The sequence below is a fragment of the Halotia branconii CENA392 genome (assembly GCF_029953635.1).
GTDB lineage: Bacteria > Cyanobacteriota > Cyanobacteriia > Cyanobacteriales > Nostocaceae > Halotia > Halotia branconii.
Window position 1 is genome coordinate 5940166 of record NZ_CP124543.1, and the last position, 57671, is coordinate 5997836.

Below are 57671 nucleotides of genomic sequence, written 5' to 3' on the forward strand. Positions count from 1 at the left end.
TATGACAATTCAATCATTAGATATATCGCCAGTTGGTAGAGTCGAAGGCGATTTAGATGTTCGAGTAGACATTGAAAATGGACGAGTAGTTAATGCCTGGACACATGCCGAACTCTTCCGCGGATTTGAAGTTATCCTACGCGGCAAAGACCCCCAAGCCGGGTTAATTGTCACGCCTCGCATTTGCGGTATTTGTGGCGGTTCTCACCTGACTTGTGCATCTTGGGCATTAGATACAGCTTGGGGAACAGAAGTTCCCCGCAACGCTATCTTAGCTAGAAACTTAGGTCAAATTGTCGAAACTATTCAAAGCATTCCCCGCTATTTTTATGGATTGTTTGCCATTGATTTGACTAATAAAAAATACCGTAATAGTCGCTATTACGAAGAAGCCGTTAGACGCTTTGCCGCCTTCACAGGTAAATCTTACGAACTGGGCGTGACAATTTCCGCTAAACCAGTAGAAATTTATGCCCTATTAGGTGGTCAATGGCCTCACAGCAGTTATATGGTTCCTGGTGGTGTGATGTGCGCCCCCACACTTACCGACATCACCCGCGCCTGGGCAATTTTAGAATACTTCCGTACCAACTGGCTAGAACCTGTATGGTTGGGTTGTTCTTTAGAACGCTACGAAGAAATCCAGACTTATGACGACTTCATGGACTGGTTAGATGAAGACCGCAATCATCGTGAATCAGACTTGGGTTTTTATTGGCGCATGGGTTTAGATATTGGTTTAGATAGATATGGCGCTGGTGTAGGTAAATATGTCACCTGGGGATATTTAGCCCATGAGGATAAATACCAAAAACCCACCATTGAAGGGCGCAATGCTGCCATGATTATGAAAAGTGGCGTGTATGACAGCTTCAGCGATACTCACACTTTGATGGATCAGTCCTTCACCCGCGAGAATACAACTCGCTCCTGGTACGATGAAGGGACAGCAGATATTCACCCCAGCGATCGCACCACCAAACCGACCGCAAATAACACTAAAGACTTTGACAACGCTTATTCTTGGGCAAGTGCTGTCCTGCACAAAGACTTCGGCCGTTTAGAAGCTGGCCCCTTAGCGCGTCAGTTGGTAGCAGGTGGCAAACACGGCGAATCTTGGCAACACTACGACGGGTTTATTCTGGATGTATTCAGAGAAATGAAAGGCGCTAATATTCATGTCCGTCAATTAGCGCGAGTTCACGAACTTGTCAAGTTATATCGCCAAGCCGAACACTGCTTACGCGAGTTTAAATTAAATGACCCCTGGTATATCAAACCCCAAGAAAAAGACGGCAAAGGCTGGGGTGCAACGGAAGCTGCGCGGGGTTCACTGTGTCATTGGGTAGAAGTAGAAGGCGGTAAGATTAAGAATTACCAAGTGATTGCCCCTGGTACTTGGAATATCGGCCCCCGTGACGGTGAAGGTATTCGCGGCCCGATTGAAGAAGCATTAATTGGCACACCCATTTATGATTCTGCCGACCCTGTAGAAGTTGGTCATGTGGCGCGATCGTTTGATTCTTGTTTGGTGTGTACTGTTCACGCCCATGATGCTAAGACAGGCGAAGAACTGGCGCGTTTTCGTACCGCTTAAAAGATGCTAATAGCTAATTATCATCTGGTTAGCTATTAGCTCATTACTTAACACTTTGAAAGAGTTAGGTATATTCATTACAAGCTACTGACTCGAATCAGTTTATAGTAACAATCCTATAAGGTGGGTGCCGCAATTACCCATATTAATTTGAAAAGGTAACATCAACCCTCATTTACCTTAAAGATTGCCTCTAGACCAGTAGAGCTAGCTTCTTGTTCTCAAACTCCTCATAGGTAATAATTCCTGCATCTCTTGCATTCTCAAGTTGTTTAATCTTTGTCACAAGGTCAGATTGTTTTTCAATTGTTGCCTTCTTGCTTTCATACTCTTCCTGGCTGAGAATTCCTGCCGCAAGAGCAGCATTTAGCTTAGATATTTGGGTTTCTAATTCTGAATTTGAAGACTCACGCATTAATTCAGCCTTCTTCATCTCAAATTCACCCTTACTTAAAATTCCAGCATCAAGCAGGCTCTTAAGTTTCATGAGCTTTTCTTCTATTTCTGCACCTTGCTTAGAAGCGCGCATTTGACCTTCAATTTCAAGCTTTTTTGCGTTATATGCAATTTCGTCGATAAAGCCTTGATCATACGCATCTTTGAGCTGTTTGAGTTTTTCCTCTAAACTACTGTGAGATTGCATGACAGCCAACTGTTGAGGAGATTTAGGTTTTTCTCCAAACATAACTTTTTGGTCAATAAAATTCCATAAATCGCCTTCGATCTTCTTTGACCAACCTGCCGCAACACCACTAATGAGCAAACTAGCACCGCCAGTTAACACTGCTGCCACCCCTCCAGCAGCCAAGTTGGATGCCCATTCTCCAGTACTGAGATCTACTGAAAAATCATTTGGTTGTCCTTGAATCATCACGTTGAATGCTCTGGAGGCACCAACTGCCTTACGCCACATCTCTGTTTTTGCTGCTTGTAAAAGCCAAGTTCCATCTGCCTTATTTGTTTGTGTCTGATAACCCTGTCCACTAAACCAAGCTTCAATATCTCTTAATAAACTATCCAAATCACGATTTTTGTCGCGATAAGTTTTATTAGCCATATTTCATCCTTCCGAATACTTAGTGTGCAAGCAGAAGTTTGGGGTCTGCTTCTTTTAGAATTCCCTGGACTTAAACTGCGCTAACATCATAAGTACAACATAAAACAAGTGCTTGCTAGAAGCGATCGCACCATCGATTGATGATCGCACAAAACAACTACCACAGGCGATTCTCCGAAGAACATTAAGTTACACTAACTCTAGAAGTGGTTGCAATTTTACTAGACATACTTTGTATGCCTGAAATTATCGAAATACCAGTTGAGCTAACTCATTTCAAACTTCCCGAAGCTGTCGAAGAACGTCTTCAATTTCTGCTTGATCGTCAAGATACAGGCGAAATGCTGACCCAAGCAGAACAAAGGGAAGCAGACGGGTTGGTTGAGTTGGCAGAATTTTTATCTTTGCTACATTTACGCTCACAACGTGTAATGCAGCAAGGATAAATGGTAACAATTCCTGTCGCTTTACGTAGATTAGTCATTCAAAGAGCAGCTGATCGCTGTGAGTATTGCTGTTTGTCCCAAGCAGGCCAAGCTGCGACTTTTCATATAGATCACATTACCCCTGTAGTGGCAGGCGGTACAACAACAGTAAATAATTTGGCACTGGCTTGTGTATCTTGTTCGTTACGTAAGGCTGCTAGACAACTGGTTGAAGATCCAGAAACAGGCGAAAAAGTACCAATTTTTAACCCTCGTCAACAAGTATGGATAGAACACTTTCGATGGAATGGTGTCCAAGTTGTTGGATTAACAGCTACAGGACGAGCAACCATTAACGCACTCAACATGAATCGTGCAATTATACTGACAATTAGAGCAGAAGAAGAATTTCTGGGTCGCCATCCGCCTTCTTGATTTATTGGAAGTGCTTGCTTCTCCCCAATAATTGTAATGTCACTCTGGAAACTTTGGTAGTGCGATCGCTCATCCACTACAACCAGCTATTTGTATAATTTGATAGTGTTGCCTAAAAGCGATCACACCTGTTAGTAAAGAGCCATCACAAACTAATCTCTTCGATTTTTCCAATATCCCGGCTTTCGGCTACAGTGCATGACTGCCAAAACCAGAATGTAATCTTGTTCAATTGTGTAAATAATTGCATAGGGAAACTTACGTGTCAGACATCGCCGAATGTCTTCATCAACTATGCTCCAACAATTAGGGGACTCTCTAATCTGATAAATTACATCTTCAACAGTATTAATAAATACTTGTGCTGTTTCAGTGCGTTGTTCTGCGTAATACCGGACAGCCTCTGCATATTCATTCAGGGCTTCAGGGTGAAATACATACTTCATTGCCCAAGCAATTGTCTCACTTGAGCTAAAGCCTCATCTCCTGGAACGGTTTGTACAGAACCACTTCTAACCTCGTCTCGCCGACTTTTTGCTTCAGTAGTCCAAGCAGCTTGAATGGTAGGATCTGTATCAAACTCCAGACTTTCAATGATTTTTTCTGCCAAAAGCACCCTCGATGCACTAGGCAGAGATAAAATTTCTTCTGTTAGTTGCTTAATTGACCGCATAGCTTGTGGCAAAAGGCTGAAGTTTACTTACAGCTTAACATGGCGGTGGCCGATTGGTCATTCAGCTTTCAGCAAACCATAGGCAAGTGTATTAAATATACCGTTTCGAGTTATCGTATGCTGTCTTAAACACCCCTCTAGCTTAAATCTGTTTTTCTCTAAAACTCTCACCGAAGCGGTGTTGAAATCAAGAGTGTGAGCAGTGAGGCGAATCAATTCAAGATTATCAAACGCATATTGAACAAAAACACGAAGTGCGTCAGTTGCTAATCCTTGTCCACGATATGCTTGAGATAGCCAATAACCAATTTCCGCTTTATGCTCTTTCCCTACTTTAAAATCGTCCGCACCAATTGAACCAATCAAATAACCTTCAAGGTTGCGAAGTGCAAAGGATATTTCTTTGCCTGACTCTCTCAAAAACTCTAGCCGACGCTGTATCCACCAATCTGCGGCAGCTTCTGTATATGGATAAGGGATCACAGGAATTAAATCAGAAATACTTCTGTCTTTGAGATGTTCCAAGTAAGCAGCTTTATCTGTAAGACGAATACTGGTTAAATGAAAACCATCACGGATGTTTAATTTCATATCAGAAAGTTTTGATACTATCACTTTAAGATCAATACAACCCAGATTCCGCAGGTGCGATCATAAATGCTGTATTTTTAGAAGCATGACAGCATCACCATTAGATATCAGGGTACAGGATATTGACCACTGCGGCATAGTCGTAGGCATCTGTGATGAAATGAATCTAGTAGAACAATTTAACCGACTGCTGGGAACTGATGCTCAAGAAATTATCAGTGCAGGTCAAGTTGTAAAAGCAATGATTTTAAACGGATTAGGGTTCGTGAGTGCGCCATTATATTTGTTTGAAAGCCAAGCAAGAAAGGATGCTGACCTCAAACAGTTGGAAAAACGTTTGACGGCAGTTGCTCATGGGGGAAATCCCAAGACCCAAAAGGGGTGCGGCAGTCGCACAAGAGGGGAAACCGCAAGGGCGGACTGGCTCCCCAAGACCGCGCTGCCTTACCGCATTGCCTCCCTCATTCCCCATTCCATAAGTTCAAAAACTACATCCCCTTGTGGGAAGCATGATTAACTGCTCGGCAGAACCAGTAACTACTCTCCCACACCTTTTTTCGTTCACCTGTATTTGAGTGTGCGATCGCCATTATCCCTAGGCTTAGGGGTCAATTTCCTTATTCTTGAACTCTCAATGATTGAGCTGCAAGATAGACTTTAGTCCATTCTCCCATAGCTTGATGGGTTTTGAGTTGTAGCTGTTGAGCTGCCGCTTCTATAGATTTGCCTGCTTTGCGTAAATCTAAGATCTGCCGTCCAACGGGTGTCAATTTTTCATAAAGTTTCTGCCATTGCCGTTGTGTTAACCCCAAATTATTCTCTTGTAAGGAAATTGACAACCAGTTATCCACGAGTTCCGGTTTTCCTTTGAGAGCGAATACCCGTACTGCATGGTAGCTAATTTTTTCACGCAGTCGGTAGATTTCTTTAATTGGCTTATTTAGTTTCTTGGCGATTTCATCTTGGGATTTGCCTTGAAGATACAGACGCAGCCACTCTACTGCTTCTGTACCCAGATTTTCTTCTAAGTAATTAGCAAATTCCTTTTGTACTATCTGTCGCAGTATCTGTTGTTCTTCTAATTGTTGTGCTTCTTGATATTCTGCGATCGCCTGATTATCTACCAAGTTCACCCGATTCTCATCATCTGTGAGAATTTCTTCAGAAACTAGTCTGACTAAATCACTACCTGGTACTTGAGTTAAACCACCACGCTGAGTCCGACGTAAGTAGTTGACAAAACGATACGCCAACAGTGGTTGATTACGTACTGGTCGCAAAGCATATTCTTCTATGCTTGCAAACAGTAGAGTATCTCGTAGTCGCTTATCGGTTGTTAGTTCAGCAATACAAGCCATTTGCTGCTGCATGTAAGTATCATTCTGTAGTAGTTCTTGCAACACTTCTTGTAGTACATCCATTACACTACGCTGGCGATCGCGACTTAGAGAAATCCAAGTCTGAATCTTACTTCGTAGTGAGACTATACTCCCTAGGCGATTAATCAGGTTACGATAAGCACGTTCTCGCCCAATACCCAAGTAGCGTTGACGTAAAATTTTCCAGCGATACTCCATTGCTTGTTTAGCAATATCAAGTTCTTTGGGGTTAAGCAAATCAAACCGTTTTAAATCCCGTCCCAGCAGCCAGAAAATAATGCTTTCTCTAGTAGCCACACTTTTTTCTGGACATTCAGCAGCCAGCCGCTTTTGCCAATATTGCGCCAGTTTTTCTGCTTCTTTTACCATAGCGAGATTGCGCTCCTCGAAACCCTGCTTTAAAGTTTGCATCACAACCCCCATTGATCGTACACAACTTATTAGCTATCACTTGTCCATGAGCCTGTCGTTCTCATGAAGACATCTCAGCGATCACATTGTTATTACGTCTTTATTAACTAACTTTATGCAAGAATTTGCATATTGCTGTTTTTACTTTTAATCTCTAATGTGTAGAAATTAAGCTTTTTAGGGGATTTACCTGAATGTATGTAAAGTTTGAATATTTGTAAACTTAAGTTTTAACAACATCATAGTGAGTCTATACAAGTTGGTTACAATGGAGTCTGTACTTTTCTAGATTTATCTCTAGAAAAGTAGGCATGAATTATGATTCACTTCAATCCGGACGTTGTTTTGTCCATATAAGTTTCATTCATGTAATTTTTTACGTAAATAATGGAATTTTGAGAAATATTCTCTTTAAACACTTTTCCATTAAATAACTTTTTAATTCTGACTTGGGATATTACAAAAAATTGATAGTCAAAAATCGAGAGTTTAACTCTCGATTTTTGACTTTTGTTGAATAACTAATGAATATAACTTTATCGTCCGTTCGAGGATTTAACGATGGGGTTTTCCACCGATTCTCGATACTGTTGGACTTGTTCTGTATAAGCAATTGGCAGAACAGCTTCAACGTTTTCATGGGGACGAGGTATAATCACCCAAGATTCCAAAGTACCACCATAAACATTTTCTGCTGCTTCAACACCAGCAGCCATAGCGGTTTTTACCTCAGAAACATCACCGCGAATATTAACTGTAAAACGAGCACTACCTACTCTGATATAACCAACTAAAGTGACTCGACCAGCTTTAACCATCGCATCTGCTGCTGCTAGTACAGCGGGAAATCCCTTCGTTTCAAGTGATCCAACGGCTTGTAATGACATGAAAAATCTCCTGTATGAATTAAGTCTAGATGGCGCTAAAAGTTATTTCTACGAAACTTCGCTATCAACTTTAATGATGGACTGGCTTAGAAAATACTGAAAGGTTGGGATTTTTCAGTGAAGTGAATCGGCAAAATGGTTTCCACGTTTTCTGGTGGATTAGGCACTATGTAATGAGTGATTACAGTATCAGTCTTTACTTGCTCTCCAGCAGCAATTCCAGCTTCAACGGCTGTTCTTACTTCAGATACATGTCCCCTAACAGCGACTATTAAGCGACCGCTCTCTGCTATACCATAATATACCAGCGTAACTGCGGCAGATTTTACCATTGCGTCTGCCGAAGCCAACACGCTAGGAAAACCCAAGGTTTCGATTACGCCAACTGCCATTGGCATGGTATCAGCTCCTATCTTAAGAATAAGTGATACTTATTGTACGAGGCTTTAGTCCCAAATTTGACATTTAGCAAAACTTTTTGTTGAGCTATCAAAAGTTTATGACAGACTATCGTCTAAATTACTGAGTGTAGACTACAGGTTTGAAATCAAGAACTTATAAAGATCAACATAATCAAGATAAAATACACTTTGGTAAAGCGGGATATTAGTCATTGCCTTGTCAAAGCAGCTATAAATTTATGCGAGTCGACTTAACACAAGAAGTAAGCCCTTCGTTAAGATCTATTTCTAGTGGCTTTAATAAGTCTGTCTTTTTCGTAATCAAAGTATACCTTTTGTTAGAAGTATAACTATTTTTTTCTAGTTATCGTTTATTTGTAGTTAAAAATGGCTAGTTAGCTAATAAAGTTAGGTGAAACTAAATTCTTCTCATCTCTAATTTAATTCCTAACTTAATAACTCAGTTTTTGAGGTTATCATAATTGAAAATTCTGTTGAATTTATGATGATATACATGAATATAGAGTTATCTAACTAGACATAATATAGATGAGAAAAGTATCGATGACGAATTCATGGAATATGAACATGACAAAGTTGATTCCTAGGACAATTAATTACATCAATTCACTACTCAATCGACTTCAGGTAAACCGTTTTTTAGCTGTTGTCCTAGTTGCTTCTCTCTTGCTAACAACAAATGTTGCTTTTGGTAGTCAAAGCGACAAAGACTTGGGTGATAGAGTTCGTGAACAAGTACAACAAAATGATGCCCGAAGACCAAAAACAACAGGTGAGTGGTATCAAGAAGCTCGTCAAACAGAAGGCTCTCCTGGTGAGCGACTTAAGAAAATTGGAGAAGAGTCAGCAGAAGCTTTTAAAGAATTTGGATCAGGATATGTAGAAGGGGCTCAAGAAACTGCTAGTGGTGTAAAAAATAGTGCAGCAAAAGCAGGTGAAGCTCTCTCTAACTAAGTTAACTGTTGAACAGATTTTGATAGGTTGCTGGTAACTTAATACCAGTAGTTAGATGAATTACCCCACCTACTTCGTTGAGGTGGGGTTTCTACATTCTCACCAGTAGAGCTAAATTTTTGACACTTCGTTTGACCTAGTTGCTTCATGCTTCCCGCAGTCTTGCGGGTATGTGAAGTAGAGCTAGAGCCATCCACGTCTATAAGGCTAGTTCCTTCTGTCGAAGTGTCGAAACTCAGTGCATCGCTGATCACTGACAATTGACTAATGCCTAATCACTATCGATATATTATTTTTTACAAGCCTTACGGTGTTCTCAGCCAATTTACCCAGGAAACCCCTAAACACACTACCCTCAAACATTACATTGATATACCCGATGTATATCCTGTGGGACGTTTGGATTGGGATAGTGAAGGATTGCTGTTATTAACAAACAATGGACAATTACAACATCGCCTTGCCAATCCTAAGTTTGGTCATCAACGTACTTACTGGGTTCAAGTAGAGCGCATTCCCAATGAAGATGCTATAAACAAGTTGCAAAGAGGTGTAAAAATTCAAGATTACCGGACTCGACCAGCACAAGTTAGATTGTTATCGGAGTCACCGCAGCTACCTGAACGCGATCCACCAATTAGATTTAGGAAAAATGTGCCAACAGCATGGCTAGAAATGACTTTAACCGAAGGAAAAAATCGCCAAGTGCGGCGAATGACTGCGGCTGTGGGGTTTCCGACTTTGCGACTAGTAAGGGTGAGTATATGTAATCTCAACTTAGATAATCTACAACTAGGTCAATGGCGTGACCTCACTGTATCGGAACTAGAATTGTTGCATAATTTGCCCAAAACCAACTGAATATAAATAAACGTCAAGATGAGCCAGTAGTTGTCAGGTATTAATTGAAGAAGTAAAAACCATTAGATGAGGTTTAATTGGTAATTTTTGGCAAACATCAAGTCAAAAGCAGTATAATACTCTTTTTTTATTCTTATTTAGTTAACTCAGCCTTTGGGTACAAGTTTAAGTCTTATGAGCCTGAATCAGCGATCGCTCTGGCATCGAACTCACCAACAAGCAGAAATCTTATCTGCAACACCACCTACACGCTTGGAACTTGTAACCGAACAAACCTGCGATTTAGAACTCTGCACAGCAGAAATACTGCGGCGTACCCAAGAGGAACTCCAGTGGTATCGGCAGCTTTATGAAAACACCCCTGCTGTGTACTTCAGTTTGGATGCGACGGGGATAATTTTGTCTGTCAACCAATTCGGTGCTAACTGTCTTGGTTCTACACCAGAACAACTAATAAATCAGCCCGTTTTTCAGTTGTTTGACCAATCAGATCAGCAAAGGCTCTCTGATGCCTTCATAGATATTTTAAAGCCAGCACTTCAAAGTACAGCTAATGATGGGGAATTTCGTTTAAATTGTCCTAACAGTAAAATTATTTGGATAAAAGTTATACTGCGGATTTTGTCTGGGGCGGATGATATTCAGAAAAATCCGGTAATTCTCATGGTGTGTGAGGATATTACTGCTCATAAGCAGACAGAGCGCAAGTTAGCAGAAATTGCGTTGAAACAAACCCAAGAAGCAGCACTAGCGCAGTTTGAAGAAATCGAAAGCCTCAGTCGCCTCAAAGAAGAATTTCTGAGTACGGTTTCCCACGAACTACGCACACCATTGACTAATATGAAAATGGCGATTCAGATGCTAGGAATCGCACTGCACCAAGAGCAGAACTTTTTAGGGGAAATGGCCAAGCCACTAGCAGAACGCTCGAAAGCTGCTCGCTATTTTGAAATTTTAGACAACGAGTGCGATCGCGAAATCAATTTAATTAATAATTTTTTAGATTTGCAAAGATTAGATACAAATGCAAAACCTTGGGTGTTAGAAACAATTCAAGTACAGCAATGGCTGTGGCGGGTAGTGGAAGTATTTAAAGCACGTAATAGCAACTTCTGTAAGCAAAACTTACATCTGAGTATAGCTGCTAATCTGCCAGCGATCGCTTGTGATCCATTTAGTCTAGAGCGTATTTTAGTGGAACTACTCACCAATGCCTGTAAATTTAGCCCCGTAGATGCAGAAATCACCATTTCCGCCCAATTAAAAGGTCATAACATCCAGTTCCAAGTAATTAACTCCGGTGTGGAAATTCCTAGTTCTGAATTACCATATATTTTCAATAAATTTTACCGTATCCCCAGCAATGATCCTTGGAAACAAGGCGGCACAGGTTTAGGACTGGCATTGGTAGAAAAACTGACGAAACATTTAGGAGGAACAATAGAGGTTGCAAGTGAATCAAATTGCACTTGTTTTTCTCTCCAACTAGCGCTGAGTGGTCAACCAAGGGAATAAAGGTAGTTAGCAGTATCGGCTAAAATACTGATTAACGAGTTATTTTAGGTGTCTTAGTATTTAGCTTAAATGTCTACATAGTAAGGTCTATAACAATTTTTGGTTTACTGAAGAAGCAGAGGGACTCTTAGCAGCAAACAGGGAGAGTAAGCCCTGCCCTTCTAGTGGTCTGTCCCATTAATTTTGCGGGGTAAACTAACGAACCGCCAAGGACGCAAAGTACACAAAGGAAGAGAGAAACAAGAGAAATTGAAAAGTTGATTAACCTATCAAAACTTTTGCGACAGACCACTAGGACGCTCGAACTTAGGCAAAGTACAAGCTCCGTCTCAGTTTTCTCCCTTGCTCCCTTGCCTCTTTTGACTCAAGGTAGAAGTCAGAAATCGGTGTTCCTGATTTGTGCTGTTTGCTTTGTGAATAATTGACTTGCCAAGATCTAAAATATTTAGCTAATATGCGTCACAATTAATACTGCTACTAAAATTCACTGGTGAAACCACAATCTCTTGTAAGTCTACTGTAGGCAGGGATGGCCAATTGTGGCACTTTGAATCTTAATGGCCACAAGCACTTTGGAACCGGACTTAAGGAACTTCCACTATGCTGATTTGCCCTCAGTGTAAATTTGAAAACCCCCATGATCATAAATTTTGTCAAAACTGTGGCGCGTCCCTGACCCACAGAGATTGTCCTGAATGCATGACTGAAGTGCCTATAAATGCACAATATTGTCAAAACTGTGGTGCGGAATGCGGAACAGTTTGGTGGGCAATTGTTGCTCAGATAGCGACTGGGGAAAAAATACAAGAGCAGACAAGTGAACAACAGGACAAGGAAAACTTTTCTAATGTACCTATTTCGCCATTACAAATAACAATAGGCTCTTATTTAGATTCAGAACAACGCTATCAAGTGTTAGAACTGCTACCAACACAAGATGAAAACACGGCTATTACTGAAATATATCTCCGAGTTTTAGATTGTCAGCCGTATCAAATATCACCTATTGATGTACTATTAGCCAATCAGCAGCAGGATTTAGTAACGCCATCTGTAGAAGTCAATGCAATTTCTAACCTTGCTAAAGCTTATATTGTTTTACAGCCTCAAAATCATCCAGACATACCAGCGATTCATAATGCATGGCAGCAGGATGATATGCAGGTGATATTAATCGAAGATCGTTCCAATTGGCAATATTTGCTCGAACTCTGGCAAAAAGAAACAACGAGTTCGTTGCAAATTTTACACTGGTGTTATCAGATGACCAAACTTTGGACGATACTAGAGCCAGTGCGTTGTCGTCAAAGTTTGTTGGAATTATCGAATCTGCGATTGGATGAAGACCAAACCTTAGCGCTACAACGTTTATACGTGGAAACACTAGATGTTACATCTGCTATAAAACTGCCAGAAGATGAAGAAGCAGATACCTTTGTTACCCAAAATCCGCCTTTAACCGTCAAAGCTTTAGGTCAAGTTTGGCAAACGCTATTTAGACAATCTCAACGCACTCAATTTGGCTCAATAGTGCAGATTTTAGAAGATTTGGAACTAAATAAAATTCAGACGATCGCTCATTTGCGATCGCGCCTACAGGACATCAAAATTGAATTAGAAGTACCCATCCCTACAACTTTTGAACCAATGGAAGAAAAAGACATCGCCGTGTCTGCTACCCTGCCAACAGATGAGCTAGAAGAAGATATTGCACTCAGAAATGATGATTTGCCAACAGTCGTACTGTCAATGCAGTTAAGCACTCTCGAAGATGCTGGACGCACCGACGTAGGACGGCAACGTCATCACAATGAAGACTGTTTTGGTATTGAAACCAAAATTGACAAGCTAGAATTGCCCCGAAACCGAGTTTTAGAAGCTCGTGGCTTGTATATCCTCTGCGATGGTATGGGCGGTCATGCTGGGGGCGAAGTTGCCAGTGAGTTGGCAGTCAATACCCTACGGAAATACTTTCAAACACACTGGGTTGGCAACCAACTACCAACGAAAGACAGTATCCGTGAAGCCGTCAATTTAGCTAATCAAGCAATTTACGAAGTCAATCAACAAGATGCCCGTTCTGGTGTTGGGCGCATGGGTACGACTTTGGTGATGCTTTTAATTCAAGATACACAAGCAGCAGTTGCCCATGTAGGAGATAGTCGCCTCTACAGCCTGACTCGCAAACGGGGGCTAGAACAAATCACAGTAGATCACGAAGTTGGTCAACGAGAAATTGCCCGTGGAGTGGAAGCCAGCATCGCTTATGCCCGTCCCGATGCCTATCAACTAACCCAAGCTTTGGGGCCTCGTGACGAAAAGTCGATTAATCCGGATGTTAATTTTTTTGAGATTAATGAAGATAGTTTGCTGCTTTTAGTTTCAGATGGTTTATCAGATAATGATTTACTAGAGAACCATTGGCAGACTCATCTTAATCCCCTACTGAGTTCTGGGGCTAACTTGGAAAGGGGTGTGACAGAATTAATTGACTTAGCAAACCAATACAATGGTCATGACAATATTACTGCTATACTTGTCCGGGCAAAAGTGCGTCCAAATATGGAAGGGACTGGGGACTAGAGACTAGGAACTAGGGATTAAGAACTGATACTTAACCCCCTAGCCCCTAACCCCTAATCCCTAATCTCTAATTTCTAACTCTTATCCAGGTTGTATCTATTGTGGTTACTCTCACCCTGTTAGAACCGCAACAAAAAACACCACTAAAACAGTGGTGCTTTGAAAATCCTTCTTCAATTCGGATTGGTCGAGCAGATGACAATGACGTTGTTTTAAGCGATAGTTTGGTATCCCGCCATCATCTAGAACTTAAACAAGTCAGTTTTAGCAGTAGTGGTGGTTCTTGGCAAGTGACAAGTCAAGGCACAAATGGCACTTTCTTGAATGGTGTGCTAGTAATTCAAAGCCAATTGCCAGATAATTCCCTCCTGCAACTGGCGCAAGGAGGGCCAATATTGCAATTCCAAATTAAAGAGCCAACAGCAAAACACAATTGGTTGTCACCAGAATGGGACAAAGAAAAGGAAAACTTTGCTGTACCAGTATTCTCAGGAAAAAATCTTGCAAGTTTATCTTCTAGTTGCACTCACGAGGGTAATTCTCCTAAAAATCTGTTTTGTATTCACTGCGGTCAACCTTTGTCAGTGCAGCATACAATTCGCCAGTATCAAGTATTGCGAATACTGGGACAGGGAGGTATGGGTACTACTTATTTAGCTTGGGATGCAGCGGGTATAATCACACTACATCCACAGTTATTGGTGCTAAAGCAGATGAACGCTGATATGGCTAAAATTGCCAAAGCCCAAGAATTATTTGAGCGAGAGGCGCATACTCTCAAATCTCTTAACCATTCTGGAATCCCCAGGTATTACGACTTTTTTGTAGAAGGCGGTAAAAAATATCTGGCGATGGAATTAGTTCATGGGCAGGATTTGGAAAAACGAGTTTATACCACTGGTCCAGTCACGCCCAGACAAGCGATCGCCTGGATGATCCAAACCTGTGATATCTTAGATTATCTCCACAGCCAAGAACCACCACTAATACATCGCGATATCAAACCCGCTAACCTGATGGTGCGGAATAGTGATAATCACGTAGTAGTGTTAGATTTTGGGGCTGTAAAGGAAATCGGGACAATTCCTGGCACTCGCATTGGCGCAGAGGGTTATTGCGCCCCCGAACAAGAACGAGGACAACCCTTAACTCAATCTGACTTGTATGCCATTGGCCCAACACTAATTTTTCTGCTCACTGGCGAAAACCCTTTCAAGTTTTATCGTCAACGAGGGCGAAATTTCCGGTTTGATGTGGCAAGTGTGCCTACAATTACTCCTCAATTAAGAGAGATTATCGACCGCGTTACCGAGCCTTTGCCACGCGATCGCTATCAGACTGCCAAAGAACTGGCTATTGCGTTAGGCGAATGTCAATCTAAGTGGTGAATGGGGAACAAGAGGAATTGGGGCAGGGTGCGGGGTGCAAGGGGGATAAAGAAAAATTACCTCTTTCTCCTTTTCTCCCTGCTCCCTGCTCCCCTGCCTCTTACTCTTCGTCCCAAGCTTCTACAGATAGCAATTCGCTAATTGGGTCTTGCGTGCTGAATCCAAAGTCTAGCAGTTCCTGCTTCCAGTGCTGCCATTCATTGCCATATAGCAAAGCTATCTTCCAAATGCTATCAGTTGGTTTGATAATATCGGATTCCACTAGTGATTGCACATTACGTTGCAATTTCACCATGGGGTGAATCACTTGCTTAGTCATAAACTAAATTAAATTCTGATTTTGTTTAGTAAATTCTTGATCAAAACTGCTTTCCGTTTTGCAATTGTCACAGATGCGTAGAGTTTTGTAATTGGCAAAGCTAGTCTTAACTTTTTAACTATACCATAACAAACTCGACTCTTTTGTCAGGAAATTCGGTTTTGTACGGTAATTACCACCACAAAACTGAAAATTCTGCCAAGGGGCGATCGCGACTGCTAACGAAAAAATCAGTCGTCCCATACAGTTGCATTAACACAAATGGGAACGACTGGCGAAATTTTATTTTGTTTATAGACCAGAACCTGTGCAATGGTTGGAAAAACCATATAATTCGGGCGGATTTGAAGTTTTTTAAGCAATGGTGAAAAAATATTTGTCGTGCATACTTAAACGTTATTTACAATATCGCAAACATCTAGTGGTAAACACATTCATTATAAATCTTTATACTAATTTAATTTTTCTCTTAAGGCGGGTCAGTTGTTAGTTGTCAGTGGTCAGTCGTCAGTGGTCAGTTGTCAGCGATGCACTGAGTTTCGACTACTTCGACTTCGCCCTTCGGCTGCGCTCAACTACCGCGAAGTCGAAGTATTGTCAGTGGTCAGTTATTAGTTTTTTTTGATGAGGGAGAGCTATTACCTGCCGTAGAATGCTCCTACCTTTTAGGAAGCAAGCTACGCGTAGCGTCTCTTTTAGGAGAAGGGCTGTAAAAAGAAGATTGCACTGGCTTGATTTTTCGCTGTCTTGACAAGTTCTGTTGCCGGAAACCTTGACGCACAGCGCCAGTTCTCTCAAGTCGAGCCAGCTGCTTGTGAGGGTTCTCCCCGTTGTGAGGACTAGCGTGACAGAGCCATCCACGAGACTGGCTTGATTTTTCGCTTTACTACTGACAACTGACCACTGACAAAACTTCATCCCCTTGTGGGTGGAGTTTTTCATATTGAGTCTGGGCTAAGTGTAAAAAATTTGTAATTCCGATGTTAGTTTCTGTGAAGCGATGGGTACTCTCATAACTAGAGATTGCTGTCATCTAAGTATTTACCACAGCAACCAGTGAGCTATGACTAGTTCTAAGGAAGATTACCTAACTACTCGTGCCAAGCAGATTGAGAAGAAAAAAAAGCTTTTATCGATTGTATCAATCGTGTCTTTAATAGGTTCGGCGGGATTTGGTGTCACTCGTTTAATAAATTATGCTAGTCAGTCTCATCAGCCAGCTATTGTATCTACTGAGCCTTCATTGCAACAACAGGCACAGGGTTATGAACTAGTTTTACAACGAGAACCAAACAACCAAGTTGCACTAGAAAAACTGTCTTTACTCCGGTTGCAGTTGAAGGATACTAAGGGTTCTGGAGAACTTTTAGAGAAGTTGGTGAAACAATATCCTGATAGGCAAGATTATAAGGTGCTTTTGGAACAGATGAAGAAGCAGCAGGGTAAGAGCGATTCAGTAGATAAATAAGCAAAAAACTTAATTGCTACTGTCTAATGAGACAAGCTAGCCTAAATTATGCTCATTCAATTAAATTTTTAATATCTATAGGAGCAAAGTTAGTAATAATGACATTTATTTCTTATGCTCGAAACTTTGAAGATGTTTTACTAAATCAAGGATTTAAACATATAGAGAATACAAACTTAGAGCAGCCTATCATTTTAGTTGATGCTGTATTTTTTCAACTCAATCAAAGTGGTATTGCACGCGTCTGGATATCCTTACTAGAACAATGGGCAATTAACGGTTTTTCCAAACATATAGTTGTGCTTGATCGTGCTGGAACCGCTCCTAAGATTCCTGGTATTAGATACCGCACTGTACCTGCTTATAATTACAGTAATCTTGATGCTGATCGAGCAATACTACAGGAAATATGTGATGAAGAAGATGCAGATGTATTTATTTCTTCTTACTACACAACGCCGATTACAACACCTTCTGTCTTCATGGCACATGACATGATACCAGAACTTTTAGGATGGAATTTAGAGAATCCCATGTGGCAAGCAAAACACTATGGAATTAAACATGCAGTAGCATATATTGCTGTTTCAAAAAATACAGCAAAAGATTTAGTAAAATGTTTTTCAGATATTTTCTTAGACTTTGTAGTAATTGCTAAAAATGGAGTTAATCATCAAATATTCTCGCCAGTATCTGAGGTAAGTATTAATTTATTTAAGGTAAAGTATGGAATTAACAAACCTTATTTACTTTTAGTAGGTGCTGACAGCCCCAATAAAAATATCGCTTTATTTTTTCGAGCTTTTGCACAACTTGTTAACAGCAATGGATTTGATATTATCTTGACAGGAAGCAACAATACATTAACACCTGAGCTTAGAACCTATACATCAGGTAGTGTTGTTCACACATTACAACTCAGTGATGAAGAGTTAGCAACAGCTTATTCTGGCGCTGTGGCACTAGTTTATCCTTCTATATATGAAGGTTTTGGGATGCCTTTAGTTGAAGCAATGGCTTGTGGTTGTCCCGTAATTACTTGTCCTAATTCCTCAATTCCAGAAGTAGCTGGAGAAGCAGCAATATATGTCAATCATGATGATGTTAATGGACTAGCAAATGCACTTTGTGAAGTACAAAAACCAAACATTCGTCAATCATTAATTGCTGCGGGTTTAGCACAAGCTAAAAATTTTTCTTGGTCAAAAATGGCTAACACTGTAAGTGCTGTCCTTGTTGATGCTTCTATTTTATATTTAAACCTCAATGAAATTAATTTAATTGTTTTTCCAGATTGGTCGCAATCAGAGGAATTAATCAGCTTAGATCTAGAAAAAGTAATTAAAACCTTAGTTGAGTGTTCAAACGGACAAAAGACCACCTTAATTATCGACACACATGATATTAATAGCGAGGATGCTGCAATCTTGCTATCTGGTGTGACGATGAATTTATTGATGCAAGAAGATTTAGACATTAATGAAGGATTAAAAATATCTTTATTAGGGTCTTTCTCTGATATTCAATGGACGGCATTATTACCTCGTCTCACAGCGAGAATAATTTTAGAATATGAAAATGAACAAGCAGTAGTGACTTTGCAACAAAAAATTAAAAATGAAATTAAATCTAATATTTTAATAGAAGAAGTTAAAATCGATGATTTTATACATTATCACTTAGACAATAATTTAACCGAACTTGTAGAAAAATATCAACAAGATCAAAATTCTCAGTCTGATCTAGAAAAGTTACGACTATTAAGAAAACAAGTAACTGAATTATTACTAAGCGAAGAGAAAAATCAAATTTATAGACTATACCAGACAAAATATGGTGAAGCTTATAAGATCCTACTTCATAGTGGAATAAAGCATGAATCATTAACAGAAAGTGAACAGGGCTTTATCACTGAAGTATTAGCAAAAGTTGCTAAAGGATTTGATGAATCGAACGCTATTCAATATCTGTTGGTAGCAATGCTCTATTGTCGTCCTCATCAGTTACCTCTGATATACGATTTGACTCAAATACCTAACTGGTTACTCTATGACTATCTCGAATTTACCTTAAAATCTCCTCTTTACTTTCAGGAAATAGGTGAAGTCGATAATTATTATCAATACATGGAGCGTTGTATTAGTTATCTCCATACAAATATTATTAATAATCCTCAATCTGAATTTTGGCAGAATATAGCTGAGTATTTTACCCAACTAGCAAACTTTATTCCTTTATATTTCAATAAAGAAAATTTAAAAGATATCTATACTAAACGTGCAAATATAATCGAAATACATTTGCAAAAATCCTTTAATAGTATTGACTACGATTTTGCAGAAAGATCTCCTGAAAGAAAAAAAATTAAGTTAGGTATTCTGGCTAACCATTTTCTTCCACAAACAGAAACTTTTGCTGCTTTGTCAGTATATAAATATTTAAATAGAGATTTATTTGAAGTAATACTTTTTACCTTTAACGCGAACAACCATCGTTTAGAACGACATTGCTTTGGTCATGCAGACACTATTATCAAACTTCCGGCAGATTTAGTTACTCAAGTACAAACTATCCGAGAAGTAGACCTTGATATTCTGTTCATTGCTACAAACATTACCGCAGTTACTCATCAGATTACTTTGCTTTCTTTGCATAGACTAGCTCGAATCCAGATGGTTGACGCTAATTCACCTGTAACAACAGGTATGCGTCATATAGATTACTATATTTCGAGTCAGCTTTCTGAAACTGAAGAAAATGCCCAAAGACATTATACAGAAAAGCTAATTACATTAGATTGTCCTCCTCAATGTTTTGATTTCGCAACAGAAGAGCAAATTCTAGCTACCAAAAATATTTGCCGGGAAAGTTTGGGAATTAATGAGAATACGATAGTTTATGTTTCTGGAGCTAATTACTACAAAATAATTCCAGAACAAGAAGTAACTTGGGCCAAGATAATTGCCAACGTGCCTAATTCTGTACTGTTACTTTATCCGTTTAATCCTAATTGGTCATCTTCTTATCCTTGTACTGCTTTCCGTAAGCGCATAGTTAATACTTTTGCTAAACATGGTCTGAGTGAAGATAGATTACTTATTCTTGAACCAGCACCAAACCGTGCTGATGTTAAAGAACGTTTAAAAATAAGCGATATCTACTTAGATTCCTATCCTTACTCTGGTATGACTTCGCTCATAGATCCTTTAGAAGTAGCTTTACCAACAGTGGTAATGGAAACAGAAACTTCTCGCTCTCGCAAAGGAGCATCACTTCTACAAGAGCTTGGAATATATGATTTAATTACTAACAACGAAGAAGATTATATTAAACTAGCGATTGCATTGGGTAATAATCCTGAATTACGTCAACAAAAGAGCGCACAAATTAAGGAAAAAATGCAAGGTAATCCTATTTTTCTAAATAGTCGTTCTTATTCAGCTAAAATAGGAAGCTTATTCCAGGAAATTTCCAGTAATTATATTACAGATACTCTGAATCAAAATTTCCGCTTAGGAGATATCAACTTAATAATTTTCCCTGACTGGTCGCAATCAGAAGAATCAGTAATTTCAGAATTAGAACAAGTGATCAAGACAATAGCAACTTATCCTAATAGTAAAAAAATTACGTTAATAATTAACATCAATAATTTTACTTTAGAGTATGTCGAATTGTTATTATCATCTGTAACCATAAACCTGCTGATGCAAGAAGACTTAGATATAACTGAAGGATTAGATTTTTTTTTGGTAGAAAACTTGAATTATATTCAATGGCAAACTATACTCCCTCATATCTATGCCAGAATTATTTTAGATCATGAAGATAAACAAACTTTAACGCAAGTGCCAGTAAATAAACTACTATCTTGTCAACTTGATAATTTGAATAATCAACTATATACTATATCAAAACAAGGAAATCAAATGAGAGACAAAATATTTAAAAATCTTATTACATATAATATTAAACAAATACCAATAAGTCTTCCTTGCGATCATCCTTTGCCGTACTATCAAAGTAGGTTTAGACTTTATGATAAGTTCATTAGTGTTGTAGCTAAATATTTACCAAATAGTCAAGATTTTATAATTGATATTGGAGCAAATATTGGTGATACAACTGCTCTGATGTTGCAATATTGCTCAAATCCTATTCTATGTGTAGAAGCAGATAAAGAATTTTTTTCTATTATGGAACATAATCTTTCAAAGTACAGGCATAGAACTGTTCTTGTAAATTCTTTTGTATCAGGAAACGATTATAAAAATGTAGAATTAGTAAAAAGTAAAGGTACAGTGAGAGCAATAGAAAGTGAAAATAATATTGTGAAGTCTGATTCTTTAAAATCTATTATTAATAATAATAATTTAGACAGATGTATTTTTTTAAAAACTGATACTGATGGGTTTGATTTTGAAATTTTATTATCTTCTATAGATGTAATAAAAGAACATAGTCCTATATTGTATTGGGAAAATGAGATTTCATCTTTAAAAGATACAGAAATTGCAAAAAATTTACTGGAACAGTTGTCAACAATAAATTATGAAAAATATATTGTTATGGATAATTTTGGAAATCCTTTATTTTACGGAGGTTCCTCATTTAATGTAGAACAAATTAATCAGTATTTATTAAATAATATATATACGCAAAACAATACGTTTTATTATACAGATATAGTTGCTTTTCCTAGTAAATATAGTTATCTTATTTCACACATTATGTCTGAATATAATCATTTTATTAAAAATTATGAAGTATATCCGTAATTGCAGTTTTTTATTTTTAAATTTAATTTTCATCTCCTAAACACCAGCTAATTGCTACAGAACAATCCAAAACAAACTACATTTAAAATCTTCGTCCCTCTTCTACCATCGAGCGAATTGTAGTTTTTTCTAGTGCCACTTCTCGCCGCAGCTGTTGCATTCTAGCAATTGCATTGCTTATCGATGTTTTCGTCGTTGCTTTTCCCCAAGCGTTATATTGCGGTTGTTCTAATCTCACAGTAGAAGCATCTGGTAAAGGCTGTACAACTAGTACTACCTCGACAGATGTATCTTTAAAATCAGTAGGAGTGTGGATTTGTAATATACCATCGTCTCCAATATGCGTTCGCCTTTGGCGTTGGCGAAGCCATCGCAACTTCATTGTTTCCATGTCTCTATTTGTGAACTAAGATCGGATTTAGGGCTTTTATATCTCAAGACTACACCCATATATTAAAATATTGCCGTGACTGCTATTAAGATTAACTTTAACCATGTTGTCAAGCTGAATGACAATCAATTTTATCAACTATGTCAAGACAATCCTGATATCAAATTTGAGCGCAATGTCAACGGAGAATTAATAGTAATGCCCCCTACAGGAGGAGAAACTGGAAAATATAACGCTAAACTTACTACAAAATTTGTTTTGTGGAACGAACAAACACAACTGGGTGAAGTCTTTGACTCTTCTACTTGTTTTAGACTACCCAATGGCGCAGACCGTTCTCCTGATGTTTCTTGGATAGAACTTAGCAGATGGAACACTCTTTCAGCAGAACAACGTGAAAAATTTCCTCCCATCGCTCCCGATTTTGTTTTAGAGCTAATGTCTCCATCTGATAGTTTGAGCGAGACACAAGCTAAAATGCAAGAATATATGAATGCAGGAGTCAAGCTAGGCTGGCTTATTAATAGAAAAACACGCTGTGTAGAAATTTATCGACAAGGGCGACCAAAAGAAGTATTAGAATCTCCTACAAGTTTATCTGGAGAAGATGTATTACTTGGTTTTACTTTAGACTTACAAATTGTCTGGAATTAACCTACTGCATATTCTGTGAATTTCCTCATGAAAGGTGACTGAAAACCTAGCACAATGTCTTCTTTAGGAACTCCCATAGTAACTAAATCTGCTGCAATATCATCCTCTGTTCCATTCCATTGAAGCCAAATTTTTCCCTTCTTAATATCAATGTGGATGATACAACTATGTACCCATTCTTGTCCTTCCCAGCCTATATGTAGTATTTGGTAATGGTCGCGTTCTATATCAAAAATATTTTCAACTTCTATATTGCCGCTAACAGTCTTTTGCTTGTTATAGTCCTGTAATATCTGCTGTATAATCTGGCGATATTTTGCTACTTTTTCCATTTGACAACTACCTCTTGTTCTACATCATAAATAATCATTTTGACTTGATTTTCTTCAATCATGGCTTGAGGAAAATCAAGTTTAAAAAATGTTGTATAAGTTGTCAAAAGTACTGCTAAATATAAAACACGTTCTGGCTGCCGTCGTTTCAGTGCGCCTCTATAATTGATAAATTGTCCCAATGCTGTATGAAATTCTGAAATTGCAGATGACTTCTCCAAAAAACTTTTGACTTCGACTGCAATTTTTTCTCCTTCTCGTTCTGCCGCAATCAGTTTTTCTGCGCCTAAATCAATAGAGACATTCACGCCACCAACACTAATTGACAGTGGATCGTGAGTTATGTACCAACCATCCTTCTGTAAAGCTCGTTTAACCACTTGAAGAAAGATATCTCTAGCAGACATATCTATCCATAATTATATTTCTTATTTTTATAATACTATGCTCGGTAAGTTCCTCAGACACCTGACGATAAAAAAAATATCCCGCGAAAAAAGTATCAACTTTATCATTCCAAATAGAGTTGATACCTAATTTTGAAAGTTTGTAGTAAACACTTCAAGGCTTATTCCAAGATGAGGACTGAAGTTCTCACTACGAACTAATATATTTTTGCCACATTTGGGTGTAAGCATTTTCCATTTCATGGGTAAACTGCTTACCATTCCATAGAGGTGATGTTTTTCTTGATTGTTTCAACTTCCAAGCAATTTGCTGTCTTAAGGCTTCATCTTTACCCAACCGAATACCCCACTCAACGTATTCTTCATTAGTCCAAGCAATACCTTCTGTTATACCAGCATTCATCATCATGGTATAGCTGTTACGGGCGGCGAATTGTTCACCTACTCGCGTTACCATAGGTATGCACATCCATAATGTTTCTAAAGTGGTTGTAGCTCCGTTATAAGGATAGGTATCTAGGACTATATCAGCAATGCCTAAATTAGCTCTGTGAATTGATTCAGAAAATACAATTGGCAAAAACCGCAGTTTTGAAGAATCTATACCTTCTTCTTCTGTTAGTTCTTCAAAAAAGCTTTTAATGGATTTTTCGTCAGATATTCCTTTAATCAAGAAATAGCTATTAGGAACTTCTTTAAGAATCTGTAATTGCAGTCTGCTAATATCTGGGTGTCGCTTAAAACCTCTTTGTCCACAGAGATAAACTATTGCATCATCAGGAATATCTAATTGATCACGATTTACTGTCGGCACACTGACCTCAAATCCATCTACACCTATATAGGTTTGAGGTAAACGCCAAATTTTTTCTTTGTAATATTTCTGTGCTGAATCTGGTAAAACGTAAGGGTCGGCAATGAAATAGTCTACTGCTGGAATACCTGAAGCATCCCAACCCAACCAAGTGACTTGAACTGGTGCAGGTTTGAGGGATATAACATCACAGGTGGTATCTAAAGTAATACTATCTAAATCAATTAAAATATCTATTTCATCTTGATAAATTTGTTCAGCAAGTTGCAAAGATTCATTTGATTTGTAAGTTTTATCAACTTTAGTAAGATACCATTCATGCAATGGATCGCATAGTGGATTAGTATTAATAAAATAACCATTAATTTGAAATTTATTTCGATCATGATGCTGAAATAACCATCGTGCTAGCCAACCCACAGAATGACTTCTCAGGCAATGTGATAAATATCCTATGTTTAATTTTTTGGTAGTTTCAAATTGTTTTTTTCTTGCTAAGTTACCTTGAAAGTACCGATTGACTATTTTTTGCTCAGAAATATCTACATTGTTTTGACAAATCTGCATTAATTGATTTTGGATGCTGCGGCTGTTAATGGGATTATCTTTAATATAAGGAGTAAAAAAATTAGCATTAAATAATCTGGCTATTCTAGCAGCATCAAGTTGTACAGGCTTTTCTTCAATGAGCAATTTTACTAACGATTCTTGCCTATTATGTATAGAGCAAGACTCTTCCCAATGTCCACCTGCTGTCATTAATCCTCGCAGAATTTGGCGATTAGCAAAAACTTGATCTGCCAGTCCCTCTACTAAAGAAAAGAATAACTTAGCAACTTCTATACCTTTTTCATATTCACCTGCATTTTGATATAGGCTAGCCAAATGACCGATGACTTCTGTATTATTAGGACTTAATTGTAAATACAGTTTGCATAACTGTACTGCTACACCAAATTGTTTTTGAGAATAACCAATGTCTAAGGCGGCTGGCAATAAAGTAATTAGTAAAGCCTGGGTATTATCTTTGCAATATGGTAAACAGGCTTCAACAAAATCTAAGGTTGAGGGATGATTCGGTGCATAATCTAAAACAATTTTAAGCGATTCAAGCAATAATTCTAAATTGACTTCTATTCTTGGCTCAGATTGGAGAATTTCAATTATCTCTAGTTCTTGTAAATTTTCACCTGTATAAATTTCTAACTTGATGGCTAACTGTAGTAAGTGCAATAAGTTATGAATATTTTGAGGAGAAAATTCTTTAATACTTTGCCGAATTTTTTCTGCAATTGAATGTTCTTCTATCCTTTCTCGGCGTTCAGCTTCTGTTTGCAAAATTTTGACTAATTCGCTGTTCCAAGCCTCAACTTGTTCTGGCTCTCCTTGCATTATTGCCATTAACCAAGTTGTTTGGGCTTCTACGTCTTGCCCTTGTAACAATAATATTAATCCTAAATACCAATAGTAGGATTTAATATTAGGTTCTATGGTAATTGCTTCTTCATAAAGACTAGCAGCTTGGTTGTAATTTCCTGCTAGTAAATATTTTTCAGCGTGCTGATGCAATTGGGTTGGTGAAGTTAAAGAGAGCATAATGCAACTTAGAATATTAGGGGATATGAAAGAATTTCTTAGAAAAGTAATTTCAGAGTGAGCAAATTACAAAAATTGGGTAATGTGTAAAAACACTACCCAATAAAACAAAACTTTGATCTGAGACTGCTCAAAAGTGTAAGCAGGAAAACTTTTGTATCTTATTACCTAGACAAAGAAACGTAATTTGCAGTATCACATGCTGTAGAAAATGTAGTGATAGCACCTACTGTCTGAGAAGGAGCTTTCGATTCACATGCTATTGCTACTGTCAATGCCTCAGAGGTAGCACTACTTCCCAAGATTGTACCTACTAATCCATAGTAAGATTTAAGCGCAGGTTTAGTGGCTTGTCCTCTAAATTGGGCAGCATTAGGCGCAGTACCGTTAACTTGGATATCATAGCTGAAATTATCAGATGGTGTTTTAATACCAACTTGCAATTCAGAGAGGTCGGTGGCAAACCTTTGATATTCTAAGAAGAAGGCTTGTTGAGAACGGTTAGCTGTACCTGTGTAGTTTCTAGCTTCTGACTGCTTAGCTTTATTAACCTGACCTAGTAGTGAAGGTAATGCAATAGCAGCTAGTACGCCGATAATAATTACAACTACTAGCAGTTCAATTAGAGTAAAACCTTCTTCTTCTCTGTTCTTACGGTTACTGAGGTGGCTGAGGAATTTAGCTTGTAATTCTGGCTTGAGCATGGGGTTTCTCCTGTGGTTTGGGGTGTAGAATGCGATCGCTGTCTTCTAGAAATAAATTACCCAGTTGCGATCTTTGATCTATCACCTCAGTCAAAAAACTTTCTTGCTCAAGCTATATTTACGTATATTTACTAATAATGTCATTCTTAGCAATGGAAAAGTCAGGTTGATCTCCTGCTTTCTACTGAATATTTCAATCAAACTCAGGTGGCCACAGTTCTGATACTTCCAATTCCCAACCCGGTAGCAATTCTGGCAATGTGAGTATGTCTCCACTCTGCAACATCATTGGGGCTTGGTTAAGCCGATAAACCATTACTGTCAATTTGTCAGGGTCAATCAACATACCGACTGTAGACCCAAGTTGCAAAAATAGCTGAATCTTTTCTTCAATTGGCTTAATTCTGTCTGATTTAGACTTTACCTCAACCATCAAATCTGGAACCAACTCTACAAAGTCGCGCTTTGTCTTCTTTAATCGGTCAGCCCGCACAAAAGACACATCAGGCGCACGTAGGTTTCTTTTTTCTGAGTCACCCTCTTTTATGCTAGGTAATATGAAACCTGCGCTAGAACCAGTTACTCGCCCTAGTTTACGCGACATTATCCAGTTATTTAAAAACGTAATTAAACGACCGCCAATCTCTTCTGACTCATAATCTGATGGCCCCATAACTATAATTTTCCCTTCTACCAGTTCCATTTGCCATTCTGGATGCTCTGTATGTAATTGCTCTAAATCTTTAATGGTTAATAACATAACAACACAGAAAATACTTCTATATTTATCATACGTACCGCAACCTACGAAAGCTACAATATATGATATTAAAATGAAAGCAACTGTATGAAAACAGATGTAATATTTTATGAACTTATTAAAGAACTTCCGCAGATATTTTTTGAACTAATTGGTAAACCTGATACTAATCCCAATATCTACATATTTACTGCACCTGAAATCAAGCAACAATCATTTCGTTTAGACGGTTTATTTTCCACTATTGAAGGATTTGAAAACGAACCTTTATACTTTGTAGAATTGCAAACCTACAAAGATGAAGAATTTTACGAACGGTTATTCGGCGAAATCTTTGTTTACTTCCGTCAATACCAACCAGCCAATTCAGACTGGTATGCAATTGTTATTTACGACAAACGCATCCATGAAGCTCAACCACACCCACGCTATCGGTTTTTAATCGAACAACATTTGCGCTGCATTTATTTAAATGAACTTGATACTAGTACTGATAATTACTTGGGTATAGGAATTGCCAAGTTATTTACGGAAACACCTACAAGAGCTACTTCCTTAGCTCAGGAGTTAATTAATCAAGCGAGAGAAAACTTAACTGACGAGCATCTGCAAAAGAAAGTGCTAGCATTTATCCAAACCATCATATTTTACAAGTTCCCCACTCTTAGCGTCGAGGAGATTGAAGCCATGTTGAATTTAGACGAATTTCAAAATACTCGGTTGTTTGAAAGCATTTTAGAAAGAACAAAGTTAAGTTTAGTTCCAAAATGCATTGATAGAGGGATGAGTATTCAAGAGATAGCTGAATTTTTGGAATTAGATGTTGAAACTATCAGAAAATCTCTGCAACAACAGCCTGAATAACGTAAATCTAATCACGCAAAACTGTATTGACGATCGCAGCCACATTTTCTTGTAGCATCTCGTGGCAAAACTAGCTGAAGTTTGCTATATTAAACGTAGTCGTTATGAGTACGTTTAACTTTTATGGCTAACCCGACTGTAGAAAACTTAGTAATCATCGGTTCTGGCCCAGCAGGGTACACCTCTGCCATCTATGCAGGACGAGCTAACCTCAAACCCGTTGTATTTGAAGGTTTCCAAGCGGGAGGTTTGCCTGGTGGACAACTGATGACAACAACAGAAGTAGAAAACTTTCCTGGATTTCCCCAAGGTATTACGGGGCCAGAACTAATGGATCAGATGAAAGCGCAGGCGGAGCGCTGGGGGGCTGAGTTATATACTGAGGATGTGATCTCAGTTGACTTAAGCCAGCGCCCTTTCACTGTGCGCTCAGATGAAAGAGAAATTAAAACCAACAGCTTGATTATTGCCACTGGTGCAACCGCCAAGCGTTTAGGCTTACCTAGCGAACATGAATTTTGGAGTCGCGGTATTTCGGCTTGTGCAATTTGTGATGGTGCAACACCAATTTTCCACGGTGCAGAATTGGCTGTGATTGGTGCTGGTGACTCAGCGGCGGAAGAGTCAATTTACCTGACTAAATACGGCTCGAAAGTCAATCTGTTAGTACGCTCTGATACAATGCGGGCTTCTAAAGCTATGCAAGACCGCGTTTTGAGTAACCCAAAAATCCAAGTGCATTGGAACACAGAAGCTGTGGATATTTTCGGTGATGGTCACATGACTGGGGTGAAAATTCGCAATAATCAGACTAATGAAGAAAGCGAACTACAGGCTAAAGGCTTGTTCTACGCGATTGGTCATACTCCCAATACTTCACTATTTACAGGACAACTAGAACTAGATGAAGTGGGTTATATTGTCACCAAGCACGGGACTGTAGAAACCAGTGTAGAAGGCGTTTTTGCCGCTGGCGATGTCCAAGATCATGAATTTCGTCAGGCAATTACAGCTGCTGGTACTGGCTGTATGGCGGCGATGCTAGCTGAACGTTGGTTGTCTTCCACTGGTTTAATTCAAGAGTTCCATCAACAGCCGGAAACACCAGCTAATGAATTAGAACATCAGCCAGCTGCTAAGAAAACTGAAGCAGAGGAAGCAGCTGGATTTAATTTACAAGTAACGCGCCATGAGGGGGGTTATGCTTTACGGAAATTATTCCATGAAAGCGATCGCCTACTTGTTGTCAAATACGTCTCTCCAGGTTGCGGCCCTTGCCATACCCTCAAACCCATTCTCAATAAAGTAGTAGATGAATTTGACGGTCAAATCCACTTTGTAGAAATTGACATCGACAAAGATCGCGATATTGCCGAGAATGCTAATGTCACCGGGACACCAACAATTCAATTCTTCAAAAATCAAGATTTATTGAAGGAAGTTAAAGGTGTGAAGCAAAAGAGTGAATATCGCCAATTAATTGAAAGTAATCTCTAACTGGACTTTAGACTAAAGCAAGCGATCGCATCAGCTAATACCAATTCACTAAAAGTATGATACAGATAAATTAGGAATAAATATGAACGGGTAAAAATGGTTGGAGTCACCAAAGTCGAAATAAAAGAATCAGTCCAACAGTTGCATGAACTGCTCGTCAAACAGAAAACAGCATCAAGCCGTGAACGAGTTCAAGCTTTGTATTTACTGAAAATGGGGCAAGTAAGAACGGTACAGGATGCAGCTTTTGTCGTAGGCAGAGAAAGAGTGACAGTGCAAAGATGGTTAAAAACATATACAGAGTCGGGAATAAACGGTCTATTGTCAACAAAAAAAAGTCCAGGGCGACCGCCAATTATTGATGGTTCGACCAAAGAACAACTTTTAAAAGAACTTGAACAGCCATTTGGATTTAAAAGCTATGAAGAAATCCGAACATGGTTGAAAGCGGTTCAAGGTGTGAGAGCGTCGTATAAAGTAGTACATGATACAGTACGCTATCGAATGAAAGCGAAGTTAAAAGTACCAAGAGCAGTAGGGATAAAACACAATGAAGAAGCAGAATTAGAATTTAAAAAAAACTGCCACAATACCTAGAAGTTATAAAAAAACACGTCATAGAGCCAAAAGATAAACATAAAGAAATTAGATACTGGTGTGGTGATGAAAGCCGTGTAGGATTAAAAACAGAATTAGGAAGACTGATCACGCTTTGTGGCATTAAACCTATTGGCATCATGCAATGGAAACGAGAAAATTTCTATTTATATGGTTTAGTAGAGCCGTTAACTGGTGAGTATTATATTTGGGAATTCTCTCATCTCAACACAGCTTGCTTCAATATCTTTTTAGAACAGTTTGCAGCTACGTATCCGGAAGATATACACATACTTCAATTAGACAATGGTGCTTTTCATTTAAGCCAGACTCTTAAAATTCCAGAAAATATTATTTTATTATTTCAACCTCCACATACTCCCCAAGTCAATCCCATTGAACGTTTATGGGAAGAAGTAAAAAGGAATTTAAGTTGGGAATGCTTTGCTAATTTGGACGAGTTAAGAACAGTTATTTGGCAACGTCTTGAGGAATTAAACACATCAATTGTTGCGAATATTACAGGTTGGGGTTTTATTCTGGATGCTTTATTTGTATCAGGCTTTTCGTGAAATGGTATAAATACTGCTCAAGTTCTTTGTTTGGAAAACATTAGCCAGCAGATATAAAGATTCTCTACTGGCTTTTCGATCTAATTAGTTAATTACCGTTTGATATACCGACTAGCCATTTGAATCGCATCAGAAATATCGACATCGCCATCCCCGTCTGCATCTAGAAAGGAATTTAGTACAGGATTCCCGCCACCTTGAGGATTTTGAGCATTCGCGCCAGATTGCAAGAAATTCAATACTAAAGGTACTGCTAAAGGCAGCAATTGTTGGATTGTACCAGCATCTAATCCGGTACGTTGGGCAGCAACGTTAGCCACCTGTTGCTGCATCGCTGGGGAAAATAAAGAGTTAACAGCTTGGGGGTTTTCAGAAGTGCCGCCATATTGATTTACTAAAGCTTGAGCTTGTTCGTTACCACCTGTAGCTTGCTGCTGTTGTAAAGAAGAGCGCACATAATTACCCACAACACCCAACATAGATTGTATTGTTGAGGAATCTGCCCCAGTCCGATTACTCAACTGATCGACAGCGTTGATAATACCACCGATTTGACCTAAGCTGCCTTGTTGATTAGGATTAGCGACAGCACCAAGAATTTGATCGAAAAGTCCCATAAGTTTCTTTTGTTTTTGTGTTTTTTCTTTCCTAAGACCAACCTGAAAGCTGCTCAGACTGTAAGTCTCAGACAACATCAACCAGCCTGTCTTAGGGTGTACTTTACAAGAAGTCGGCGTGAAAGCCCACTCCTTAAAGAAATGGATTGAGATCACCAACCGACTTGGCAAAGAAAGAGTATTGAACATTAACGCTTTCTCAATGCCCCATACTTCGGCTCCTTTCCCCCTGCTCCCCTGCTTCTTCCCCATTCCCTAAAGCCGCTTTCGATTAATATTAAAAGCATCTGCGTCGTTCATAACCATTAAATTTTGCCATCCATGCCTCTGTCGCGCATAGTCACGCTGATTGTTGGTCTAATCGTCATTTTGGGGCTAGCCCTGTGGCTGATTGATTCCCTTTCACGCCTCTATTGGCAGTTGTCTTATTCGCCGCTGCTGGGTAATTTGCTGTTGCTGCTGTTGATTGTACTCATAGGGGCTTTGGTTGCAGCTTTTGTTTATTATGTGCTGGTAATTCAAGCCGGGGAAAAGCGATCGCGTCGTCAACGCAATCGTGTGACTTCAGCACAAATTCCCGCTGCTAAATCTGATGCGGCTTCTACGACACTACAAGCTGTGCGCCAACAAGTAGGACAAATTCAAGATGAAGTAGCACGCCAAGCTTTATTAAGTAAATCGCGGGAAATTGAAGTTAATTTAGCACGGGGTGAAATCCAAGTAGTGGTATTTGGGACAGGAAGTGCTGGCAAAACTTCTCTGGTGAATGCAGTTATGGGACGCATGGTAGGTCAAGTTGATGCCCCAATGGGAACAACCCAAGTAGGAGAAACCTATTGTTTGCGGTTGAAGGGTTTAGAACGCAAAATTTTAATTACAGATACCCCAGGAATTTTAGAAGCTGGGGTAGCAGGAACAGAACGGGAACAAATGGCCAGAGAATTGGCAACATCGGCAGATTTATTGTTATTTGTAGTCGATAATGACTTGCGACGTTCAGAATATGAACCGCTGCGGGGATTAGCAGAAATTGGCAAGCGATCGCTTTTAATCCTCAACAAAACTGACTTATATACAGATGAAGATAAAGAAGTCATTCTTGCCCGGTTACGTCAACGAGTACGGGGATTTATTGCTGCAAGTGATGTAGTAGCGATCGCAGCTAATCCTCAATCTGCACAGCTAGAAACTGGCGAAACCTTCCTGCCAGAAGCAGATATTGTGCCTCTGCTGCGACGAATGGCGGCTATTTTAAGAGCTGAGGGTGAAGATTTAGTTGCAGATAACATTCTCCTACAATCTTTGCGACTAGGAGAAGAAGCACGTAAACTCATTGATAGCCAGCGCCGTCGTCAAGCTGACAAAATTGTAGAAAGGTTTCAGTGGATTGGTGCTGGTGTAGTTTCAGTCACGCCTCTACCATTTGTCGATTTATTAGCAACCGCTGCTGTCAATGCTCAAATGGTTGTGGAAATTGGTAGAGTCTACGGCTGCGAACTGAATATGGAACGCGGACGAGAGTTAGCCCTTTCTTTAGCAAAAACGATCGCCAGTTTGGGAATTGTCAAGGGAGCCATTGAATTATTATCTACCGCTTTACAAACGAATCCGGCGACTTTTATTGTTGGTAGGGCAGTTCAAGGCGTAACCGCAGCTTATTTAACGCGGATTGCTGGTAAGAGTTTTATTGAATATTTTCGTCACGACCAAGATTGGGGCGACGGTGGGATGACAGAAGTGGTGCAGCGACAGTTTCAAATGAATCGCCGAGATGAATTTATTAAAGCTTTTGTGCAAGAAGCGATCGCTAAAGTAGTCAAACCTTTAACAGATAGATCCGAGGCGATCGAGGAAGCAGGGGAGCAGGGAGCAGAGGGCAGGGGGAGAGACTGAAATCGAGGAGGCAGGGGGAGAAGCTTCTAGGTGGTAAACACATCCAAGGTAAACTGATGATTAAGGTTATAAACCTGTTATTTAGGGAATTGTGTAAAATTACTTTAACTTGATGCTTTAATCTTTCATTCTAGTGAAGGGTTTTAAAATCTCGGAAAGTTTCAATTACCCTGAAAATATCAGCAAAATATCAAGTCGCCAGATTTTCACAGGCATTACATGGGCAGTATTTGGGAAATTGATTTTTACTCCCGTCCGATTCTGGACGCAAATCAGAAAAAAGTTTGGGAAGTCTTAATCTGCGAAAGTCCTTCGGATGTGGGCAAAAGTATGGATTCCCTGTTTCGCTATGCTGAATATTGTCCCAGTACCCAGGTCAATTCGGGTTGGCTGCGGACGGCGTTACAGCAAGCAATTACTAAGGCTGGAGAAGCGCCAATCAAAATCCGCTTTTTCCGTCGCCAAATGAACAACATGATTACTAAAGCTTGTCAGGATGTGGGTATTCCAGCTCAACCTAGCCGCCGCGCTTTAGTTCTCAATCAATGGCTAAAACAGCGGATGGAGTCAGTTTATCCTCAAGAACCAGGGTATCAAGGAGGGGGGAATCCCTCGGTGCGTTTAGAAAGACCTTTACCCCAGCGTTTACCAGATGCTTTGGAAGGAAAACAGTGGGCATTTGTGACTTTACAAGCTGCGGATTTTACAGAAATGTCAGAATGGGAAATTGGCTTTGGGGAAGCGTTTCCTTTAGAGTTAGCCCAATTATCACCTGAAACCCGCATTCCTGGTGTTTTAATTTTCTCACCCAGAGCATTGCCGATCGCAGGTTGGATGTCTGGTTTGGAGTTGGCTTTTTTAAAGTTTGATACTACCAAAGGACAGAGATTAATTTTAGAAACTGGCGCTACTGAAAGTTGGGTTTTAGCAAATATTAAAAATCCCCAAACTTTAGCAGAAGCTAAAAGTTTTGAAGAGACTAAACAAAAAGCTAACGGTGTGCATTTTATTGGTGTCCAATCTGATCCTCAAGCAGAATCTTTTGCTGGGTTTTGGCTATTACAAGAGGTGAGTTTACCGTAATGGGGCATAGGGCAATTAAGAAAAATTGGGGCAGGGTGCGGGGTGCAAGGGGGAATGAAGAAGAGGAATTACCTATTTCTCCCTGCTTCCCTTCGGGTTCGCCAGTCCCTCTTTGTTGGAACAACAAGACCGGGCTGGCTCACCTGCCCCCTGCTCCCCTGCCTATTTCTCCCTGCTCCTCTGCTCTTTCTCTAGTCCCTAGTTCCTAGTCCCTAATCCCTGTTAGATGACGACTGTTGTAGAAAGGATTAAGAACTGAAGAAAGGGTAAAAAATTCAGAAAAAAGGTTTAAATAAGAGGAAAATTTGAAATAATGCCTCAAATAAGTTCACGGGCTTTATATTCTATCTTTGATTCTTCTACTGATACATACTTATACATATTGCTGTTTGTGAAATAATTCTCTGCGTCCATGACACGCTGATAGATACCAATGATTTGGGATAATTGTCTGCGTCTGTCTGCGTTTCACAATTGCAATTGCTGATACACACGATAGATATCAATGATTTGGGATCATTCTCTGCGTTCGTTTGCAGTTCAAAGTCCAAAATCTACAATTCACCAAGGGTCATGGGTGCTGAAAATTTGTCACAAGATACACTAGCAGAACAACTGCTGGAACTAGCTATAAAATCTGGAGCAGAAGCAGCTGAGGTTTATCAGTCGCGATCGCTTTCTCGTCCTGTGTTTTTTGAGGCTAATCGTCTCAAGCAGCTAGAAACCAGCCAATCTGAAGGTACAGTATTGCGGCTATGGCGAAATGGACGGCCAGGACTGACGGTAGCTTACGGTTATGTCTCAGCTCAAGCGCTGGTGGAGCGAGCTTTAGCTTTGAGTCAACTTAATCAACCCGAACCAATACAATTGGGCAATTATTCTAAACCTTCCTATCCTGATTTAGGAAAAAATGTACCTATTGAGGTATTGGTAAATTGGGGCAAAGAGGCGATCGCTTTAATTCGTGATGTTTATCCAGAGGTTCTTTGCAATAGTGATTGGGAATGTGATGTGGAAACTACTAGACTTTTAAATACATACGGTCTAGATTGTTACTATACTGACACTACTCTCAGTTGCTATGTATCAGCAGAATGGATACGAGGCGATGATTTTTTAAGTGTTTCTGATGGTCAAACCCAGCGGGATATCCTGCAACCTGAGAAAATAGCTGATCAAATTTTACAAAGGTTACTTTGGGCTAGAGAAAACGTCTCACCACCCAATGGCCGCGTTCCGATTTTGTTTACTTCTAAAGCGGCTGATATGCTTTGGGGTACTGTACAAGCGGCTTTAAATGGCAAACGCGTCTTAGAGTTAGCTTCTCCTTGGGCAGAACGCGTGGGTCAACCAGTGATTGCACCTAACTTGACTCTTTACCAAGACCCCCAAGCAGGCCCTTACAGTTGTCCTTTTGATGATGAAGGTACTCCTACCACTCCTTTAGTCTTTATCCAAGATGGGATTTTACAGCATTTTTATTGCGATCGCACCACCGGACGACAACTAGGTACTGATACTACTGGTAATGGTTTTCGTCCTGATTTAGGCAGCTATCCCAGTCCTGGTCTATTTAATTTATTGATCCAGCCTGGTGCAGCATCACTACAAGATTTAATTGAACAACTGGACGATGGCTTAATTGTCGATCAAATATTGGGCAACGGCAGTGGCATTTCTGGCGATTTTTCAATCAATATTGATTTAGGTTATCGTGTGCAGAAGGGTCATGTAACTGGGCGTGTAAAAGATACGATGGTTGCAGGTAATGTCTATACAGCCATTAAACAATTGGTGCAATTAGGTAACGATGCTGATTGGAATGGTTCTTGTTATACTCCGTCTTTAATAGTAGAGGGACTATCTACTACTAGTAGAAATAATTAATTGAGACTCTGACCTTTTGTGAATTAAAAATTCAAAATGAATTTACTGCCGCCAGTCCATAATTTTTACTCTCACAAAGCTACGGCTATTGTTACATAATGTTTACAACAATAGCGTTGTTCTCCAGCACTCAGCAAAAAACGGGCGATAATACTACTCTACAAAGACGTGAAGACCGATCCAGCTAGTTGTGTTTCTATCTCTACAATGACCATATAAGAACAAGGCTGACTCTTGTTCTCTCTGCACTTGCGTCTAGAGTGGTTACTCAATCAGCCTATGCAACCTACTAATCCTAACCAATTTACAGAAAAAGCCTGGGAAGCGATCGCCCACACCCCAGATATTGCTAAACAATACCAACAACAACAGATAGAAAGTGAACACCTGATGAAGGCGCTGCTAGAACAAGAAGGTCTAGCTAGCAGCATTTTCACCAAAGCGGGTATTAATTTACAAAAAGTCGGTGAACGCACCGAGCAATTTTTGCAACGTCAGCCAAAAGTCTCAGGTAACAGTACTTCGGTATACTTGGGTCGCAGCTTAGATACACTCTTAGATCGGGCTGACGCATATCGTCAAGATTTTAAAGACGAATATATTTCAATTGAACACTTATTGCTGGCTTACGCCAAAGATGATCGCTTTGGCAAAAGTTTATTCCAAGAATTTGGTTTAGACGAAGGCAAGCTGAAAAATATCATTAAAGAAGTTCGTGGGAGCCAGAAAGTGACCGACCAAAATCCAGAAGGAAAATATCAATCGCTGGAAAAATATGGGCGTGACCTCACAGAAGCTGCTCGTAAAGGTCAACTCGATCCAGTGATTGGGCGGGATGATGAAATTCGGCGGACTGTGCAAATTCTCTCTCGCCGTACCAAAAATAACCCGGTATTGATTGGTGAACCAGGCGTAGGTAAAACTGCGATCGCCGAAGGACTAGCACAGCGGATCATTGCTGGCGATGTCCCTCAATCTCTCAAAGACCGCAAGCTAATCGCTTTAGATATGGGTGCTTTGATTGCCGGGGCAAAATTCCGGGGCGAATTTGAAGAACGTCTCAAAGCAGTATTAAAAGAAGTTACCGAATCCGGCGGCAATATAGTTTTATTTATTGATGAAATTCATACCGTTGTTGGCGCTGGTGCAACTCAAGGGGCAATGGATGCTGGTAACTTATTAAAACCGATGTTGGCGCGGGGGGAACTGCGCTGTATTGGGGCGACAACTTTAGATGAATACCGCAAATATATTGAAAAAGATGCCGCTTTAGAAAGACGCTTTCAGCAAGTTTATGTCGATCAGCCCAGCGTCGAAGATACCATTTCGATTTTGCGCGGACTCAAAGAACGCTATGAAGTCCACCACGGGGTAAAAATTTCTGATAGTTCTTTAGTTGCAGCCGCTACCTTGTCAAGTCGCTATATTAGCGATCGCTTCTTGCCAGATAAAGCGATCGATTTGGTAGATGAAGCCGCTGCCAGATTAAAAATGGAGATTACCTCCAAACCAGAAGAACTCGACGAAATCGACCGCAAGATTCTCCAATTAGAAATGGAGAAACTATCTCTGCAAAAAGAAAGTGATGCAGCTTCTCGTGAACGCCTCGAAAGACTAGAAAAAGAACTTGCAGATTTCAAAGAAGAACAAAGAACCCTCAGCGCCCAATGGCAGTCTGAAAAAGATATCATTACCAAAATTCAGTCAGTTAAAGAAGAGATTGATCGGGTTAACTTAGAAATTCAGCAAGCAGAAAGAAACTACGACCTCAACCGCGCTGCGGAGTTGAAATATGGTAATTTAACAAATTTACATCGCCAACTCGAAGCAGCAGAAGACGAATTAGCAAACGCCCAAAGAACTGGCAAATCTTTGTTACGTGAGGAAGTCACCGAAGCCGACATTGCCGAAATTATTTCTAAGTGGACGGGAATCCCCATCAGCAAGTTAGTAGAATCTGAAAAAGAAAAACTACTGCACTTAGAAGATGAACTGCATCACCGCGTAGTTGGACAAGATGAAGCAGTCACAGCTGTTGCTGATGCCATTCAGCGATCGCGCGCCGGATTAGCTGATCCTAATCGTCCCATTGCTAGCTTTGTTTTTCTTGGCCCTACAGGCGTGGGTAAAACTGAATTAGCCAAAGCATTAGCGGCATACATGTTCGACACCGAAGATGCATTGGTGCGAATTGATATGTCTGAGTATATGGAAAAACATGCTGTTTCACGGTTAATCGGTGCGCCCCCTGGATACGTGGGTTATGAAGAAGGCGGACAATTAACTGAAGCGATTCGCCGTCGTCCTTACGCTGTGATTCTCTTTGATGAAATCGAGAAAGCGCACCCAGATGTATTTAATATCTTTTTGCAAATTCTTGATGATGGTCGTGTCACTGATGCCCAAGGGCGAAAAGTTGACTTTAAAAATACGATCATTATTATGACCAGCAACATCGGTTCGCAGTACATTCTTGATGTCGCTGGCGATAACTCACACTACGACGAAATGCGTCGTCGGGTAATGGAAGCGATGCGAAATAACTTCCGTCCAGAGTTCCTCAACCGAATTGATGAAATTATCATCTTCCGTGCTTTGGATAAAAAAGAATTGCGGCAGATTGTACAGTTGCAAGTAGAAAGATTGCGGCAAAGACTAAGCGATCGCAAAATGTCCCTCAAACTCTCGGATGCTGCGCTTGACTTTTTAGCAGAAGTAGGATACGACCCTGTATTTGGAGCGCGTCCACTGAAACGAGCAATTCAGCGGGAGTTAGAAACTCAAATTGCCAAAGCCATCTTGCGCGGCGAATTTAATGATGGCGACACCATCTTTGTCGATGTCCAAAATGAACGTCTTTCCTTTAGTCGTCTACCTGTTGAGGTATTTACTAGTTAATAACCCCAGTCGGTTGATAAATTCCAGATATTAGGAAGCAGGAGATGCAAGGGAAGAATTGGGGAAAGAGTCTTTCTCCCAATCATTCCCTTGTTTTTTTGCTTACCCTTGACTTTTGACTTCCGTGCAGCGGTACTAGTAGTCTGGCAACCCAAAAATGACAGGTGGAGGCAGGCAGGGGAAGCAGGGGAAGCAGGGGGAGAAAAGAACTGGACTTTTTCACATTAACTCCGCAAAGTTCTCTTGGCAGACTACTAGTGGCTCACGCACACGCGATAATCTAGAATAATATTTGAATTTTTTCACGGTATGGAAACTACAAGAGTATCTGACCAAGGACAAGTGATCATTCCTCAAGCGATGCGAAAAGCCTGCGGTTGGGAAGCAGGTCAGGAATTGCTTTTAATTGATACTGGTGATGGGATTCTTCTCAAGCCGAAAAAACCTTTTGCTAAAACTGCTTTAAGTGATGTTGCAGGCTGTTTGAAGTTTCCAAGTGTTGCAAAAACAATTGAAGATATGGACAATGCCATTAGTCAAGGGATACAAGAGGAATGGCATGGTCGCAGTTGATACTAATATTGTGGTACGTCTTTTGACTCAAGATGATGAATTGCAATACCAAAAGAGTCAAGAAATTTTTCAGACTCAGGATGTTTTTATAGCTGATACAGTAATTCTTGAAACAGAATGGGTACTAAGATTTGCATATAAGTTTAAACCAAATGAGATATGTTTAGCTTTACGCAAACTGTTTGGCTTGCCTAATGTTTATCTTGTTAACACAAACTTAGTTGCTCAAGCATTACAATGGCATAAAAACGGGTTGGGTTTTGCAGATGCTTTTCATTTAGCTCAAAGCCAGCATCATAGTTATTTTTATACTTTTGATGAAAAATTAATCAAAAATGCCAATGGGTTGACATCATGTGAAGTTAAGAAACCTTGAGAGTGCGATCGCTCCTGTAAAATAAAGCTAAATTATCCCTTGATATCAAAAAAATAATTATTGTTCTTACTCATTTTTATTGATAATTCAGTAAATTGTTGTTTGAAACTGTAACGTCAACAAATAAAATGAGTTTATTAAGGTTTTCTCAAAGTCTGCTTGAGAATAGATGAAAATATAATTAAACACAAATAAAAACTGCCATATTATCCATAAGTGAAGGAATTTTAAACATGTTTCACAAAATGTTGGTTGCAGTAGATAGATCCGAAATGGATCAACATGTTTTTGAACAAAGCATATTGTTAGCAAAAGCAACTAATGCTGAAGTCATGTTGCTGCATGTTTTATCTCCCCTAGAAGATCCTTATATCAGTCCTGTTTTTACACAACCAGATGCTATTTATCCTACTTTACAAACTCCACCGATGGATAGCTATAACTATGTCCAGGAGTGGGAAGATCTAAGAAAAGAAAGACTAGATTGGCTGCGATCGCTCGCTGATACAGCAATTCATGCAGGTGTAAAAACTGGTTTTTCCCAAAACTTAGGTGATGCAGGTCGCATCATTTGTGATGTAGCTAGTAGTTGGCCAGCGGATTTAATAATCGTTGGTCGTAGAGGTCGTGCGGGAATTAGTGAGTTGTTCCTAGGTAGTATCAGTAATTACGTATTGCATCATGCTCATTGCTCAGTTTTGGCAATCCAAGGACAAATAATTGATACAGCAGCAAACCATTAAAATGCACTAGTGGTCTGTCAACCCAAAAATGACAGGTGGAGGCAGGCAGGGGAAGCAGGGGAAGCAGGGGAGGCAGTGAGGTCTTGGGGGAGAAAAGAACTGGACTTTTTCACATTAACCCAGCAAAATTAATGGGACACACTACTAGTGGTCTATCGCATTTATTTTGAGTGGTAAAATAACGAACCGCCAAGGACGCAAAGTACACAAAGGAAGAGAGAAACAAGAGAAATTGAAAAGTTGATTAACCTATCAAAACTTTTGCGATAGACCACTAGAGACTTGAAACAGATGCATTCAACGGTCATTCAAAATTTAAAGGTAACTATAACTACAAAAAATTAGGGATACGTAAAATCGTATCCCTATAATTAAAACTCAAGATTAACTAAGAAGCACCTTGCAATTCAGCAGTACGGACTGAAAGCGACTGTGTTTGGCTACCTCGTTGCACTTTCACCTGCAACACTTGACCAAGGCGACTGTCTTCTACAACGTTTTGCAACTGTTCAGCGCTAGTGATAGATTTGCCATCAACTTGAACAATGACATCGCCACGCCGCACACCAGCAGTAGCAGCTGGGGAGTTGGGTACAACCCTAATCACCACTACACCGTTGACTTCTGGTATTTGGATTGGAGAGTTAGGATCAGTATTATTTTGCTTTGCTAGCTGGGGCGTTAAAGTTACCATTTGCACTCCTAGATAGGGGTGAGCAACTTTTCCGTCTCGTTGTAATTGAGATGCGATCGCTTTTGCTTTATCAATAGGAATAGCAAAACCAATACCCATAGCATCAGGACGAATGGCGGTATTAATCCCAATTACTTCACCTCGGTCATTCAATAACGGGCCGCCAGAATTACCAGGGTTAATTGCAGCGTCGGTTTGAATGAAGTCTAAGCGTTTGTCAGAAATGCCAACTTGAGCGCTAGAACGTTTGAGGGTGCTAACAATTCCCAAAGTAACGGTATTATCGAAGCCTAAGGGATTACCAACTGCGATCGCCCAGTCTCCTACCTGTACGTTATCAGAAGAACCTAAAGGCGCAACAGGCAAGTCGTTACCAGCATTGATTTTTACAACCGCTAAATCTGTTACTTCATCAATGCCTTTAACTTGACCTTCAAAGTTACGGCCATCTTTGAGGCGGACTGTTACCTTATCAGCTTTATCGACTACATGGGCATTGGTAAGAATTAATCCACCTTTGTCAATAATAAAACCAGAACCTAAACCGCGTAATTGCTCAGAAGGCATCTGTTGAGGTAAGCCTTCACCAAAAAACCGACGAAAAAAGGGATCTTCCAAAAATGGATCGACTCGACGAGAAATTGTACGCTCCGTATCAATCCGTACTACTGCTGTACCTACACGATTTACAGCTGCTGTGACAAAGCTAGTGTTACCTATAGCAGCAGTTGCTGGCGATTGTTTTTGAGCAATCAACTCTGGTGTATCTACCACAGGATTAGGTGCAGGTTCTGCGAGTGAGGGTAAAACCCGCAAAGTGCTAACGGTTAGCGCCACTCCTAAAATTATAGCTAACAGATGAGAACTGACTCGACGTATAGAACGGGGTATTTTGGAAAATCGCATAATTACAACCTAAATTTAGAAACCTAGTTGTTGTTTAGTCGTAAGAATTTATCTATCTATGGTTATTTTTACAGTTTCGATGACAATCTCTGACTTGTGACGTTTTACTTTCTCTCTAATGTTTGGAGCTGAGACCTTTTGCAAAGCCTCTGTAATTAAAAGTAATTGAACATTTAGCCCCATAGCTATTATGGAGATTTACCATTGCCAGGTTCGGTTTTTACTATTTTCAATGAGTTCAGCTAATCCCTATTTTTGATTACCATTATTGAACCATTCTCCTCTAGGCTAGGATCTTAGTACCACCAGTGCTTTAATAACCCATGAACGGATCAACTCAAGAATCCTTGCCCATAGTCGAGAAAGTAGAAAAATCCCACAGTCATGAGCATACAGATCATACTCATGGACATGGAGAATCGGTTCATCCTCACGTCCATAGCGAAGAGTCCTTAAGGCGAATCGTTAATCGACTTTCACGTATAGAAGGACACATTCGCGGTATTAAAACGATGGTGCAGCAAAATAGCCCTTGTCCTGATGTTTTATTGCAAATTGCCGCTGTACGGGGCGCATTAGATAAAGTGGCGAGAATCGTTTTAGATGAACATTTAACTGAGTGTATTGCAAGAGCTGCTCAAGAAGGCAATATGGAAGTTGAAATTGCCCAATTAAAAGCCGCTTTAGATCGATTTTTGCCTTAATTCATCTATTTGAGTTTTTTGGTTGTTATATTCTGTTCTAACCACTGAATAACCTGATAACCAAGACGAGTCCCATCTAATCGGTCGATTTCGCGGATTCCGGTAGGGCTAGTAACATTAACTTCGGTAAGGTAGCCACCGATTACGTCAATACCTACAAAAATCAAGCCGTCTTTACGTAATTCTTCGGCTAATTGGGTACAAATTTCAGATTCTCTTGAGGTGATTTTAGTTCGAGCAACCGTACCACCTGTGGCCATGTTATTACGAAAATCACTGCCACTAGAAAGGCGATTCAGCGCGCCAATTGGTTCACCATCGAGTAAGATAATCCGCTTGTCTCCCTCTTTGGCCTCTGTAAGATAAGTTTGCACCATAACTGGCACTCGACCTTGAAGGGTACTAAGCTCAATTATGGAGTTAAAATTGCGATCGCCTGATTGTAGAACTAAAATTCCTTCGCCAGCTTTGTTACCTAGTGGCTTAAGAATAGTCATCCCCTTAGCTTCAACAAATTGCCTAATAACTTGCTTATCGGCACTGACTATCGTTTCTGGAATTGCATCGGTAAACTGGAGGGCATACATTTTTTCATTTGCCCCTCGAATACCACTAGGACTGTTAATTACTAAAGTTTTATTTTGGTCAACGTAATCCAGAATATAAGTCGCATACAGGTACGAATCATTAATCGGTGGGTCTGTCCGCATAAAGACAGCATCCATTGTTTCTAAAGGAGTCAAACAAAGCTCACTTAACTTGTACCAAGGATTTGCCGCTACCCAACGTCCTTCCACCAACTGTATTGGTACAAGTTCTACCTGCTGTAATATAGCCCAAGCATTACCATTTGCCACACTCAGCAGGTTTGCCTGAGTTACCCAAATTTCATGTCCTAGAGCTTGTGCTGCTTCCATCAGTGCAACACTAGTATCATGACAGGGGTCGAGCTGATGGATAGGATCAATAATAAAAGCCAGTTTCACACTTTTTGCCTCAATCACCAGGGAATTTTGAATTATTCAATTTAGATTATCCCCTGATGTCCAGACCGATTCACAATTGCTTTTAGAGGAAAAAGCAATCACCATATTTTTTCAATCTACACGTTGCTAGCAGCTAGTAGCTCATCTAGCTCACCTTGACTGTCTAATGCGTAGATATCGTCACAACCACCAATATGCTCGTCGTTGATAAAAATTTGTGGTACAGAGCGTCTGCCATTAGCTCTCTGGGCCATTTTATCTCGTGCAGTTTCGTCTCCATCAACACTGTATTCGGTAAATTCGACTCCCTTTTGCTTGAGCAAACCTTTGGCACGAATGCAAAATGGGCAAGTCCTCCAAGTGTAAATTTCTACTTTGGCAGCCATAACATCCTCAATTTGGTTTAGTACTTTTTAATTTTAGATCTTTGCTCTTGACCATAGCGGCTTATCCAGTTTTTTTTAACTGTAGAAATGGTTCAGTATAGTTGTCAAAAATAAAAATTACTCCCTTCCTGGTGTTCAACTACTAAAATCATGTCGGCTGAGTTTCGTTCCTCAGTTCAACTCATTCAGTAATTGGGGCTTAGGAAAGGAGTATCAATAGTCTATCGATTCTTAAATTTTGGTTATAACTGGCATCCTGATTATATTTTATGCTTTTGCACCCTGTAATTTAACAAACTGATGATATTCCAGTTACAAAAATTTGGGTAAGAAGTATTTATTCATCTCTAAGCCCATGTTTGATTTCTATGAAAATTTAGCAGGTATTTTTTAAGCCTGTGGAATATCTTTTTTGTTTTTCTTGTTCAATCCAAATGCACTCATAGCTAATAAGCTTAAAGCTGCTACTGTACCAGGTTCGGGTACTTGTACAGGTTTAGGTGCAGGTGGAGTAGGTGGTTCATAGTAAGTCGTAGGTGATGGCGTAGGTGCGGGAGCAGGAGCAGGCGCTGGTGCGGGAGCAGGTGCTGGTGCGGGAGCGGGAGCAGGAGCAGGAGCAGGAGCAGGCGCTGGTGCTGGTGCTGGTGCTGGTGCTGGTGCTGGTGCTGGCGCTGGTGCAGGCGCTGGTGCTGGTGCGGGAGCAGGCGCTGGTGCTGGTGCGGGAGCAGGAGCAGGCGCTGGTGTTGCTGCTGATGCAGATACACCTGCAAGTTTGCTACTGCCCTCACGACTAGAACCAGGAAGTCCTACACTCATTACACGTAAACCGAAGTCTTGATTAAAAAACTGATCAAGGGTTAAAGCTGCTTTGCTGCTAGATAGAACAAAAGTTGCCGTTTGAAAGTCGTCACCCTTTCCTATACCTTGTGTGCCAATTTCCACACCATATTCAAATTTGTGGGTATTTCCATCACCCTTAAGATTAGCTTGACCAACCTTCTCAAGCTTTCCAGTAGTGCTATAGTCAGTTTCTGTTATAGGTGTACCGTCTATACCTAAAACTTGGAGACTAGATAGAAGGGAGTTATCTTTAATGTTGAAGAAGACTCCGCGGATATCGCCAATATTTTTATATGTTGAGTCAGTTAAAAACTCCACTTTAAATTGAACTTTTCCAGCACCAGCCACTGTGTCATCGAGAGTATATCTAACTTGTAACGGGTCGCCTGTAAAGTTAGTAGCGGTGAAACTCATAGAGGCGGCATTGGCAGGGTTTAAGGAAGATGTAGCGACAGCTACACCCGCAGCTACTAATAAAGAAGATCCCAGCCGAATAGAAAATGCTTTTGCCATAGGTGATGTACTAAATAATAGCCGTTCCCTGCGGAACTATTTGTTAATTACAAATCCAATTGTCTACTTGCATTTGCTAAACGTCTGCTATTTTTTAGCGTTTTATTCATATCTTTATTTATTGGTTTATTTAGATAAAAAATTGTTGATTTATTAGTATAAATACTGTAATTAAGTAGTTTCTTTGGAAACTCACAGTTTTAAACTGTGATTCCATAATGTTTCAGTATTTGAAAAGACTATAGCCAGGGGCGACTAATTCTTTCTAACTCCGTAATTTCATCATCACTTAATCTCCAACCCAAAGCACCTGCATTCTGACGCACATGTTCGGCTGTTTTCACCCCAGCAATGGGAATAACGTTCCCCTGAGCAATCAACCAATTGAGCGCAACTTGAGCCGGGGTGCGATCGTATTTTTCTCCTAAACTGCGTAGTAAAGATATTATCGGTACAATTTTTTGCAAGCCTTCTTTCTTAAATTTTGGGTCTATTTTCCTAGCACCGCTAGGAATTTCAGCACCTTCAGGGGTATATTTGCCTGTAAGCAGTCCTTGAGCTAGAGGGCTGTATGCCAAAATGGTTACGCCCAATTCACGAGCAGTTGCCAGAATATTCTTGCTTTCAACTTGGCGACTGAGTAAAGAATAACGGACTTGATTGACAGCCAATGGCACTCCACGATCTGCCAATATTTGATGCGCGTCTCGCATTTGCTCCGCTGAATAATTACTCACTCCGACTGCGGCAATTCTGCCTCGTTTCACTTCATCTGCAAGAGCATTCATCAAAGTTTCTTGACTTAAGAAGAAAGCAAACGGCCAATGCACTTGATATAAAGCTATCTGCTCTACTTGTAAACGTTTGAGGCTGTTAGTTAAGGCATCAGCAACAGATTGACTCGTGAATCGCCACGGTAAAGGGCTAAATTTCGTGGCAATTTGCACAGGCTTTTGTGCTTGCTGCATGAATTGTCCCAAAAATTGTTCACTCTTTCCCATTCCGTAAACTTCAGCAGTATCAAAGAAGGTAATACCAGCTTCTAAGGCTGCCGTAAAAGCTGCTTGTAACTGTTCTGAACCGTAGCGATCGCCATAGTTCCAAAAAAGTTTATCACCCCAAGCCCAAGTACCCATACATAGGGGTGGAACAGTCGGGCCATTTTTGCCTAATGTGATTGTTTCCACGATTGCAATATCTATACATTTACATTTCTTTGCTTTTTTAGTGTAGCGTTACAGATAAAAGTGTGGATGGAGATTCAACACCATAGTTCAATCAGAAATCAAACCGGATTTCTATATATACATAAAAATACAGTTAAAACATTGCATTTACAACATTTAATTAATCTGACTACTTAATAAGTATTGGCAGTAATCAAGCTTAGTAAATCTCATTACCGTAAGCAACATTTATCTAATACAACCGCTACCTATTTTCTCATGAATCTTTCGTGCTTTGCCTCCAATACATCGGCTTCTATTACGAATACAAGGCTTTCGGAATCAGATTTAACTAATACCCATGTACTAGCTACTGGCGATCGCATTGTGCCAGTTGCGTAAGTCCTGACTGATAGTGATTAATTTCAAGAACTAGGAACAGGAGTAGGGAGAATACTTTTACCCATGCCCCATCCCCTATGCCCTATGCCCTATGCCCTATGCCCTATTCCAAACTAAATAAATTCCCCAAATCGCCATAGCCCGCAGATAAGTACTGGCACGGAAAGTACCAGATGCGGTAATCGCTTCGGGTGTGCGGAATTGTAGCCCATTGTCGTAGATTTGCTGTACTACAGCTTGCGTTAATCTCAATGCTTCATCCTTCATTTCCATTTGTACTAGAAAAGCTGCCAGCCCAAAGTTGATTCCTGTCCAAACTTCCAAAGGATGAGTAGCTTGCGGATTTTCTGGTGAACCGTCGGGACGAACTCCATTTGCTGCACCAAATTGGCCATTAGAGAATTTGAGGAAGCAAGCATCATAAACAGTCTTTAAAGCAGACAAAGCGCGATCGCTCGATACAATATCTGGTAAACTTAATAATCGGGCGTAAAATTGCCCACATAATTGATCTGCCATCACTACATCCGAACCGCTTTCACTATCCAAGCGGTAATATTGACCATTCCAAAGTTTTTCTTCGTAGATAGGGCGAGATTGTTTTAACCAAGTCTCGTAAGTAGATTTTTGAACCGCCAAATCGCCAAATTCGCCAAGATTTGTCTCTGTGTTCTCTGCGCCCACCGTTCGCGCAGCGTCTCCGATAGGAGAAGTTTGCTCAACGGGGGGAACCCCCGCACGCAACTTCTCTCTGCGGTTCGTTAATAAAATATCACTAATTGCGATCGCAGCTTGTAGCGCTGCTAACCACAACCCACCACAATAAGCACTTACGCCCTGTAACCGCCAATCATCAAAGGTTTGATCTGGTGCGCCGGAATTTTCGGGAATCCCATCGCCATCTTGATCAAAAGTCTTGAGATAATTTAAAGTCTGCACAATCGCCGGCCAGCAATCTGCAAGAAAATCCACATCTTCAGCACCCGTAAGCAGAAAATCTCGGTATACTTGCAACACAAAATCGCTGCCTAAATCCTTCCATAAATTGCAGTCTTGATAACAGGTGTAATTGGTTTTCTCCCAGACATGTTCATTTGGTGCGCCTAAATCATGCGGTGTTGCACCTGCAATTTTACGCGCGGCTGTTGTAGTGTCTGCCCCAATTGTGTAGTAATAACCAATCACTCGCTGATGATTGTCACTGTGGGGAATTGCCCGTGCAAATGCCCGTATCACCGACTTTTCTAGTTCTGGGAACAGCATCAGCAAGGCAAAAGAGCCATATAATCGCACATCTAAACTTTCATACCAGCGATAATCTAGGCACTCTAGCACTGCAAATTGACCGATGGGGTCTAACTTCGATGCTGCACTCCAAAGAGTACCGCCGCTGGTGAGGTCGTATAGCTCATTAAACAGCGCCATTTTCAACCAGTCGGGTAAATCTTGCCGTTCTAAAATCGGCTGTTGCCAAGTTTGAATTTGCGATCGCCAATTTTGATATTCTTGTAGTGCAGTAGTAGCGATCGCCCAAGCATTGTTACAATCGCGACCAAAAAAATCTGTATATCTACGGTAACAATTAATCCCGGCAGCAAATTCTGTCACAGGGAAATCCCAAGACAAAACAAAGGGAATTTCGAGAGTTTCTCCTGGTTGAAGAGTGAAATGCACTGCGATCGCAGTTCCTAGCTGGGTATCTTCTGATGCTGGTGTAGCATCTGTGTAATTGGGTAAAGCACCATTTTTAGCAAAGCTTTCCCAGACATCTCCACCATCACCGTCAGGATCCCAGCGCGTATGATGAAATACTTCCACTTGGGGATGTTTCAAGGTGGCAATACACCAACTGCCATCCCCTTCTTGTATTGGTGCATCACTAGCAACTCGTTTTAAAACACAACCAATTTGTTGATTATTTTCAACTAATTCATTGTAATTATTTTGACTCTCACCCAAGCGCGGCTGATATTCGTAAACAGGACTACCATCATCCCGAATCTTTACCTGGGGAGACTTGAGGGCATTCGTAAACCAACCCACCATATTTTGCCAAGTGAGCATAATACTGAGAGTAATGGCTTGATCTGTGGGGTTATGAGCATTCCAGAGAAATACCGCCACAGGGTAACTAGTTTCTTGATAATTGTTTTCCCAGATTGGCGAAAACTGCTCACAAGTTAACTTTGCTTGGAAAACATTTTCGTAGACAAACCAACTACGCGGGTATAAAGCGTGATATGTACCTGTATTTTCTGGATACCATTGCCAAGTTTGCAGACTACCATCATCCGGCGCTTGGGTAGACAAAGCGTAGGCAATAGACGATGTGCCATCAGACTCAAATACACTAAACTGACAAGCAGGAATATTTTTGAAGGTATGTTCACCGCCGTCAATATGCCACAGATTAAAGTCTCCCCGTGAAGAACGACCGATGCAACCTGCACCAAAGCCCCCTAAAGGCATACCATGCCAGGGGCCATCATCAATATTGCTAGCGTAGCGGACTGTATAGGGTTTGTCCCAGCCTAAACCGATGGGACGGCTCCAAGTGCAAGGGGGAATTACGGACGAGAGCTGATTTGTCATCGCCTAATTTTACAGCGTGCGGTTACGCTAAGGAAGCTTAACGCGATGTGCGATTTTTCTCAAGTAAAACGTGCTATTTGCATAACAATAACTTTTGGATAGCTTTAAGTGATTTTACAAACCACTCAAGCACAACAACTGCAAATCACAAATCGTAGTGAGGGGAGCAACTTTATTGCTGATATTCCCAATGCTCAACTGCGTTTATCTAGTGGTGATGCGTTCACATTTCATTCAGAAAAACCTATTGCTGGTACTCTAAATGCATCTATAATTCGCCAGATTTCAGGGCAAACAAACAATCCCAAGTCCAGCCATTTGCCGAATATGCTGATCAAACGAAACAACTTCCGAAACTTCCAAGCGTTTAGCCATTACTAACAATGAACAGTCGGTATAACTCCACAACTTGTCCTCGTAGCGACAAAAGGCTTCCCACGTGGCATTATCCTCTACCTCAGACAATGCTAGATAAATATGCTCTTGCCGTAACACATGACCAATTTCCAGAGAGGCTTGCACTGAAACCCTCAGTCTTAACCAAGTCACAGTTTCATCAAACACTGACGATAAGATAATCCACAAGATGATGTTTTTCTGATTGAACAAAAAATGCAATTAGCGCAGAGGTATCCATCAAAACTTGAGCCATCAGAACCCCTGATAGAGAGCATCATCAACCTGTTCAGCATAGTTAGTAGTCTCTGTTTTATTGGTATTTTCAGACAATATATCTGTTGATGCAACTTCAGAAACAGTAAAGCGCCCACACAGTTGCCAAGTGCGAGTTTCCGTAATACTTCGGGGTACTAAACTATGTGCCAAATACTGAGTTAACGCCTTGAGCAGAATTGTCTCAACAGAATACCCCGCAGATTTGACCTGACTCACCAATTCGTCGGGAATATCAACGGTTAACTTTGCCATCCTAAACCATTCTCCCTGCTATATCCAATACAACTGCGATCTTAGTTTAAAGCCATCGCAAATGTTATAGAGTTACTACACCCTTCACCTGCTTACCTGCTATTATCCGAACTCGAAATTTACTATTCACGTATTCGGCTCAAACCACAAGTATTTTAGCTTTTCCTAGTGTCATTCGTTCATAGCCATTGTACCTACACCGTTTCTAATGAGATGGCCATCTTCCATGTAAACAATTCGGTCGGCAATATCTAAAATACGATTATCGTGGGTAACAAGCAAAATCGTACAGCCTTGTTCTTTTGCTAGTTTCTGCATGATTTCTACAACATCGCGTCCAGATTGTTTATCGAGGGCGGCGGTGGGTTCATCTGCTAAAACAATTTTAGGTTGACTGACTAAGGCACGAGCGATCGCTACTCGCTGTTTTTGTCCACCTGATAAGTTATCTGGATAGTAATTGAGGCGTTCTCCTAATCCTACTGCTTGTAACATTGCTTGCGATCGCTCTAGCATTTCTGAGGGCGAAATTTTCGGTAGTACTTCTAAAGCCATACGCACGTTCTGAATTGCTGTTAAGCTACCGTGTAAGTTATGGGCTTGAAAAATATAACCGTTATTACGTCGCGCCTGTGTCAATTGACCATTCTTAGCACCACAAAGTTGTCTATTCAATACCTGCAAACTACCAGATTGAGCAGAACGTAAACCTCCTACTAAGGTTAATAGTGTAGTTTTCCCCGAACCAGAAGGGCCAGTCATAATCACAATTTCACCTGCATTAATGGTGAGATTAATATTAAATAAAACCTGCTTACAGAGTTGACCTTTACCAAAATAATGGTCAAGATTTTCGATAGATATAACAGATTTAGAAGAATAAGGAGTTTCCATAAGTAATTATCTTGGGGCATGGGGTATGCCCATTTTCAAAACATATCCGCAGGGTCAGCAGATTGTAATTTTCGAGTCGCGATCGCCCCAGAAAGAGTACACATAATAATAGTCAGCAATAATACAATCAACGCTCTGGCTACTGTCATGTATATTGGTAAATCTGTGGCATTGCGAGTTAGGCGATAAAGTCCTAAAGGTACAACAAATCCGGGGATAAAGCCCAGCAATGCTAATATAATTGCTTCTTCAAAAATCACACCCAAAAGGTATAAATTACGATAGCCCATTGCTTTAAAGGTGGCGTATTCTTTGATATGGGCATTCACATCTGTAGAAAGGACTTGATAAACAATAATTACACCGACAATAAATCCCATTGATACGCCCAAACTAAAGATAAAACCAATGGGACTTTCTTGTTTCCAATAATCTTCTTCAAATTTGATAAATTCTTCACGGGTTAGCACTCTCACATCTTCATTTGAGAGGTAGAGTTTTAATATTTCTGCAATTTGTTTGGAGTCATAGTCTGGTTGAGTATAAATCAAACCTAAATTGATACTTCCTGCTAACTGTCTAGGAAAGATACGTAGAAAGTTATCACTACTAGAAATTAATGTGCCGTCTGCACCAAAGGATGCGCCTAATTTAAATAAGCCATCAATGGTGATGGTGCGTTTATCAACTTCTGTAGTCACATTATGACCTGCATCAATTTGAGCAAACGCTTCTTTGTATTCACCTCTAGCTGCACGATCAAAAATAAAGGTATCAGGCAGCTTAATTTTATCTAACTGGGCGTTGACTTCTGGTAAATTTAATGCAGGTTCTTCAGGATTAAATCCAATTGCTTGTAGTGTTGTTTTGCGGTGTGTTTGGGGATTCTTCCAGGTAACTAAACCGATATACATGGATGCTGTCGATCTCACCCCAGGTATATCAGCAGCCTGAAGTAATCGCCGCCGCGAAAAGGTAGATAAGTTCTGAGTGTTACGGCTTTGAGTACTCATTAACACTATGTCTGCAAGCAGCACACTATTGAGGCGGGTGTTACTGTCATACAGTGCATTCTGAAACCCCAACTGCATAAACATTAAGACATCAGCAAAGGCAATACCTGATAAAGCAACCAATAGACGACTTTTATGATGGCTAAGTTGTAACCATCCCAGGGGTGTACGTCGTTGTAATATCTGAATTAATCCCATCACAGTCCAATCACCGCCTTGACTTGCAAATTAGTAAATTTGGCTGCTTTCAAGCTTGATGCTTCTCCTAACCGTACATGAACTTCTACAACTCTAGAATCAATATTTTCACTGGGGTCAGCGTTGATAATGTCTTGCCGCTGCACTTTCTGGCCAATTCTGTCTACTCTGCCATACAATTCACCTGGTAGAGAATTGCTAGATATCCGCACTGGTTGTTCAGGACGCACTTTGTTGACATCACTTTGGTAAACTTCTACAACTGCATACATGAGGCTGGTTTGCCCAATTTCTACGATGCCGTCATCAGAAACCATTTCCCCCGAACGCGTATGAATGTCCAAGACTACACCGTCTTGGGGCGATCGCACATAAGCTTGATCTAGATTTGCTTTTGCCTGTTTGGCGGCGGCTACTGCCCGGCTAATTTCTACTTTTGCCGCTTCTAAATCTACTGGGCGGACTTCGGCGATTTGGTTTAAAATGGCTTCAGCAGAACTAACTTGCTTGCTCCCAGTAGCTTTAATGCGAGCCAAATCTGTCTCGGCTTCGCTAATTTGCTTACGTCCAGTATTATCAATCCGGTTGAGATTTGCTTTAGCTTCCCTCAATTGCTGCGTGATGGTATCTACAGTTAAACGCTTGCTGTCAAACAAAGACTGAGAAATTGCCCGTTCCGAATAAAGCTGTTGATAGCGTTGAAATTCTATTTGGGCATTGTTTAGTTCTGCTTCTAGTTTGTTGATTGTTGCCTGTTGTGCTGTTTTTTCACCTAACCACTGGGCTTCTAATCTAGCGACTGCTTCTCTTTGCCTAGTTTCCTCACCAATAATTTGTGCTTGGATGCGGGCTATTTCGGCTTTTTGCGCTTCTATTTCACCAACTTTCGCCCCTGCTTGTACTTTTGCGAGATTTACCTGTGCTACTTTTATTTGTTCTTGGGCTTCTTGGTAAGCAGCTTGTAGGCGATTTCGACTATCCAAAATGGCGATCGCTTGGCCAGTTTTAACTTGAAAACCTTCTTTAACTAAAAGTTTGTCTACCCGATTTCCTTGAATGGATGCAGGTGCAGAAAGTTTAATTACTTCTCCTTGTGGCTCTAGTCTGCCCAAGGCTGTTACTGTTTTAATTGGAGGTACAGTTACTGGGACATTTTTAGCCGCCTCAGCAGACTGTGATTGAACCTGCCAAAATCTAATTATTCCGGCGATCGCAAACCCTGTGGCTAATGCCAGCATAATTGTTTGACGAGCGCTAGGTTTAAAGGATGCGGAATCTCTCTCCCCTACTTCAGGCATTTTCAGCCCCCTTTTGTTTAGTTAAGTCAAATAAACTACTTAGTTTAACTGTAACTAAACTAAACTGTACATTACAATCGTGTCAAGAGTCCCTATTTGGACAAATCTATTTTGAATTAGGAATGTCAACAGAAAAAATTGATGCAATCTTAGCTGGTGCGATGCGAGAGTTTTTGACGCATGGCTACGCTGCGACAACGATGGATAAAGTAACAGCCGCAGCAGGCGTGTCTAAAGCAACTGTCTACAACTACTTTCAAGATAAAGAAGGATTATTTACGACCTTAATTGAGCGATTAGCACAGGAAAATTATCGAGAAGCATTTAGTTACCAAGACGCAGAATTTATGCAAGGAGAACCTGATATTGTTCTGCGTCGCTTAGGTATAAATATTGTCGAGCAAATCAATCATCAACAAGAGTTGTTGAGTTTGGTAAGACTGATTATTGGTGAATCTGGACGTTTCCCCTTACTAGCGCAAGCTTTCGTTCGCAATGTAGATAAACCTGTTTTGGAACTTCTGAGTCAATATTTTGCGGCTCATCCCGAACTTCAACTACCTGATCCGGAAGTAGCTGCACGTATTTTTTTAGGTACATTAGTCCATTTCACAATTCTTCAAGAGATGCTGCATTGTCGAGATATTTTACCAATGGAACGCGATCGCCTGATTGATAACTTGATTAATTTAATCACTATTAAGAGCGTATCAACAGATAAATATTCAGGTACAAGGCAAAAATCAGCTAGGCGCAAGCGCAATTCTTCAGGTAAGTTTAAGACAGATTACGGTTGTGAACTGAAACATTTAAGATCTATTAGACTCACAGATACAGCTTGGGAAAAGTTAGCAAAATTAGCAGATGAAAATAATTTGACCCGAAGCGAGATGATAGAGATGTTTGCTCGTACAGGCTCTTTTGGTAAAGAGGAGTTAGAAAGTTAAAACAGGCTTACCGGGAATTTTGTATATACATGGATAAAAAAATAAGTTTCTCCAAATTTAACTTGTACTGAATCCCCATTAAATGTGGGTATTCAAGGGGCGACAATCAACGTGAAACCAAGCCAGATAAAGCTTTGGAAGGTACAAACCCCTTGAAATGTAGGTATCTAGAAACTCCTACTAGATATAGATTTCAGCTAAATTGATCGACTGCTCAATCTTGATCTCTGGCTTGCAGTTGTCAGAGGGGTTTAAACCATGTTTGTCGTTGTGGTCATCAAGCCTAGTTTTATACTTTTGCAATATTTCGTTGACAGTCTTGGGTTGACTTCTCGTCAGAGATTGGAGAATGTTTTGATTAATATGCCATTTTTGGGATTTCTCTGTACAGTTATTGTTGTGATTTTCTAATGCCAAAATTGCCAGCTTAATCAACTGTTCAGACCTATTAGGATCAGTTCTGTAACCATCTGCCATGAGTTGCTTTGTAGATACAGTATCTAAATCTTCGCTAACTTGTGTGACTTTGTTAACAATAGTTCCGGCATAAGCTCTACAAGCTTTTGTGACAAAGTCATCTGGTGAAATACCAGAGTCAACAATTGCATCATTGACCATTTGCTGTGTTTGGATATCTAATTCCAGGAGAGCAATGTTCATATCTGATTATTTTGTAGAGTTGGTAGTTTCTTATTATTTCATGTTTTTCAGCTTTCGACCTCTTTCTAATTTCATAGATCATCGCACTCTATTTATCAGTCATAATGGTGAATATTTCAGTGCTATGTGTTCCCATTGGTCTATTCACTAACGTCCTAATAACTTATCTCGCAGATTCTAAATGCGATCGCCCAATTTTGCAGCCTCTTCAAATTCTTGTTTTTTGGTTTTCTAACCGAGTTTTTTCTGCGTGAGCTTTACGAGATAAAACTTGAAGATTTTCTAGGTTGGTTAAACCACCTTTTGACATCTGTATGATGTGATCAATTTGGAAATCCCTCCACATCTGACTTTTAAATCCACTGATAGCACAGTCAATAAATCCCTTTTTTGTATATTTAGCAAACACAGCATTTTTATATCTTTATACTCATTAACTACATTACGGAATGAAGATTCGCCTTGCACCCCGATAACTATCAACATCAAGCACGATTTCAATCAAACTTTCAATACATTGACTTCGATATTCGGAGTCATTTAGGAGGCGATCTGCACTGCCAATCGTGATCACAGGCAACGATGCCGAAGTGTTTTCTTCACGCATGACTTGTTCGAGCGAATTTTTCCCTTTCATGCTGCGATTGGCTGTAAGCAAAATCATCTGGTTTTCCTGAGCAAACCGCCAAACAACCCTGTCATCACTATCAATTGGTAACTTTATTTCTGCAAACATGACAAATCGAATCGGGACGATATCAAGCCAACCCTGAGTAGCAATAGCACCAAAAAAAACTAAAGCATGACCTTTAAGATTGTGATCAATCAAAAAAATCATCCCTTTAACTGACGCTTTGCTTTAACTGCCCGAAGTTTTTCCCAAGCGGCTTCAGTTCCAGGTTTGGGCGATTGTGTTGCAATTCTGGCAACTAGCTCACGATTTTGCTCTTGGTAGTATTGCTGGAGTTCTTCGGCTTCTTTGAGAATTTGCTGATATTCCGCTTCTACCTCTGCGCGATTAGTTTCAATGTAAGACAGAGCAACGTTAATTTGTTCGTCTGTAAGCTCGAACAATCCCTGGATAAATTTAGGTGGATATTGAGCAGTAACATAATCCATCACATCGTAGAGGGTGATACGTGTTCCTGAAATCATCAGTCCACGCTCAGTACGAATAATAAGTGATTGCTTATTGGCTGAGGAAGTCATGCCCGTTATCTCCTAGAGCCTATCATTTTTATAATACCTTGCAAAAAAAGCAAAGTGAGTGACGCTCAAAGAAGCTAATAGAACAGGTACAAAGAGGATCGCTTGATTGCCACCCTAACTAAAGACTAACGTCCTAATAATTTATCTCGCAGATGCTGAATGCGATCGCGAAATTTTGCAGCCTCTTCAAATTCTAGTTTTTTAGCGGATTCTTTCATTTGTTCTTCGAGTTTGACAATTAAATCTGGAATCTGTTCTAATGGCAATTCATCTATATGTTCATCTACAACTTTTAAATCAGTTGCATTTAACCGCCGCGATACATCTAAAAATGA

55 protein-coding genes and 4 pseudogenes (1 of these 59 running past the window's edge) are annotated in these 57671 nt (G+C 40.2%); 28 read left to right on the forward strand and 31 right to left on the reverse strand.

Annotated features, from left to right (window positions below):
- Position 1 precedes the first annotated feature (1 nt).
- Positions 2-1597, forward strand: a complete 1596-nt coding sequence (locus QI031_RS26025; protein WP_281482477.1) for a nickel-dependent hydrogenase large subunit — start codon at positions 2-4, stop codon at positions 1595-1597.
- 193 nt (positions 1598-1790) lie between these two features.
- Here QI031_RS26025 and QI031_RS26030 read toward each other — a convergent pair whose 3' ends face one another.
- Positions 1791-2654 carry an SHOCT domain-containing protein gene (locus tag QI031_RS26030; protein WP_281482478.1) on the reverse strand — a complete coding sequence of 288 codons (864 nt, stop codon included), beginning with the start codon at positions 2652-2654 and terminating at the stop codon, positions 1791-1793.
- Between the two features lie 236 nt (positions 2655-2890).
- Between QI031_RS26030 and QI031_RS26035 the strand changes: the two genes are divergently transcribed.
- Positions 2891-3100: a hypothetical protein gene (locus QI031_RS26035; RefSeq protein WP_281482479.1), complete on the forward strand. Its 210-nt coding sequence runs from the start codon at positions 2891-2893 to the stop codon at positions 3098-3100.
- Entirely contained in the window at positions 3101-3514 is a 414-nt protein-coding gene (locus tag QI031_RS26040) for an HNH endonuclease (protein WP_281482480.1), read from the forward strand.
- A 152-nt stretch (positions 3515-3666) separates the two neighbouring features.
- On the opposite strand, the gene QI031_RS26045 is transcribed toward QI031_RS26040, so the two are convergent.
- The 3 genes from QI031_RS26045 to QI031_RS26055 are packed head-to-tail and all read right to left on the reverse strand — an operon-like array spanning position 3667 to position 4778.
- The gene (locus QI031_RS26045; RefSeq protein WP_281482481.1) at positions 3667-3960 is read right to left on the reverse strand and encodes a type II toxin-antitoxin system RelE/ParE family toxin; all 294 of its coding nucleotides are present in this window, start codon (positions 3958-3960) and stop codon (positions 3667-3669) included.
- Positions 3957-4187 (reverse strand): addiction module protein, encoded by a 231-nt coding sequence (locus tag QI031_RS26050; protein ID WP_281482482.1) that lies wholly within the window; start codon positions 4185-4187, stop codon positions 3957-3959. The genes QI031_RS26045 and QI031_RS26050 overlap by 4 nt, the downstream gene beginning before the upstream one ends.
- Before the next feature lie 57 nt (positions 4188-4244).
- On the reverse strand, positions 4245-4778 hold the full coding sequence (locus QI031_RS26055; protein ID WP_281482483.1) for a GNAT family N-acetyltransferase: 534 nt from the start codon (positions 4776-4778) through the stop codon (positions 4245-4247).
- An 85-nt stretch (positions 4779-4863) separates the two neighbouring features.
- Between QI031_RS26055 and QI031_RS26060 the strand changes: the two are divergent.
- Positions 4864-5070 (forward strand): annotated as a pseudogene (locus QI031_RS26060) (DUF4277 domain-containing protein); the annotation flags it as partial.
- A 325-nt stretch (positions 5071-5395) separates the two neighbouring features.
- On the opposite strand, the gene QI031_RS26065 reads toward QI031_RS26060, so the two are convergent.
- The 3 genes from QI031_RS26065 to QI031_RS26075 form a co-directional block, all read right to left on the reverse strand.
- Positions 5396-6580, reverse strand: a complete 1185-nt coding sequence (locus QI031_RS26065; RefSeq protein ID WP_281482484.1) for a HetZ-related protein 2 — start codon at positions 6578-6580, stop codon at positions 5396-5398.
- A 524-nt stretch (positions 6581-7104) separates the two neighbouring features.
- A complete protein-coding gene (locus QI031_RS26070) occupies positions 7105-7455 on the reverse strand; it encodes a carbon dioxide-concentrating mechanism protein CcmK (protein WP_281482485.1) in 351 nt (116 codons plus the stop codon).
- Between the two features lie 86 nt (positions 7456-7541).
- Positions 7542-7853, reverse strand: a complete 312-nt coding sequence (locus QI031_RS26075; protein WP_281482486.1) for a carbon dioxide-concentrating mechanism protein CcmK — start codon at positions 7851-7853, stop codon at positions 7542-7544.
- 591 nt (positions 7854-8444) lie between these two features.
- Here QI031_RS26075 and QI031_RS26080 point away from each other — a divergent pair.
- The 5 genes from QI031_RS26080 (at position 8445) to QI031_RS26100 (ending at position 15178) form a co-directional block, all read left to right on the forward strand.
- Positions 8445-8831 carry a hypothetical protein gene (locus QI031_RS26080; protein WP_281482487.1) on the forward strand — a complete coding sequence of 129 codons (387 nt, stop codon included), beginning with the start codon at positions 8445-8447 and terminating at the stop codon, positions 8829-8831.
- A 267-nt stretch (positions 8832-9098) separates the two neighbouring features.
- On the forward strand, positions 9099-9692 hold the full coding sequence (locus QI031_RS26085) for an rRNA large subunit pseudouridine synthase E (RefSeq protein ID WP_281482488.1): 594 nt from the start codon (positions 9099-9101) through the stop codon (positions 9690-9692).
- A gap of 174 nt (positions 9693-9866) precedes the next feature.
- Positions 9867-11207 (forward strand): PAS domain-containing sensor histidine kinase, encoded by a 1341-nt coding sequence (locus QI031_RS26090; protein ID WP_281482489.1) that lies wholly within the window; start codon positions 9867-9869, stop codon positions 11205-11207.
- Positions 11208-11807: 600 nt separating this feature from the next.
- Complete coding sequence (locus QI031_RS26095) at positions 11808-13790, forward strand: serine/threonine phosphatase (protein WP_281482490.1); 1983 nt, start codon at positions 11808-11810, stop codon at positions 13788-13790.
- 101 nt (positions 13791-13891) lie between these two features.
- Positions 13892-15178 carry a protein kinase domain-containing protein gene (locus QI031_RS26100; protein ID WP_281482491.1) on the forward strand — a complete coding sequence of 429 codons (1287 nt, stop codon included), beginning with the start codon at positions 13892-13894 and terminating at the stop codon, positions 15176-15178.
- Between the two features lie 100 nt (positions 15179-15278).
- Here QI031_RS26100 and QI031_RS26105 read toward each other — a convergent pair whose 3' ends face one another.
- Entirely contained in the window at positions 15279-15497 is a 219-nt protein-coding gene (locus QI031_RS26105; RefSeq protein ID WP_281482492.1) for a DUF4327 family protein, read from the reverse strand.
- Between the two features lie 1063 nt (positions 15498-16560).
- On the opposite strand from QI031_RS26105, the gene QI031_RS26110 reads away from it, so the two are divergent.
- The 3 genes and pseudogenes from QI031_RS26110 to QI031_RS31880 all read left to right on the forward strand — a co-directional run.
- Positions 16561-16965 carry a tetratricopeptide repeat protein gene (locus QI031_RS26110; protein ID WP_281482493.1) on the forward strand — a complete coding sequence of 135 codons (405 nt, stop codon included), beginning with the start codon at positions 16561-16563 and terminating at the stop codon, positions 16963-16965.
- Between the two features lie 179 nt (positions 16966-17144).
- Positions 17145-18560: pseudogene (locus QI031_RS31805) on the forward strand (glycosyltransferase family 4 protein); the annotation flags it as partial.
- Between the two features lie 1275 nt (positions 18561-19835).
- Positions 19836-21743, forward strand: a pseudogene (locus QI031_RS31880) (FkbM family methyltransferase); the annotation flags it as partial.
- Positions 21744-21825: 82 nt separating this feature from the next.
- Here the strand turns inward: QI031_RS31880 and QI031_RS26125 are convergent.
- Positions 21826-22134 carry a hypothetical protein gene (locus QI031_RS26125; protein WP_281482494.1) on the reverse strand — a complete coding sequence of 103 codons (309 nt, stop codon included), beginning with the start codon at positions 22132-22134 and terminating at the stop codon, positions 21826-21828.
- Positions 22135-22209: 75 nt separating this feature from the next.
- On the opposite strand from QI031_RS26125, the gene QI031_RS26130 reads away from it, so the two are divergent.
- Positions 22210-22788 carry a Uma2 family endonuclease gene (locus tag QI031_RS26130; protein WP_281482495.1) on the forward strand — a complete coding sequence of 193 codons (579 nt, stop codon included), beginning with the start codon at positions 22210-22212 and terminating at the stop codon, positions 22786-22788.
- On the opposite strand, the gene QI031_RS26135 is transcribed toward QI031_RS26130, so the two are convergent.
- The 5 genes from QI031_RS26135 to QI031_RS26155 all read right to left on the reverse strand — a co-directional run bounded on the left by QI031_RS26135 (position 22785) and on the right by QI031_RS26155 (position 27401).
- On the reverse strand, positions 22785-23120 hold the full coding sequence (locus QI031_RS26135; protein ID WP_281482496.1) for a XisI protein: 336 nt from the start codon (positions 23118-23120) through the stop codon (positions 22785-22787). The genes QI031_RS26130 and QI031_RS26135 overlap by 4 nt on opposite strands.
- On the reverse strand, positions 23108-23527 hold the full coding sequence (locus QI031_RS26140) for a XisH family protein (RefSeq protein WP_281482497.1): 420 nt from the start codon (positions 23525-23527) through the stop codon (positions 23108-23110). Before QI031_RS26140 ends, QI031_RS26135 begins: the two co-directional genes overlap by 13 nt.
- A gap of 190 nt (positions 23528-23717) precedes the next feature.
- Positions 23718-25937, reverse strand: a complete 2220-nt coding sequence (locus QI031_RS26145; protein ID WP_281482498.1) for an O-linked N-acetylglucosamine transferase, SPINDLY family protein — start codon at positions 25935-25937, stop codon at positions 23718-23720.
- A gap of 164 nt (positions 25938-26101) precedes the next feature.
- Positions 26102-26641, reverse strand: coding sequence for a type IV pilin-like G/H family protein (locus tag QI031_RS26150; RefSeq protein WP_281482499.1), 540 nt, complete (start codon positions 26639-26641; stop codon positions 26102-26104).
- A gap of 193 nt (positions 26642-26834) precedes the next feature.
- A complete protein-coding gene (locus QI031_RS26155) occupies positions 26835-27401 on the reverse strand; it encodes a Uma2 family endonuclease (RefSeq protein ID WP_281482500.1) in 567 nt (188 codons plus the stop codon).
- 87 nt (positions 27402-27488) lie between these two features.
- On the opposite strand from QI031_RS26155, the gene QI031_RS26160 reads away from it, so the two are divergent.
- From QI031_RS26160 to QI031_RS26175, 4 genes are all read left to right on the forward strand, one after another.
- Complete coding sequence (locus tag QI031_RS26160) at positions 27489-28265, forward strand: Rpn family recombination-promoting nuclease/putative transposase (RefSeq protein ID WP_281482501.1); 777 nt, start codon at positions 27489-27491, stop codon at positions 28263-28265.
- Positions 28266-28388: 123 nt separating this feature from the next.
- Complete coding sequence (gene trxB, locus QI031_RS26165; RefSeq protein WP_281482502.1) at positions 28389-29762, forward strand: thioredoxin-disulfide reductase; 1374 nt, start codon at positions 28389-28391, stop codon at positions 29760-29762.
- A gap of 96 nt (positions 29763-29858) precedes the next feature.
- The gene (locus tag QI031_RS26170) at positions 29859-30359 is read left to right on the forward strand and encodes a helix-turn-helix domain-containing protein (protein ID WP_281480997.1); all 501 of its coding nucleotides are present in this window, start codon (positions 29859-29861) and stop codon (positions 30357-30359) included.
- Between the two features lie 47 nt (positions 30360-30406).
- Positions 30407-30931 carry an IS630 family transposase gene (locus QI031_RS26175; protein ID WP_281485908.1) on the forward strand — a complete coding sequence of 175 codons (525 nt, stop codon included), beginning with the start codon at positions 30407-30409 and terminating at the stop codon, positions 30929-30931.
- 92 nt (positions 30932-31023) lie between these two features.
- Here the strand turns inward: QI031_RS26175 and QI031_RS26180 are convergent, their stop codons facing one another.
- On the reverse strand, positions 31024-31548 hold the full coding sequence (locus QI031_RS26180) for a DUF937 domain-containing protein (RefSeq protein ID WP_281482503.1): 525 nt from the start codon (positions 31546-31548) through the stop codon (positions 31024-31026).
- 321 nt (positions 31549-31869) lie between these two features.
- Here QI031_RS26180 and QI031_RS26185 point away from each other — a divergent pair, with 321 nt between their 5' ends.
- The 7 genes from QI031_RS26185 (at position 31870) to QI031_RS26215 (ending at position 41001) form a co-directional block, all read left to right on the forward strand.
- Entirely contained in the window at positions 31870-33441 is a 1572-nt protein-coding gene (locus tag QI031_RS26185) for a YcjF family protein (RefSeq protein ID WP_281482504.1), read from the forward strand.
- A 219-nt stretch (positions 33442-33660) separates the two neighbouring features.
- Positions 33661-34524, forward strand: a complete 864-nt coding sequence (locus tag QI031_RS26190) for a Tab2/Atab2 family RNA-binding protein (protein WP_281482505.1) — start codon at positions 33661-33663, stop codon at positions 34522-34524.
- A 573-nt stretch (positions 34525-35097) separates the two neighbouring features.
- Positions 35098-36411 (forward strand): TldD/PmbA family protein, encoded by a 1314-nt coding sequence (locus QI031_RS26195; RefSeq protein ID WP_281482506.1) that lies wholly within the window; start codon positions 35098-35100, stop codon positions 36409-36411.
- A gap of 279 nt (positions 36412-36690) precedes the next feature.
- Complete coding sequence (gene clpB, locus QI031_RS26200; RefSeq protein ID WP_281486126.1) at positions 36691-39309, forward strand: ATP-dependent chaperone ClpB; 2619 nt, start codon at positions 36691-36693, stop codon at positions 39307-39309.
- A gap of 309 nt (positions 39310-39618) precedes the next feature.
- Complete coding sequence (locus QI031_RS26205) at positions 39619-39882, forward strand: AbrB/MazE/SpoVT family DNA-binding domain-containing protein (RefSeq protein ID WP_281482507.1); 264 nt, start codon at positions 39619-39621, stop codon at positions 39880-39882.
- Positions 39869-40258, forward strand: a complete 390-nt coding sequence (locus tag QI031_RS26210) for a type II toxin-antitoxin system VapC family toxin (RefSeq protein WP_281482508.1) — start codon at positions 39869-39871, stop codon at positions 40256-40258. Before QI031_RS26205 ends, QI031_RS26210 begins: the two co-directional genes overlap by 14 nt.
- A gap of 233 nt (positions 40259-40491) precedes the next feature.
- On the forward strand, positions 40492-41001 hold the full coding sequence (locus tag QI031_RS26215) for a universal stress protein (protein WP_281482509.1): 510 nt from the start codon (positions 40492-40494) through the stop codon (positions 40999-41001).
- Between the two features lie 388 nt (positions 41002-41389).
- Here QI031_RS26215 and QI031_RS26220 read toward each other — a convergent pair whose 3' ends face one another.
- The gene (locus tag QI031_RS26220; RefSeq protein WP_281482510.1) at positions 41390-42601 is read right to left on the reverse strand and encodes an HhoA/HhoB/HtrA family serine endopeptidase; all 1212 of its coding nucleotides are present in this window, start codon (positions 42599-42601) and stop codon (positions 41390-41392) included.
- A 323-nt stretch (positions 42602-42924) separates the two neighbouring features.
- Here QI031_RS26220 and QI031_RS26225 point away from each other — a divergent pair, with 323 nt between their 5' ends.
- Complete coding sequence (locus tag QI031_RS26225; protein ID WP_281482511.1) at positions 42925-43305, forward strand: metal-sensing transcriptional repressor; 381 nt, start codon at positions 42925-42927, stop codon at positions 43303-43305.
- Positions 43306-43310: 5 nt separating this feature from the next.
- Here the strand turns inward: QI031_RS26225 and gshB are convergent, their stop codons facing one another.
- The 4 genes from gshB to QI031_RS26245 all read right to left on the reverse strand — a co-directional run bounded on the left by gshB (position 43311) and on the right by QI031_RS26245 (position 47217).
- On the reverse strand, positions 43311-44291 hold the full coding sequence (gene gshB, locus QI031_RS26230) for a glutathione synthase (protein WP_281482512.1): 981 nt from the start codon (positions 44289-44291) through the stop codon (positions 43311-43313).
- 116 nt (positions 44292-44407) lie between these two features.
- Positions 44408-44677 carry a glutaredoxin 3 gene (gene grxC / locus QI031_RS26235; RefSeq protein ID WP_281482513.1) on the reverse strand — a complete coding sequence of 90 codons (270 nt, stop codon included), beginning with the start codon at positions 44675-44677 and terminating at the stop codon, positions 44408-44410.
- A gap of 390 nt (positions 44678-45067) precedes the next feature.
- On the reverse strand, positions 45068-46030 hold the full coding sequence (locus QI031_RS26240) for a PEP-CTERM sorting domain-containing protein (RefSeq protein ID WP_281482514.1): 963 nt from the start codon (positions 46028-46030) through the stop codon (positions 45068-45070).
- Positions 46031-46269: 239 nt separating this feature from the next.
- The gene (locus QI031_RS26245) at positions 46270-47217 is read right to left on the reverse strand and encodes an aldo/keto reductase (RefSeq protein WP_281482515.1); all 948 of its coding nucleotides are present in this window, start codon (positions 47215-47217) and stop codon (positions 46270-46272) included.
- A 183-nt stretch (positions 47218-47400) separates the two neighbouring features.
- Here QI031_RS26245 and QI031_RS26250 point away from each other — a divergent pair, with 183 nt between their 5' ends.
- On the forward strand, positions 47401-47598 hold the full coding sequence (locus tag QI031_RS26250; protein WP_281482516.1) for a hypothetical protein: 198 nt from the start codon (positions 47401-47403) through the stop codon (positions 47596-47598).
- Positions 47599-47694: 96 nt separating this feature from the next.
- Here the strand turns inward: QI031_RS26250 and QI031_RS26255 are convergent, their stop codons facing one another.
- Positions 47695-50190 carry a GH116 family glycosyl hydrolase gene (locus QI031_RS26255; protein ID WP_281482517.1) on the reverse strand — a complete coding sequence of 832 codons (2496 nt, stop codon included), beginning with the start codon at positions 50188-50190 and terminating at the stop codon, positions 47695-47697.
- Positions 50191-50298: 108 nt separating this feature from the next.
- Between QI031_RS26255 and QI031_RS26260 the strand changes: the two are divergent.
- A pseudogene (locus QI031_RS26260) lies at positions 50299-50463 on the forward strand (AMIN domain-containing protein); the annotation flags it as partial.
- Positions 50464-50475: 12 nt separating this feature from the next.
- On the opposite strand, the gene QI031_RS26265 reads toward QI031_RS26260, so the two are convergent.
- From QI031_RS26265 to QI031_RS26285, 5 genes are all read right to left on the reverse strand, one after another.
- Positions 50476-50712, reverse strand: a complete 237-nt coding sequence (locus QI031_RS26265; RefSeq protein ID WP_281486185.1) for a hypothetical protein — start codon at positions 50710-50712, stop codon at positions 50476-50478.
- Positions 50713-50841: 129 nt separating this feature from the next.
- On the reverse strand, positions 50842-51117 hold the full coding sequence (locus QI031_RS26270; RefSeq protein WP_281482518.1) for a hypothetical protein: 276 nt from the start codon (positions 51115-51117) through the stop codon (positions 50842-50844).
- A 171-nt stretch (positions 51118-51288) separates the two neighbouring features.
- Positions 51289-52011, reverse strand: coding sequence for a DevA family ABC transporter ATP-binding protein (locus tag QI031_RS26275; protein ID WP_281482519.1), 723 nt, complete (start codon positions 52009-52011; stop codon positions 51289-51291).
- Between the two features lie 35 nt (positions 52012-52046).
- Positions 52047-53225: an ABC transporter permease DevC gene (devC, locus tag QI031_RS26280; RefSeq protein ID WP_281482520.1), complete on the reverse strand. Its 1179-nt coding sequence runs from the start codon at positions 53223-53225 to the stop codon at positions 52047-52049.
- The gene (locus QI031_RS26285; protein WP_281482521.1) at positions 53222-54520 is read right to left on the reverse strand and encodes an ABC exporter membrane fusion protein; all 1299 of its coding nucleotides are present in this window, start codon (positions 54518-54520) and stop codon (positions 53222-53224) included. The genes devC and QI031_RS26285 overlap by 4 nt, the downstream gene beginning before the upstream one ends.
- Before the next feature lie 122 nt (positions 54521-54642).
- On the opposite strand from QI031_RS26285, the gene QI031_RS26290 reads away from it, so the two are divergent.
- On the forward strand, positions 54643-55467 hold the full coding sequence (locus QI031_RS26290; protein WP_281482522.1) for a TetR/AcrR family transcriptional regulator: 825 nt from the start codon (positions 54643-54645) through the stop codon (positions 55465-55467).
- A gap of 180 nt (positions 55468-55647) precedes the next feature.
- Here QI031_RS26290 and QI031_RS26295 read toward each other — a convergent pair whose 3' ends face one another.
- The 5 genes from QI031_RS26295 to uvrB all read right to left on the reverse strand — a co-directional run.
- Complete coding sequence (locus QI031_RS26295) at positions 55648-56127, reverse strand: hypothetical protein (RefSeq protein ID WP_281482523.1); 480 nt, start codon at positions 56125-56127, stop codon at positions 55648-55650.
- Positions 56128-56335: 208 nt separating this feature from the next.
- A complete protein-coding gene (locus QI031_RS31810) occupies positions 56336-56536 on the reverse strand; it encodes an HNH endonuclease signature motif containing protein (RefSeq protein ID WP_425525991.1) in 201 nt (66 codons plus the stop codon).
- Between the two features lie 33 nt (positions 56537-56569).
- Entirely contained in the window at positions 56570-56965 is a 396-nt protein-coding gene (locus QI031_RS26300) for an ACP S-malonyltransferase (protein ID WP_281482524.1), read from the reverse strand.
- Positions 56962-57336 carry a DUF433 domain-containing protein gene (locus tag QI031_RS26305; protein ID WP_281482525.1) on the reverse strand — a complete coding sequence of 125 codons (375 nt, stop codon included), beginning with the start codon at positions 57334-57336 and terminating at the stop codon, positions 56962-56964. Before QI031_RS26305 ends, QI031_RS26300 begins: the two co-directional genes overlap by 4 nt.
- 125 nt (positions 57337-57461) lie before the next feature.
- Positions 57462-57671, reverse strand: partial view of an excinuclease ABC subunit UvrB gene (gene uvrB, locus QI031_RS26310; protein WP_281482526.1) — the 3' portion only. Its footprint extends 1788 nt past the window's final position; 210 of the gene's 1998 nt are visible here — the last part of the coding sequence; its start codon lies beyond the right edge, outside the window; it ends in the stop codon at positions 57462-57464.

Bases quoted from the DNA above. Each gene is read 5' to 3' on its own strand.
- QI031_RS26065 (WP_281482484.1), bottom strand. From the start codon at position 6,580: ATGGGGGTTGTGATGCAAACTTTAAAGCAGGGTTTCGAGGAGCGCAAT.
- QI031_RS26050 (WP_281482482.1), bottom strand. From the start codon at position 4,187: ATGCGGTCAATTAAGCAACTAACAGAAGAAATTTTATCTCTGCCTAGT.
- QI031_RS26105 (WP_281482492.1), bottom strand. From the start codon at position 15,497: ATGACTAAGCAAGTGATTCACCCCATGGTGAAATTGCAACGTAATGTG.
- QI031_RS26075 (WP_281482486.1), bottom strand. From the start codon at position 7,853: ATGCCAATGGCAGTTGGCGTAATCGAAACCTTGGGTTTTCCTAGCGTG.
- QI031_RS26150 (WP_281482499.1), bottom strand. From the start codon at position 26,641: ATGCTCAAGCCAGAATTACAAGCTAAATTCCTCAGCCACCTCAGTAAC.
- QI031_RS26080 (WP_281482487.1), top strand. From the start codon at position 8,445: ATGACAAAGTTGATTCCTAGGACAATTAATTACATCAATTCACTACTC.
- QI031_RS26155 (WP_281482500.1), bottom strand. From the start codon at position 27,401: ATGTTATTAACCATTAAAGATTTAGAGCAATTACATACAGAGCATCCA.
- QI031_RS26225 (WP_281482511.1), top strand. From the start codon at position 42,925: ATGAACGGATCAACTCAAGAATCCTTGCCCATAGTCGAGAAAGTAGAA.
- QI031_RS26275 (WP_281482519.1), bottom strand. From the start codon at position 52,011: ATGGAAACTCCTTATTCTTCTAAATCTGTTATATCTATCGAAAATCTT.
- QI031_RS26295 (WP_281482523.1), bottom strand. From the start codon at position 56,127: ATGAACATTGCTCTCCTGGAATTAGATATCCAAACACAGCAAATGGTC.
- grxC (WP_281482513.1), bottom strand. From the start codon at position 44,677: ATGGCTGCCAAAGTAGAAATTTACACTTGGAGGACTTGCCCATTTTGC.
- QI031_RS26145 (WP_281482498.1), bottom strand. From the start codon at position 25,937: ATGCTCTCTTTAACTTCACCAACCCAATTGCATCAGCACGCTGAAAAA.
- QI031_RS26180 (WP_281482503.1), bottom strand. From the start codon at position 31,548: ATGGGACTTTTCGATCAAATTCTTGGTGCTGTCGCTAATCCTAATCAA.
- QI031_RS26030 (WP_281482478.1), bottom strand. From the start codon at position 2,654: ATGGCTAATAAAACTTATCGCGACAAAAATCGTGATTTGGATAGTTTA.
- QI031_RS26025 (WP_281482477.1), top strand. From the start codon at position 2: ATGACAATTCAATCATTAGATATATCGCCAGTTGGTAGAGTCGAAGGC.
- QI031_RS26140 (WP_281482497.1), bottom strand. From the start codon at position 23,527: ATGTCTGCTAGAGATATCTTTCTTCAAGTGGTTAAACGAGCTTTACAG.
- QI031_RS26110 (WP_281482493.1), top strand. From the start codon at position 16,561: ATGACTAGTTCTAAGGAAGATTACCTAACTACTCGTGCCAAGCAGATT.
- QI031_RS26170 (WP_281480997.1), top strand. From the start codon at position 29,859: ATGGTTGGAGTCACCAAAGTCGAAATAAAAGAATCAGTCCAACAGTTG.
- QI031_RS26205 (WP_281482507.1), top strand. From the start codon at position 39,619: ATGGAAACTACAAGAGTATCTGACCAAGGACAAGTGATCATTCCTCAA.
- trxB (WP_281482502.1), top strand. From the start codon at position 28,389: ATGGCTAACCCGACTGTAGAAAACTTAGTAATCATCGGTTCTGGCCCA.
- QI031_RS26040 (WP_281482480.1), top strand. From the start codon at position 3,101: ATGGTAACAATTCCTGTCGCTTTACGTAGATTAGTCATTCAAAGAGCA.
- QI031_RS26190 (WP_281482505.1), top strand. From the start codon at position 33,661: ATGGGCAGTATTTGGGAAATTGATTTTTACTCCCGTCCGATTCTGGAC.
- QI031_RS26055 (WP_281482483.1), bottom strand. From the start codon at position 4,778: ATGAAATTAAACATCCGTGATGGTTTTCATTTAACCAGTATTCGTCTT.
- QI031_RS26070 (WP_281482485.1), bottom strand. From the start codon at position 7,455: ATGTCATTACAAGCCGTTGGATCACTTGAAACGAAGGGATTTCCCGCT.
- QI031_RS26305 (WP_281482525.1), bottom strand. From the start codon at position 57,336: ATGACTTCCTCAGCCAATAAGCAATCACTTATTATTCGTACTGAGCGT.
- QI031_RS26035 (WP_281482479.1), top strand. From the start codon at position 2,891: ATGCCTGAAATTATCGAAATACCAGTTGAGCTAACTCATTTCAAACTT.
- QI031_RS26270 (WP_281482518.1), bottom strand. From the start codon at position 51,117: ATGGCAAAGTTAACCGTTGATATTCCCGACGAATTGGTGAGTCAGGTC.
- QI031_RS26210 (WP_281482508.1), top strand. From the start codon at position 39,869: ATGGTCGCAGTTGATACTAATATTGTGGTACGTCTTTTGACTCAAGAT.
- QI031_RS26290 (WP_281482522.1), top strand. From the start codon at position 54,643: ATGTCAACAGAAAAAATTGATGCAATCTTAGCTGGTGCGATGCGAGAG.
- QI031_RS26085 (WP_281482488.1), top strand. From the start codon at position 9,099: ATGCCTAATCACTATCGATATATTATTTTTTACAAGCCTTACGGTGTT.
- QI031_RS26090 (WP_281482489.1), top strand. From the start codon at position 9,867: ATGAGCCTGAATCAGCGATCGCTCTGGCATCGAACTCACCAACAAGCA.
- QI031_RS26240 (WP_281482514.1), bottom strand. From the start codon at position 46,030: ATGGCAAAAGCATTTTCTATTCGGCTGGGATCTTCTTTATTAGTAGCT.
- QI031_RS26285 (WP_281482521.1), bottom strand. From the start codon at position 54,520: ATGCCTGAAGTAGGGGAGAGAGATTCCGCATCCTTTAAACCTAGCGCT.
- QI031_RS26135 (WP_281482496.1), bottom strand. From the start codon at position 23,120: ATGGAAAAAGTAGCAAAATATCGCCAGATTATACAGCAGATATTACAG.
- QI031_RS26160 (WP_281482501.1), top strand. From the start codon at position 27,489: ATGAAAACAGATGTAATATTTTATGAACTTATTAAAGAACTTCCGCAG.
- QI031_RS26195 (WP_281482506.1), top strand. From the start codon at position 35,098: ATGGGTGCTGAAAATTTGTCACAAGATACACTAGCAGAACAACTGCTG.
- QI031_RS26045 (WP_281482481.1), bottom strand. From the start codon at position 3,960: ATGAAGTATGTATTTCACCCTGAAGCCCTGAATGAATATGCAGAGGCT.
- QI031_RS26125 (WP_281482494.1), bottom strand. From the start codon at position 22,134: ATGGAAACAATGAAGTTGCGATGGCTTCGCCAACGCCAAAGGCGAACG.
- QI031_RS26255 (WP_281482517.1), bottom strand. From the start codon at position 50,190: ATGACAAATCAGCTCTCGTCCGTAATTCCCCCTTGCACTTGGAGCCGT.
- QI031_RS26300 (WP_281482524.1), bottom strand. From the start codon at position 56,965: ATGATTTTTTTGATTGATCACAATCTTAAAGGTCATGCTTTAGTTTTT.
- QI031_RS26215 (WP_281482509.1), top strand. From the start codon at position 40,492: ATGTTTCACAAAATGTTGGTTGCAGTAGATAGATCCGAAATGGATCAA.
- QI031_RS26220 (WP_281482510.1), bottom strand. From the start codon at position 42,601: ATGCGATTTTCCAAAATACCCCGTTCTATACGTCGAGTCAGTTCTCAT.
- clpB (WP_281486126.1), top strand. From the start codon at position 36,691: ATGCAACCTACTAATCCTAACCAATTTACAGAAAAAGCCTGGGAAGCG.
- QI031_RS26095 (WP_281482490.1), top strand. From the start codon at position 11,808: ATGCTGATTTGCCCTCAGTGTAAATTTGAAAACCCCCATGATCATAAA.
- QI031_RS26185 (WP_281482504.1), top strand. From the start codon at position 31,870: ATGCCTCTGTCGCGCATAGTCACGCTGATTGTTGGTCTAATCGTCATT.